This is a genomic window from Thiohalocapsa sp. ML1, assembly GCF_001469165.1.
In the GTDB taxonomy this organism is placed as follows: domain Bacteria; phylum Pseudomonadota; class Gammaproteobacteria; order Chromatiales; family Chromatiaceae; genus Thiohalocapsa.
Genome location: NZ_JABX01000036.1, coordinates 1 through 57,082, shown reverse-complemented (window position 1 = coordinate 57,082; position 57,082 = coordinate 1). Strand labels below are relative to the sequence as shown.

The 57,082-nt window shown below is 68.8% G+C and carries 51 protein-coding genes (1 of these 51 cut by a window edge); 17 read left to right on the top strand and 34 right to left on the bottom strand.

Annotated features, from left to right (window positions below; translation table 11 throughout):
* From metG to ML01_RS19485, 33 genes are all read right to left on the bottom strand, one after another.
* A protein-coding gene (gene metG, locus ML01_RS19645) for a methionine--tRNA ligase (protein ID WP_058557093.1) crosses the window boundary here: on the bottom strand, window positions 1–320 show its start. 1,777 nt of this gene lie to the left of the window's left edge; the window shows 320 of its 2,097 coding nt (coding positions 1–320); it begins with the start codon at window positions 318–320; its stop codon lies off the left edge, out of view.
* Window positions 321–611: 291 nt separating this feature from the next.
* Complete coding sequence (locus ML01_RS19640) at window positions 612–1,133, bottom strand: EF-hand domain-containing protein (RefSeq protein WP_058557092.1); 522 nt, start codon at window positions 1,131–1,133, stop codon at window positions 612–614.
* 328 nt (window positions 1,134–1,461) lie between these two features.
* Entirely contained in the window at window positions 1,462–2,238 is a 777-nt protein-coding gene (locus tag ML01_RS19635) for a TatD family hydrolase (protein ID WP_058557091.1), read from the bottom strand.
* A 106-nt stretch (window positions 2,239–2,344) separates the two neighbouring features.
* Window positions 2,345–2,704 (bottom strand): PilZ domain-containing protein, encoded by a 360-nt coding sequence (locus tag ML01_RS19630; RefSeq protein WP_058557090.1) that lies wholly within the window; start codon window positions 2,702–2,704, stop codon window positions 2,345–2,347.
* Window positions 2,705–2,713: 9 nt separating this feature from the next.
* Window positions 2,714–3,754 (bottom strand): DNA polymerase III subunit delta', encoded by a 1,041-nt coding sequence (locus tag ML01_RS19625; RefSeq protein WP_058557089.1) that lies wholly within the window; start codon window positions 3,752–3,754, stop codon window positions 2,714–2,716.
* Window positions 3,751–4,425 (bottom strand): dTMP kinase, encoded by a 675-nt coding sequence (gene tmk / locus ML01_RS19620; RefSeq protein WP_058557088.1) that lies wholly within the window; start codon window positions 4,423–4,425, stop codon window positions 3,751–3,753. The genes ML01_RS19625 and tmk overlap by 4 nt, the downstream gene beginning before the upstream one ends.
* 2 nt (window positions 4,426–4,427) lie before the next feature.
* Window positions 4,428–5,540, bottom strand: a complete 1,113-nt coding sequence (mltG, locus tag ML01_RS19615; RefSeq protein WP_082674459.1) for an endolytic transglycosylase MltG — start codon at window positions 5,538–5,540, stop codon at window positions 4,428–4,430.
* A complete protein-coding gene (pabC, locus tag ML01_RS19610) occupies window positions 5,537–6,394 on the bottom strand; it encodes an aminodeoxychorismate lyase (protein WP_216819235.1) in 858 nt (285 codons plus the stop codon). Before pabC ends, mltG begins: the two co-directional genes overlap by 4 nt.
* 24 nt (window positions 6,395–6,418) lie before the next feature.
* A complete protein-coding gene (gene fabF / locus ML01_RS19605) occupies window positions 6,419–7,657 on the bottom strand; it encodes a beta-ketoacyl-ACP synthase II (RefSeq protein ID WP_058557087.1) in 1,239 nt (412 codons plus the stop codon).
* 108 nt (window positions 7,658–7,765) lie between these two features.
* Complete coding sequence (gene acpP / locus ML01_RS19600) at window positions 7,766–8,014, bottom strand: acyl carrier protein (protein WP_058557086.1); 249 nt, start codon at window positions 8,012–8,014, stop codon at window positions 7,766–7,768.
* A gap of 144 nt (window positions 8,015–8,158) precedes the next feature.
* On the bottom strand, window positions 8,159–8,902 hold the full coding sequence (gene fabG / locus ML01_RS19595; protein ID WP_058557085.1) for a 3-oxoacyl-ACP reductase FabG: 744 nt from the start codon (window positions 8,900–8,902) through the stop codon (window positions 8,159–8,161).
* Window positions 8,895–9,842, bottom strand: a complete 948-nt coding sequence (fabD, locus tag ML01_RS19590; RefSeq protein ID WP_058557084.1) for an ACP S-malonyltransferase — start codon at window positions 9,840–9,842, stop codon at window positions 8,895–8,897. The genes fabG and fabD overlap by 8 nt, the downstream gene beginning before the upstream one ends.
* Before the next feature lie 55 nt (window positions 9,843–9,897).
* Entirely contained in the window at window positions 9,898–10,857 is a 960-nt protein-coding gene (locus ML01_RS19585; protein ID WP_058557083.1) for a beta-ketoacyl-ACP synthase III, read from the bottom strand.
* Complete coding sequence (gene plsX / locus ML01_RS19580; RefSeq protein WP_058557082.1) at window positions 10,854–11,894, bottom strand: phosphate acyltransferase PlsX; 1,041 nt, start codon at window positions 11,892–11,894, stop codon at window positions 10,854–10,856. Before plsX ends, ML01_RS19585 begins: the two co-directional genes overlap by 4 nt.
* A gap of 33 nt (window positions 11,895–11,927) precedes the next feature.
* Window positions 11,928–12,110 carry a 50S ribosomal protein L32 gene (gene rpmF / locus ML01_RS19575; protein WP_058557081.1) on the bottom strand — a complete coding sequence of 61 codons (183 nt, stop codon included), beginning with the start codon at window positions 12,108–12,110 and terminating at the stop codon, window positions 11,928–11,930.
* 63 nt (window positions 12,111–12,173) lie between these two features.
* On the bottom strand, window positions 12,174–12,680 hold the full coding sequence (locus ML01_RS19570) for a DUF177 domain-containing protein (RefSeq protein ID WP_162268067.1): 507 nt from the start codon (window positions 12,678–12,680) through the stop codon (window positions 12,174–12,176).
* Between the two features lie 151 nt (window positions 12,681–12,831).
* Window positions 12,832–13,965, bottom strand: coding sequence for a sodium ion-translocating decarboxylase subunit beta (locus ML01_RS19565; protein ID WP_058557079.1), 1,134 nt, complete (start codon window positions 13,963–13,965; stop codon window positions 12,832–12,834).
* A 5-nt stretch (window positions 13,966–13,970) separates the two neighbouring features.
* Window positions 13,971–15,782, bottom strand: a complete 1,812-nt coding sequence (gene oadA, locus ML01_RS19560) for a sodium-extruding oxaloacetate decarboxylase subunit alpha (RefSeq protein ID WP_058557078.1) — start codon at window positions 15,780–15,782, stop codon at window positions 13,971–13,973.
* Window positions 15,783–15,835: 53 nt separating this feature from the next.
* Window positions 15,836–16,099, bottom strand: coding sequence for an OadG family protein (locus ML01_RS19555; RefSeq protein ID WP_058557077.1), 264 nt, complete (start codon window positions 16,097–16,099; stop codon window positions 15,836–15,838).
* Window positions 16,100–16,126: 27 nt separating this feature from the next.
* Window positions 16,127–17,425 carry an adenylosuccinate synthase gene (locus ML01_RS19550; protein ID WP_058557076.1) on the bottom strand — a complete coding sequence of 433 codons (1,299 nt, stop codon included), beginning with the start codon at window positions 17,423–17,425 and terminating at the stop codon, window positions 16,127–16,129.
* Between the two features lie 120 nt (window positions 17,426–17,545).
* Window positions 17,546–18,733 carry an ATP phosphoribosyltransferase regulatory subunit gene (locus ML01_RS19545; RefSeq protein WP_058557075.1) on the bottom strand — a complete coding sequence of 396 codons (1,188 nt, stop codon included), beginning with the start codon at window positions 18,731–18,733 and terminating at the stop codon, window positions 17,546–17,548.
* A 49-nt stretch (window positions 18,734–18,782) separates the two neighbouring features.
* Window positions 18,783–18,968 carry a DUF2065 domain-containing protein gene (locus tag ML01_RS19540; protein ID WP_058557074.1) on the bottom strand — a complete coding sequence of 62 codons (186 nt, stop codon included), beginning with the start codon at window positions 18,966–18,968 and terminating at the stop codon, window positions 18,783–18,785.
* Between the two features lie 391 nt (window positions 18,969–19,359).
* Entirely contained in the window at window positions 19,360–20,334 is a 975-nt protein-coding gene (gene hflC / locus ML01_RS19535) for a protease modulator HflC (RefSeq protein ID WP_082674458.1), read from the bottom strand.
* Window positions 20,334–21,497, bottom strand: a complete 1,164-nt coding sequence (gene hflK, locus ML01_RS19530; RefSeq protein ID WP_058557073.1) for an FtsH protease activity modulator HflK — start codon at window positions 21,495–21,497, stop codon at window positions 20,334–20,336. Before hflK ends, hflC begins: the two co-directional genes overlap by 1 nt.
* Window positions 21,498–21,678: 181 nt before the next feature.
* On the bottom strand, window positions 21,679–23,037 hold the full coding sequence (gene hflX, locus ML01_RS19525; protein ID WP_082674457.1) for a ribosome rescue GTPase HflX: 1,359 nt from the start codon (window positions 23,035–23,037) through the stop codon (window positions 21,679–21,681).
* Between the two features lie 162 nt (window positions 23,038–23,199).
* Window positions 23,200–23,448 (bottom strand): RNA chaperone Hfq, encoded by a 249-nt coding sequence (gene hfq / locus ML01_RS19520; RefSeq protein ID WP_058557071.1) that lies wholly within the window; start codon window positions 23,446–23,448, stop codon window positions 23,200–23,202.
* A 209-nt stretch (window positions 23,449–23,657) separates the two neighbouring features.
* Complete coding sequence (gene miaA / locus ML01_RS19515) at window positions 23,658–24,620, bottom strand: tRNA (adenosine(37)-N6)-dimethylallyltransferase MiaA (RefSeq protein ID WP_058557070.1); 963 nt, start codon at window positions 24,618–24,620, stop codon at window positions 23,658–23,660.
* Between the two features lies 1 nt (window position 24,621).
* A complete protein-coding gene (mutL, locus tag ML01_RS19510; protein ID WP_058557069.1) occupies window positions 24,622–26,484 on the bottom strand; it encodes a DNA mismatch repair endonuclease MutL in 1,863 nt (620 codons plus the stop codon).
* A 322-nt stretch (window positions 26,485–26,806) separates the two neighbouring features.
* The gene (locus ML01_RS19505) at window positions 26,807–27,145 is read right to left on the bottom strand and encodes a type II toxin-antitoxin system RelE/ParE family toxin (protein ID WP_058557068.1); all 339 of its coding nucleotides are present in this window, start codon (window positions 27,143–27,145) and stop codon (window positions 26,807–26,809) included.
* 9 nt (window positions 27,146–27,154) lie between these two features.
* A complete protein-coding gene (locus ML01_RS19500; protein WP_254045321.1) occupies window positions 27,155–27,385 on the bottom strand; it encodes a type II toxin-antitoxin system ParD family antitoxin in 231 nt (76 codons plus the stop codon).
* Between the two features lie 161 nt (window positions 27,386–27,546).
* Window positions 27,547–28,917 (bottom strand): N-acetylmuramoyl-L-alanine amidase, encoded by a 1,371-nt coding sequence (locus ML01_RS19495; protein ID WP_058557066.1) that lies wholly within the window; start codon window positions 28,915–28,917, stop codon window positions 27,547–27,549.
* Between the two features lie 299 nt (window positions 28,918–29,216).
* A complete protein-coding gene (gene tsaE / locus ML01_RS19490) occupies window positions 29,217–29,654 on the bottom strand; it encodes a tRNA (adenosine(37)-N6)-threonylcarbamoyltransferase complex ATPase subunit type 1 TsaE (protein ID WP_254045323.1) in 438 nt (145 codons plus the stop codon).
* 142 nt (window positions 29,655–29,796) lie between these two features.
* Window positions 29,797–31,317, bottom strand: coding sequence for an NAD(P)H-hydrate dehydratase (locus ML01_RS19485; protein WP_058557064.1), 1,521 nt, complete (start codon window positions 31,315–31,317; stop codon window positions 29,797–29,799).
* Between the two features lie 193 nt (window positions 31,318–31,510).
* Between ML01_RS19485 and queG the strand changes: the two genes are divergently transcribed.
* From queG to ML01_RS19420, 15 genes are all read left to right on the top strand, one after another.
* Entirely contained in the window at window positions 31,511–32,614 is a 1,104-nt protein-coding gene (queG, locus tag ML01_RS19480; protein WP_371258225.1) for a tRNA epoxyqueuosine(34) reductase QueG, read from the top strand.
* 461 nt (window positions 32,615–33,075) lie between these two features.
* Complete coding sequence (locus ML01_RS19475; RefSeq protein ID WP_058557100.1) at window positions 33,076–35,979, top strand: DEAD/DEAH box helicase; 2,904 nt, start codon at window positions 33,076–33,078, stop codon at window positions 35,977–35,979.
* A gap of 31 nt (window positions 35,980–36,010) precedes the next feature.
* Window positions 36,011–41,296 (top strand): N-6 DNA methylase, encoded by a 5,286-nt coding sequence (locus ML01_RS19470; protein ID WP_058557062.1) that lies wholly within the window; start codon window positions 36,011–36,013, stop codon window positions 41,294–41,296.
* Between the two features lies 1 nt (window position 41,297).
* Complete coding sequence (locus ML01_RS19465) at window positions 41,298–42,122, top strand: hypothetical protein (protein ID WP_058557061.1); 825 nt, start codon at window positions 41,298–41,300, stop codon at window positions 42,120–42,122.
* Window positions 42,115–42,417 carry a nucleotidyltransferase family protein gene (locus tag ML01_RS19460; protein WP_058557060.1) on the top strand — a complete coding sequence of 101 codons (303 nt, stop codon included), beginning with the start codon at window positions 42,115–42,117 and terminating at the stop codon, window positions 42,415–42,417. The genes ML01_RS19465 and ML01_RS19460 overlap by 8 nt, the downstream gene beginning before the upstream one ends.
* Complete coding sequence (locus ML01_RS29065; protein WP_156427863.1) at window positions 42,404–42,571, top strand: DUF86 domain-containing protein; 168 nt, start codon at window positions 42,404–42,406, stop codon at window positions 42,569–42,571. Before ML01_RS19460 ends, ML01_RS29065 begins: the two co-directional genes overlap by 14 nt.
* Before the next feature lie 193 nt (window positions 42,572–42,764).
* Complete coding sequence (locus ML01_RS30770; protein WP_254045320.1) at window positions 42,765–43,253, top strand: type II toxin-antitoxin system prevent-host-death family antitoxin; 489 nt, start codon at window positions 42,765–42,767, stop codon at window positions 43,251–43,253.
* Window positions 43,250–43,585, top strand: coding sequence for a DUF6883 domain-containing protein (locus ML01_RS29060; RefSeq protein WP_156427862.1), 336 nt, complete (start codon window positions 43,250–43,252; stop codon window positions 43,583–43,585). Before ML01_RS30770 ends, ML01_RS29060 begins: the two co-directional genes overlap by 4 nt.
* A gap of 9 nt (window positions 43,586–43,594) precedes the next feature.
* The gene (locus ML01_RS19450) at window positions 43,595–43,825 is read left to right on the top strand and encodes a DUF4926 domain-containing protein (protein WP_058557059.1); all 231 of its coding nucleotides are present in this window, start codon (window positions 43,595–43,597) and stop codon (window positions 43,823–43,825) included.
* Window positions 43,826–44,026: 201 nt separating this feature from the next.
* Complete coding sequence (locus tag ML01_RS19445) at window positions 44,027–44,359, top strand: type II toxin-antitoxin system prevent-host-death family antitoxin (protein ID WP_058557058.1); 333 nt, start codon at window positions 44,027–44,029, stop codon at window positions 44,357–44,359.
* A gap of 22 nt (window positions 44,360–44,381) precedes the next feature.
* Window positions 44,382–44,897 carry a DUF3368 domain-containing protein gene (locus tag ML01_RS19440; RefSeq protein ID WP_058557057.1) on the top strand — a complete coding sequence of 172 codons (516 nt, stop codon included), beginning with the start codon at window positions 44,382–44,384 and terminating at the stop codon, window positions 44,895–44,897.
* Window positions 44,898–45,181: 284 nt separating this feature from the next.
* Entirely contained in the window at window positions 45,182–45,376 is a 195-nt protein-coding gene (locus tag ML01_RS19435; RefSeq protein WP_058557056.1) for a hypothetical protein, read from the top strand.
* Complete coding sequence (locus ML01_RS19430; RefSeq protein ID WP_058557055.1) at window positions 45,376–45,777, top strand: type II toxin-antitoxin system death-on-curing family toxin; 402 nt, start codon at window positions 45,376–45,378, stop codon at window positions 45,775–45,777. The genes ML01_RS19435 and ML01_RS19430 overlap by 1 nt, the downstream gene beginning before the upstream one ends.
* Before the next feature lie 126 nt (window positions 45,778–45,903).
* Window positions 45,904–52,458 carry a DEAD/DEAH box helicase gene (locus ML01_RS19425; RefSeq protein ID WP_058557054.1) on the top strand — a complete coding sequence of 2,185 codons (6,555 nt, stop codon included), beginning with the start codon at window positions 45,904–45,906 and terminating at the stop codon, window positions 52,456–52,458.
* Complete coding sequence (locus tag ML01_RS19420; protein WP_058557053.1) at window positions 52,455–54,488, top strand: UvrD-helicase domain-containing protein; 2,034 nt, start codon at window positions 52,455–52,457, stop codon at window positions 54,486–54,488. Before ML01_RS19425 ends, ML01_RS19420 begins: the two co-directional genes overlap by 4 nt.
* A 109-nt stretch (window positions 54,489–54,597) precedes the next feature.
* On the opposite strand, the gene orn is transcribed toward ML01_RS19420, so the two are convergent.
* Entirely contained in the window at window positions 54,598–55,140 is a 543-nt protein-coding gene (gene orn, locus ML01_RS19415) for an oligoribonuclease (RefSeq protein WP_058557052.1), read from the bottom strand.
* Between the two features lie 107 nt (window positions 55,141–55,247).
* Here orn and ML01_RS19410 point away from each other — a divergent pair, with 107 nt between their 5' ends.
* Both ML01_RS19410 and rsgA read left to right on the top strand, forming a co-directional pair.
* The gene (locus tag ML01_RS19410; RefSeq protein ID WP_058557051.1) at window positions 55,248–55,550 is read left to right on the top strand and encodes a hypothetical protein; all 303 of its coding nucleotides are present in this window, start codon (window positions 55,248–55,250) and stop codon (window positions 55,548–55,550) included.
* A gap of 43 nt (window positions 55,551–55,593) precedes the next feature.
* Window positions 55,594–56,643 carry a ribosome small subunit-dependent GTPase A gene (rsgA, locus tag ML01_RS19405; protein WP_058557050.1) on the top strand — a complete coding sequence of 350 codons (1,050 nt, stop codon included), beginning with the start codon at window positions 55,594–55,596 and terminating at the stop codon, window positions 56,641–56,643.
* Window positions 56,644–57,082 lie beyond the last annotated feature (439 nt).

Sequence of the window (57,082 nt, the reverse complement as noted above, 5' to 3'; positions counted from 1 at the left end):
TCCGAATGGGTGGAGTGATAGTTGTCGAAGCCGATGCGGAAGGCGGCGAAATCGGCCTTGTGCTCTTGGGCGACCCGCGCGATGAGCGCCTCCGGCGTGATGCCCTCGGCGCGCGCCTTCAGCATGATCGGCGTGCCGTGGGCATCGTCCGCACAGACGTACCAGCAGTTCTGCCCGCGAAGCTTCTGGAAGCGCGCCCAGATGTCCGTCTGGATGTATTCCACGAGATGGCCGATGTGGATCGGCCCGTTGGCGTAGGGGAGCGCGCTGGTGATCAGGATGTCGCGGCGGGTGGTCTGGCTGGGGTCGGATGCGGTCATGGTGCGGTGCGCAGGGCTTGCAGATCGCCGGGCAACCGCGGAAAAGGTGGCCCGTGCAAAGCGGGCATTATCCGGGAAGGGTGGACGGCGGGGGAAGCGGCGGCGCGGTGGTGGCGGGGGCTTGCCGCAGCAGCGTTCTTTGACGGATTCCTTGAAGGCACCAACCGCGTGCCGACGAGTCGAGTTTGACGAGGACACCCGGGGGTTAAGGGCCGAGGGCCGAGGGAGCCCTCCGCGGCACTCCGGGCAAGCGGGGGCAGGAGCGGCGCGCCAACGCCGCTCGTGCGCCCGTCAGGGCCGCAGCTCTGTCCCCGGCTGTACCGTCGAGCCCGGAAGCTCCTCGAAGGCCGAGAACTCGGAGCGGTCGATGACGCCGTCGCCGTCCTGGTCTACCTGCCAGAACTCGTCCAGCAGGCCCTTGCGCCCGCCCGCCTCGCCCTTCGACAGCACGCCGTCGCCGCTGATGTCGAGCTCGTTGAAGCCCGGTGCGCCGATCTCGGGGCCGAGCCGCGGTGACGCAGCCGGCGGCAGCGAAGCACCCGGAGGCGGATCGAAGGTCTGGAAGGCGGCGAACTCCTCGCGGTCGATGAGGCCGTCGCGGTTGACATCGAAGCGCGCCCACTGTCCTGACAGCGGCGACCGGCCCTGGACCTCGGACGGGTCAAGCATCTGGTTGGTGTCGAGATCCATATCCTCGAAGCTCGGGGGTGCGTAGTAGACCCCCTCGCCGCGTTGCGCCTGGGCGCCGAGCGGCAGCAGCAGCGCTGCCGTGACGCTCGCGGCCACAAGAACTTCGCGATATTGCGTGTGCATGCTGTTTTCTCCGGTTGTCGGGCCGGCACCCTGGCGCCATCGCATCGAAGGCGCGGAGCCGACCGCACGCCGACGGCGCTCTGCGCAATCGGCTTCGGGGACGCCTGTTGCGTCCTGTTATCCCGGAAAAAGCATCGGCCGTGCCAGCAAGGGACGGCGCGGCGGGGCCGCAGGTGGCTTGTCGTGTGCGGCGCGGCGGCGGGGTCACCTGCCCCGCCGCTCGGGGCATCTGCCCCATCGCCCTCGGGCGCCGAGTCGGCGACCTTGGCCCTTGGCCCTTGGCCCTGTCCCCGCGCGCGCGATCGACGCAGAGCTTGACCCCAAAACGCTATGCCGGGCGACCGAACAGCCGAAAGTGGTTCTCCGCCGTCAGCTCCGCCACCGCCGGCACCGACAGGCCCCGCAACTCCGCGATCTTCTCGGCGACATGCGCCACGAAGCGGGGCTCGTTCTTCTTGCCGCGGTGCGGCACCGGTGCAAGATAGGGCGAGTCGGTCTCGATGAGCAGCCGGTCCTGCGGCACGCGCCGCGCGACGTCGCGCAGTGCCTCGGCGTTCTTGAATGTGATGATGCCGGAGAAGGAGATGTAGAAGCCTAGGTCCAGCGCCTGCCGCGCCATGTCCCAAGTCTCGGTGAAGCAGTGCATGACGCCGCCCGCGGCCTCGGCGCCGGCCTCGCGCATGACGGCGATGGTGTCCTCGCGGGCGTCCCGGGTGTGGATGATGAGCGGGAGCCCACTCTGCCGTGCGGCCTCGATATGCACGCGGAAGCGTTCGCGCTGCCAGTCGAGATCGCCGTCGTTGTAGTGATAATCGAGCCCGGTCTCGCCGATGGCGACGGCGCCGCTCGTTGCGGCCAGGCGCACCAGATCCTCGACGTCAGGGTCGCGGGCGCCCTGCTCGTTCGGGTGCACGCCGACGGAGATGGACACGTCCGGCTCGCCGGCGACCCGCGCGCGCATCGCCTCGAAGCCCTCCAAGTCGATGCAGACGCAGAGCATGTGGCCGACCCCGGCGGCGCGGATGGCGGCCATGAGGTCCGCAAAGCTGCCGCCGTAGGGCGTCAGGTCGACGCGGTCAAGGTGGCAGTGGGAGTCGATGAGCATGACTCAGGCGCCGTTGCTGGGATGTTTTGCTGATGACCGGGCGGCGCGCGTGCTTGCCCCGCCGGAGCCGGATCGGGCCACGGGGCGTCGGCGTGCCCGGCAGGATTTACATCGTATGGGTCGGACGCTCGGCTTCCAGGCTGCCGGCGAGGTATTCCTCGATTTTGCGCCGCGCGTCGCCCTTGTCCTGATCGCTGAACTGGATGCCGACGCCGATCTGGCGATTGCCCTCGGCACCGATGGGCGTGATCCAGACGACGTTGCCGGCCACCGGAATGCGCTCTTTCTCGTCCATCAGTTGCAGCAGCAGGAACAGCTCGTCACCCAGGCTGTAGCGCTTGCTGGTGGGGATGAAAAGCCCGCCATTGCGCACGAAGGGCATGTAGGCGGCGTACAACGCCACCTTGTCCTTAATGGCGAGGCTCAGGATGCGCTGGCGGCCGGCGGGAAGTGAATCGGGATCCATGCGTGGGGCTCAAGTGGTGGTGCGGTTGGGCGCTTGCGCGCGGCCGGCGGTCAGCGCCGCCCAGCGCAGCAGCAGCGCCTCGAACAAGAGCTGCTTGTTCACCGTGGACAGTGCCTCGGCCCGGGCGGCATAGACCTGTTGCAAATACCGGTGGCCGGGCTGCGGCGGTACCCGGGCGGCCAGGCCTCGCAGCCGGTCGCGGTGATCCGGATTGGTCAGGTGCTTCACCTGCGCGTCGGCGGCGAGGCGCAGCGCGTCGCTGATCCAACCCGCGAGCCAGTCCAATACTAGTGCGGGGTCTAGTGACTGCCAAGCCTGGGCAACGCCGAGCGGATCGGCGGCACCGGCCGCGACATCACTCAGGCCCTTGAGGCAGCCCTCGCGGGCGGCCAGAAGCTCCGCGGAGCCGAGCTCCAACGCCCGCAGCGGCGCGCCGTGAGCGATGGCGAGCAGGCGCTCCGGATCGAGCCCCTGCGGCAGGCGCTCGCGCAGCCATGGCAGCGCCTGCGCGGCGCTCGGGAGGCGCAGATGCAGGCGCTGGCAGCGGCTGCGGACGGTGGCCGGCAGGCCCGAGGGCGTCTCGGACACCAATAGCATCAGGGTCGATGCGCTCGGCTCCTCGAGTGTCTTCAAGAGCCCATTGGCGGCGACTCGGTTCATCGCCTCCGCGGGGGCGATGCGAAACACGGCGCGGCGTCCGCGGCTGGTGGTCATGGCCTGGCTCGCGCAAAGCTCGCGCACGGCATCCGCCTTGATCTCGTGGCTCTTGGATTCCGCGTCCGGCACCAACCGGGTCAGGTCGGGATGATTGCCGGCGGCGAGCAGATGGCAATCCGCGCACTGTGCGCAGGGCAGCCCCGCAGCGGTGGGCCGCTCGCACAGCAGCGCGGCGGCGAGCAGATCGGCAAACTGCCGCTTGCCGATGCCGGCGGGCCCGGTCATGAGCAGCGCGTGGCCGAGCCGGTCGCCGCGGATGGCGGTCGCCAGCGATTGCCAGGGTCCGTCGAACCAGGGCAGCGGCACCAGCGGCACGGGGTCGGACAGGATCATGCCGGCTCCGCGCCAGAGTCCGGCAGGGGGTTGATGCGCGTGATGTAGTCCTGCATCACGGCGCGCGTGCACGCAGCGACGAGCGCCGGCTCACGGGCGGCATCAATGCGCACAACGCGCGCGGGCTCCTGTTGCGCGCGCGCGAGATAGGCGCCGCGGACAGCCTCGTGAAAGGCCTGCTGCTCCTGCTCGAAGCGATCCGGCGCCGAGCGGCCTCGCGCGCGCGCCAGGCCCATGGCGGCGGGCAGGTCGAACAACAGCGTCAGGTCAGGCCGCAGTTCATCCTGCACCAGTTGCTCCAGCGCCGCGATGCGCGCCGTCGGCACACCGCGACCGCCGCCCTGATAGGCGTAGGTTGCGTCGGTGAACCGGTCGCAGACGACCCAGCGGCCCGCCGCGAGCGCCGGGCGGATGAGCCGTTGCACATGCTCGGCACGGGCCGCGAACATCAACAGCAGCTCGGTGTCGCCGTGCATGCCGGCGTTGGCTGGGTCGAGCAGCAGGCCGCGAATGCGCTCGGCGATGTCGGTGCCGCCCGGCTCGCGCGTCAGCACGACATCGCACCCGGCCTCGCGCACGCAGGCCGCGACGGCCTCGCGCTGCGTCGACTTGCCGGCGCCTTCGATGCCTTCGAGCGTGATGAAGCGCCCGCGCCGCGGCTGCGCCGACATGCTCAAGCGTCGGCCGCCGCCGTGGCGCCCGCCTCTTCGCCCGTGGCCTCGGCGTCCTCCGTGTCCTCGGCGTCCTTGGCCTGCATGGCCTCCTCGTCGCGGAGATTGGCGCAGGGCTTCTTGAGCTGGTAGTGCTGCACCGCGCAGTTGTGCTCTTCGTACGTCGCCGAGAAGTAGTGGCTGCCGTCGCCCCGCGCGACGAAGAAGATCTCGTCGCCGTCGGCGGGGTGCAGCACCGCGTGGATCGCCTCGCGCGCCGGCAGCGCGATGGGGGTCGGCGGCAGCGCCGGGATCACGTATGTGTTGTAGGGCGTTGCCTGACGCAGGTGCTCGCGGGTGATGTTGCCCTGGTAGGCGTCACCCAGGCCATAGATAACAGTGGGGTCGGTCTGGAGCTTCATGCCCTGCTGAAGTCGCCGGGCGAAGACACCGGCGATGCGCGGGCGCTCGGCGGCCTTGCCGGTCTCCTTCTCCACGATGGAGGCGAGGATCAGCGCCTCATAGGGGCTGTCGATGGGCAGGTCATCACCGCGGGCGGCCCATTCCTCTGCCAGCACCGCCTGCATGCGCTTGTGCGCGCGGGTCAGGATCTCGACGTCGGACGTGCCGCGCCGGTACAGGTAGGTATCCGGATAGAGCCAGCCCTCGGGATGCTCGGCATCGATGCCGAGACGCTCCATGATCTCGGCATCCGACAGGTTTCTGAGCTGGACATCGAACACGCCAGCTTCCGCGATCGTCTTGATCGCGTCGCGAAAGCGCGTGCCCGGCACGATGGTGACCGGAAACTGGATCGACTTGCCGCTCGCGAAGAGCGCGAGCAGGTCACCGGGACGCATGCCGGGTTCTATGGCGTACTCGCCGGCCTTGAGGGCATTCTGGCGCTCGGTTTCGTAGGCGTGCAGCGTGAACAGGAAGCGGCTCGGGATCCAGCCGCGATCGGCCAACTCATGGGCCACGCTGCGGATCGTCGCCCCATCGGGGATCTCCAAGACCGCCTGCTCTTCCAGCGCCACCGGCGTGGCGAGAAAACCCTCGTAGAGTTGCCAGCCGCCCCAGGCGGCGGCACCGCCGGCCAGCATCAGCACGAGCAACGTCGAGAGTATGGTCTTCATGCCGGGGTCTCCGGTTCAAGGGCGGCCTTCCGCACCCGTTCAAGCAAGGTCGCCGGAATGGCGGCGGAGTCAAAATATCGGTCCCGGACGCGCTCGACCGGCAGCACACCCAGCAACGCGTTGCTGATAAAGAGCCCGTCGGCCCCGAGCAGTTCCGGCAACGGCAGCGCGCGCTCAATGAAGCCGATGCCGAGCGCAGCCGCATGCTCGCGCACCACCTCACGCACGGTGCCGGCGACGCCGCAGCGATCCAGTGCCGGCGTCACGATGCCGTCTTGGAAGACGGCGAACAGATTCGCCGCGGTGCAGCAGATCGCCCGTCCGTGGTGGTCGCACATGATGCCGTCGTGCACCGCGGGATCGGACCACTCGGCACGCGCGAGCACCTGCTCCAGCCGGTTCAGGTGCTTGACGCCGGCCAGTCGCACATTGTCGCCGAGTCGGGTCTCGCACAGCGTCAGCCGAATGCCGTCTTCCGCGGCGAACACTGGCCCGGGCAGCCCGGCCGCAAAGGTCAGGATGCGGGTCGGCGTCGGCAGCGCGGGCGGCGCGTAGCCCCGTGGCCCGCTGCCGCGCGTCACAACCACCTTGAGCACACCGTCGGGCGCCGGCGCCCCGGCCAGGAGGACCTCGACCTCATCCCCCAGCAGGGTGGCGTCGGGTGATGCAATGGCCAGGCGCGCGCACCCGCGCTGCAAGCGTGCAAGGTGTCGTGCCCAGAGGCAGGGCTGGCGTGCGCGCACGGCGACGGTCTCAAACAGCCCGTCGCCATAGAGGAGACCGCGGTCCGTGACCGGCAGGGCAAGCGCCGGTCGGCCGTTGATGAGCGTCAGCGGCGGCTCCACCGCAGACACGCAGCCTTGGTGGCAAGCCCTGCGTCAGATGCGCTTGAAGATCAGCGTGCCGTTGGTGCCGCCGAAACCGAAGGAGTTGCTCAGCGCATACTCGATGCGCATCCGGCGTGCCTCGTTTGGCACGTAGTCCAGATCGCACTCCGGGTCGGGCGTGTGATAGTTGATGGTCGGCGGTGCCACCTGATCGCGGAGCGCCAGCACGCTGAAGATCGCCTCGGCACCGCCGGCTGCGCCCAGCATGTGTCCGGTCATGGACTTGGTAGAGCTCACGGCGACCTTGTACGCATGATCGCCCAGCGCGAGCTTGACGCCCTTGGTCTCGGCGATGTCGCCCGCGGGCGTTGAGGTGCCGTGGGCGTTGATGTAGTCGATGTCGCTTGGATTGATGCCGGCATCGTCCATCGCGAGCCGCATGCACTCGGCGGCACCAGTGCCGTCGGCGGACGGTGCGGTCATGTGATAGGCGTCGGAGTTCATGCCGATGCCGACCAGCTCGGCGAGGATCGGCGCGCCGCGCCGCACGGCGGCCTCGTACTCCTCCAGCACCATAACGCCGGCACCGTCGCTCAGCACGAAGCCGTCGCGGTCTTTGTCGAACGGACGGCTGGCGCCCGTGGGGTCATCGTTGCGCGTGGACAGGGCGCGGGCCGCCGCGAAGCCGCCGAGCCCGACAGGCGAGGTCGCCATCTCGGCACCACCCGCGACCATGGCATCGACGATGCCGTGGCGAATCATGTACGCGGCCTCGCCGATGTTGTGCGTGGCGGTGCTGCATGCCGAGACGATGGAGAAGTTCGGCCCCTTCAGGCCGTACTTGATCGAGATGTCGCCGGCGACCATATTGACGATGTTGGCCGGTACGAAATACGGCGAGATCTTGCGCGGACCACCCGCCGCATAGGCGGCGTAGTTGTTCTCGATGCCGGTGATGCCGCCGATGCCGGAGCCCACCGCGACGCCGATGCGTCTGCGCGTCTCATCCGTAATCGGCAACTCGGAGGTGTCGATGGCTTGGGTGCCCGCGGCCACGCCGTAGTGGATGAAGGCGTCCATCTTCCGCGCATCCTTCTTGGAGACGTACTGCGTCGCGTCGAAGCCGTAGATGGGCCCGCCGAAGCGGGTGCTGAAGGGCCCGACGTCAAAGTGAGTGATTGGCTGAATGCCGCTGCGCCCGGCAAGAATGCTTTCCCAGGCGGAGGCGATGTCGAGACCGACTGGCGCGACGATGCCGACCCCAGTGACGACGACCCTTCTACCTCTCATGCTTCACCTCTCGAAGACCTTCAACAGTGCTTTGCACCGCGACGCGGCGATATTGCCTTGACGTGGACGCGGCGGATGTCCGCGCTGCGCCCCGGAGTCAGGGTTGGATCACTTGTTCAGGTGCGTGTTGATGTAATCGATGGCTTCCTGGACCGTGGTGATCTTCTCCGCGTCCTCGTCCGGGATCTCCGTCTCGAACTCTTCCTCCAGCGCCATGACCAGCTCAACCGTGTCCAGGGAGTCGGCGCCGAGGTCATCGACGAACGACGACTCCAGCTTGACCTCTTCACCCGTCACCCCGAGCTGCTCGACGACGATTTTCGTGACTCGCTCTTGAACGCTCTCACCAGTGCTCATGCTGCTGTACCCTCTTGACGAATAGGCGCCGCGTCCACACGCGACCGCGGTATTCTAGTGACAAATCACTGCCGATAAAAGCTCGAAACAGCTTTACATCGGAGACCTAACAACTTGACGCGGCCTAATTTTTGATTACGCCCGTCAAGCCATGTACATGCCGCCATTGACATGGATCGTCTCGCCGGTGATATATCCCGCTGCCGGCGACGCGAGAAAGGCCACCGCGGCCGCGATATCCGCGGCCGCGCCCAGCCGCCCGAGCGGGATGGAACCCAGCAGGGCCTGACGCTGCTCATCGCCCAATGCGCGGGTCATGTCCGTGTCGATGAAGCCGGGGGCGACGCAGTTGACCGTGATGCCGCGGGAACCAACCTCCCGCGCCAGGGACTTGGTAAAGCCGATCATGCCGGCCTTGGCCGCGGCATAGTTGGCCTGGCCCGCGTTGCCGGTGGCACCCACGACGGAGCTGATGTTGATGATGCGCCCCTTGCGCGCCTTCGTCATGGATCGCAGGCAAGCCTTGGTGAGCCGGAACACCGAGGTCAGGTTGGTCGCGATGACGGCGTCCCAGTCCGCCTCCTGCATGCGCATCAGGAGCCCATCGCGCGTGATGCCGGCGTTGTTGACCAGAATCCCGGGAGCGACCCCAAAGGCCGAGCCGGCGCTCGCCAAGGCGGCCTCGATGGACGCGGCGTCGGTGACGTTGAGCTCGAGCCCGATCACCTTGCGCCCCTCGCCGGCGAGCTCATCGGCGATGCGCGCGGCGCCGGCTGCGGTGGTCGCCGTGCCGGCCACGGCAGCGCCTTGCGCCAGCAGGGACTCCGCGATGGCCCGCCCGATACCGCGACTCGCGCCGGTCACCAGCGCCACTTCACCGTCAAGCATGGTTCATCGCCTCCAGAGCTTGGTCGAGTCCGGCCGAATCGAACACCGGCAGTGTCGTGATGCTGCCGTCGATGCGCTTGCCGAGACCCGCCAGCACCTTGCCGGGGCCGGCCTCCACGGCGACGCTGATGCCCATGCCGGCCAGTGCTCGAATCGTTTCCACCCAGCGCACCGGGCTGTAGAGTTGCCGGACCAGGAGTCCGCGCAGATCATGCACGTCTGTGGCCACGGTTACCGTGACATTATGCAGAACCGGCACCGCGGGCATGCGCAATGTCGTCTCAGCAAGTCTTGTGCCGAGCTGCTCGGCCGCGTCGCGCATCAGCGCGCAGTGGGACGGCACGCTGACCGGCAGCACGACGGCACGCTTGGCACCGGCGCCCTTGGCCGCGGCGACGGCGCGCTCGACGGCGCCGCGCTGGCCCGCAACCACCACCTGCCCGGGCGCGTTGAAATTGACCGCCTCCAGCACCTCTCCCTGCGCCTGTGCCGCGCAGAGCGAGATCACCGCGTCCTCATCCAGGCCGAGCATTGCGGCCATCGCGCCCTCGCCCGCCGGCACGGCCGCCTGCATCAGCCTGGCGCGCTCGGCCACCAGCTTGACGGCGTCGGCAAAGTCGAGCGCCCCCGCGGCCACCAGCGCGGTGTACTCACCAAGGCTGTGCCCGGCCATGGCTGCCGGCATGGGTCCGCCGCGCGCCTGCCAGCAGCGCCAGACGGCGACGCCGGCACTGAGCATGACGGGCTGGGTGTTCTCGGTCTGATCGAGCGCTGCGGCCGGCCCCGCCGCGGCGAGCTGCCACAGATCGCGCCCGAGCACGGCGGAGGCCTCCGCGAACGTCTGCTGCACCTGTGGCTCTGTCCGCGCCAGGTCCCCCAGCATGCCGAGCGCCTGGGAGCCCTGGCCGGGGAAGAGAAAGGCGAGTGTCGTATGCGTCATCGGGAGCGCCGGCGGGCTGTAGCAAAAGGGACGGTGCGTGGCTCGTGCGGGCGCGTCAATAGCGCAGCAGCACCGCGCCCCAGGTAAAGCCGCCGCCGAAGGCCTCCATCAGCACGATCTGCCCACGCTGAATGCGGCCGTCGCGCACGGCCTCGTCGAAGGCCAGCGGCACCGAGGCGGCGGAGGTGTTGCCATGCCGTTCTACGGTGACGACCACCTGCTCCATCGGCAGGTCGAGCTTGCGGGCCGTGGCCTGAATGATGCGCAAATTCGCCTGATGCGGCACCAGCCAATGAATGTCGGCACGGGTCATGCCGTTGGCATCCAGTGCTTCGTCGACGATTCGCCCGAGCGTGGTGACGGCAACGCGAAACACCTCATTGCCGCGCATCTCCATGTACGGCGAGCCATTGCCGCCGTTGCCGATGCCCGCCGGCACCTGCAACAGCTCGCGGTGGGCGCCGTCGGCATGCAGGTGCGACGAGATGATGCCGGGGCTCTCGTCCGCACCCAGCACGACCGCGCCGGCGCCATCGCCGAACAGCACACAGGTGCCGCGGTCGGTCCAGTCGATGATGCGCGAGATGGTCTCGGCACCCACCACCAGCGCGCACCGGGCGGCACCGGTGCGGATGAACTGATCGGCGACACCCAGCGCATAGACGAAGCCGGTGCAGACCGCCTGAATGTCGAAGGCGGGGCAGCCGCGAATGTCCAGGCGATGCTGCAGCAGGCAGGCGTTGCTCGGGAAGATCTGATCCGGCGTGGTCGTTGCGACGATGATGAGATCAATGTCGGACGGCGCGATGCCGGCAGCGTCGATGGCCCGCCGCGCCGCGTGCTCGGCGAGGTCGCCGCAGGTCTCGCCGTCCGCGGCGACGCGACGCTCGGCGATGCCGGTCCGCTCACGGATCCAGGCATCGGTCGTGTCCACCATCCGCTCCAGGTCCTGATTGGTGACGACCTTCTCCGGCAGGTAGCCGCCGGTGCCGAGAATGCGGGAGAAGCTGCTCATGCGCTCGCCCGCACCGGCACAGGGTTCAGGTGCGCCGCAACCTCGTGCTCGATGCGCGCGATGACGTTGGCTTTGATCTCGTGCAGGGCGATGTGGATCGCATTCTCGAATGCCATCGCGTCGGCGCCGCCGTGGCTCTTCACGACGATGCCGCGCAGGCCGAGCAGGCTCGCGCCGTTGTAGCGACGGGGGTCGGCCTGCCGCTTGAACGCGCGCAACGTCGGCAGCGCGAGGAGCGCCGCGAGCCGCGACCAGAGGTTGCGGCGGAAGTGCTGCCCCAGCATGTGCGCGACGAGCTTCGCGACGCCCTCGCTGGACTTGAGCGCGACGTTGCCGACGAAGCCGTCCGCGACGACTAGGTCCACGTCGCCCATGAAGATGTCGTCGCCCTCGACGTAACCGGCATAGTTGAGGTTGCTCGCGCCGATGAGCTCGTGCGCGCGGCGCACCTGATCGTTGCCCTTGATCTCTTCCTGGCCGATGTTGAGTAGGCCGACGCGGGGCCGTGCAACACCTTCCACGGCCTTCACCAGCTCACTGCCCATCACCGCGAACTGGAACAGGTGCTCTGCGGTGCAGTCGACATTGGCGCCGAGGTCGAGCATATGGGTACGCCCGCGTCGGGACGGCATCGCGCTGATGATCGCCGGCCGGTCCACGTCCGGCAGCATCTTCAGCACAAAGCGTGCGGTGGCCATCAGCGCGCCGGTGTTGCCGGCGCTGACGCAGGCATCGGCAACCCCCTGCTTTACCAGGTCGATGGCCACGCGCATGGATGAGTCCTTCTTGCCGCGCAGCGCACGCGACGGGAGCTCGTCCATGCCCACCGTCTGACTCGCATGATGGATGCGGATGCGTTCGCGCTGCTCCGGCCGCGATTGCGCGGCCAGCAGCGGTTCCAGCACGTCGTGCTGCCCCACCAGGACCAGATCCACGGACGGCGCGCGCGCGAGAAAGGCGCACGCAGCAGAGACCACGACCTCTGCGCCATGATCGCCACCCATCGCGTCCAGCGCGATCGTGGCTTGCCGGCTCACTGCCCGCTGCCCCGCGGTGCCACCTGCGGACACTTACTCGGATTCAGAGCGGTCGACGACCTTGCGGCCGCGATAGAAGCCGTCGGGCGTCACATGATGCCGGCGGTGGACTTCACCGGTGGTGGGGTCTTCGGACAAGGTCGGCTTGGACAGGGCGTCGTGCGAGCGGCGCATGCCGCGCTTCGACGGAGTCTTGCGGTTCTGTTGAACGGCCATGATGGGTCTCTCTCGTATCCTTCTCGCTGCGCACGCGCGAACAACGTGCACAAAAGGGCTGATTCAATGGCGGCGCTTGAGCGACTCAAGTACCGCGAAGGGATTGTCCTTGGCGCGCACCGACGTGTCGGCCGATTCGTCCGGCTGCTCGTAGTGCGGTGGCCGACAGGTGCCGGCCGGGTGGCGGGCCACCGCCGGCAGTGCCAGCAGCAGCTCGTCCTCCACCAGGCCAGCCGGGTCCACTGCACCGTCTTCGGGCAGCAGCGGCTCGTAGTCCTCCGGGAGTTGCGCGGCCTGATCCAGGCCCACCACCACCGCGAGGGTGAATTCGCTCGCCACCGGCAACGAGACGATGCCGTTACAGCGCTCGCAGGGCAGACGAAGCGTCGCCGTCACCTCGCCCTGGACCAGGGCCCGACCGCCTGCATCCCGCCGGAAGCTGAGCCGGTAGGCCACAGACTCCTCGCCCGTTGCAGGCTCGCAAATCACCTGCGCGAGCCGCGGCAGCCTCACCAGCGGCAAGGTTCCGGTGAGCTCCCGGCCGATCTCCGCAAGCCGTCGCGGATCCACCGAGTCTGGAAACGGGTCGCACATAAGCCGACAAGGGTAACTCACTGAGGTAGGACCGGCAAGGGGCCAGCGCTTGGACCCGCCTTGTTATCGGCGCCAGCACCGATCCCGCGGCGCGCCGGGCGCGGTGCCTGTGCGCGCACGGCGCCGATCAATTCCCGGTCAGGGCGAGCAGTATGCCGGCGGCCACCGCGGAGCCGATCACACCGGCGACGTTCGGCCCCATGGCATGCATCAACAGGAAGTTGTGATGGTCCGCTTCGAGTCCGACCCTATTGACGACCCGCGCCGACATGGGCACGGCGGACACGCCGGCCGCGCCGATCAAGGGGTTCACCTTGCCGCCCGTGACGCGGTGCATCATCTTGCCCATGATCACGCCGGCCGCGGTGCCGATAGAGAACGCGAGCGCCCCGAGCACCAGAATGCCGAGGGTCTGCAACGAGAGGAACGTGTCCGCCGACAGCTTCGAGCCGATGGCGAGCCCGAGCATGATGGTGACAATGTTGATGATCTCGTTCTGCGCCGCACGGCTCAGGCGTTCGACGACACCGCATTCCCGCAGCAGGTTGCCGAAGGTCAGCATGCCGATCAGCGGCGCCGCCGACGGCAGCAGCAGCGCGCAAAGGAGCAGCACGACCAACGGAAACAAGATGCGCTCCAACTGCGACACTGGCCGCAGTTGCTGCATGACGACGCGACGCTCCGCCTGTGTCGTCAACGCGCGCATGATGGGCGGCTGGATGATCGGCACCAGGGCCATGTAGGAGTAAGCCGCAACGGCGATGGCCCCGAGCAGGTCCGGCGCCAGTCGCGATGCCAGGAAGATCGCGGTCGGGCCGTCCGCGCCGCCGATGATGGCGATGGCCGCCGCATCCTGCAGCGTGAAATCGAAGCCCGGCACGAAGTTCAGCAGCACCGCCCCGATCAGTGTCGCGAAGATGCCGAACTGCGCGGCGGCCCCGAGCAGCAGCGTCGAGGGCCGGGCGATGAGCGCGCCGAAGTCCGTGAGCGCACCGACCCCCATGAAGATCAGGAGCGGGAAGATCCCGGTCTCGACCCCGACGGCGTAGATCATGCCGGTCATGCCGTTGGGCCCGCCGATGTCGGCCACCGGAATATTGCTAAGAAAGGCGCCGAAACCGATGGGCACGAGCAGCAGCGGCTCGAACTTCTTGGCGATAGCCAGATAGATGAGCAGGCAGCCCACGGCCATCATGAGCGCCTGGCCGAAGTCCATGTTGGCGATGCCCATGGACTCCCAGAGCTTCAGCAATGGGTCCATCGGCGTCAGCCCAGGCTCAGCAGCGGTGCGCCGAGGGCCACCGCGTCGCCCGGCTTCACGCGAATCTCCTGCACCTGGCCGGCGCCTGCCGCACGAACCTCGGTTTCCATTTTCATCGCTTCCAGCACCAGCAGCACGTCACCGGCGCCAACCTGCTGGCCCGGCTGCACCGCAACCCGGACGATGCTGCCGGCAAGCGGGGCCGCCACGATCTGCGCCGGGCCCGCGGCGACCGCGGTCGGCATCACAGCGCTCGGCGCGGCGGCGATGGACTCCACCGCGCCTTCCGGCGACACGGTGACGGCGTAGCTGCGCCCATCGACCTCGACCCGGTAGCGTTCCGGGCCGGCCGGTGGGGAAGCTGCCGCCGGCTGCGCCACGGGCATGGCCGCCGCCGCGGCCTTCTCTTTCGCATCCAGCTCCCAGGGCCGCGGCTCGAAGGCGCTCGGGTCATCCCGGTGCTCCAGGAACTTGAGCCCCACCTGGGGGAACATGGCGTAGATCAGCACATCGTCGATCTTCGCCGCGGCAAGCCTGAGCTTGCGCTCCGCGGCGATGCCGTCGAGCTCCGCCGTGAGCCGATCGAGCTCCGGTACCAGCTCGTCGGCCGGCCGGCAGGTGATGGGCTGCTCGCCGTCGGCGAGCACGCGTGCCTGCAGCGCCGCGTTCACCGGGGCCGGGGTCGTGCCGTAGGTGCCTTTCAGCACACCCGCGGTCTCGGTGGTGATGCTCTTGTAGCGCTCGCCCATCAGCACGTTCAGCACCGCCTGGCTGCCGACGATCTGGCTCGTCGGCGTCACCAGCGGAATGAAGCCCAGGTCCTCGCGCACGCGCGGGATCTCTTCCAGCACCTCATCCATACGGTCCTGTGCGCCCTGCTCGCGAAGCTGATTTTCCATGTTGGTCAACATGCCGCCTGGCACCTGTGCGACGAGGATGCGCGAGTCCACGCCCTTGAGGGAGCCCTCGAAGCGCGCGTACTTCTTGCGCACCTCGCGGAAGTAAGCGGCGATTTCTTCCAACAGCTTGAGATCGAGCCCGGTATCGCGAGGCGTCCCCTCAAGGACCGCAACGAGGGATTCCGTCGCCGAGTGACCGTAGGTCATGCTCATGGAGGAAATGGCCGTATCGAGCAGGTCGATGCCGGCCTCGGCCGCCTTGAGATAGGTGGCCGTGCTCATGCCCGTGGTGGCGTGGCACTGCATGGCGATGGGGATCGTGCAGGTCGCTTTCAGGCGCGAGACCAGCTCTTCGACCACGTAAGGACGCATCAGCCCCGCCATATCCTTGATGCAGATGGAATGGCAGCCCATATCCTCGATGCGCCGGCCCATGTCCACCCAGTAATCCATGTTGTGCACGGGGCTCACCGTGTAGGACATGGTGCCCTGGGCGTGGGCGTCGGTGCGCAGCGCCGCGCGCACGGCCTGCTCCAGGTTCCTCGGATCGTTCATCGCATCGAAGATGCGGAATACGCCGATGCCGTTGGCGGCGGCGCGCTCGACGAACTTATCCACCACATCGTCGGCGTAGTGGCGATAGCCGAGCAGGTTCTGCCCGCGCAGCAGCATCTGCTGCGGCGTATTCGGCATCGCCGCGTGCAACTGCCGCAACCGCTCCCATGGGTCCTCGCCCAGGTAGCGGATGCAGGCGTCGAAGGTTGCTCCGCCCCAGCTCTCCATCGACCAGTAGCCAACCCGGTCCAGCTTGTCTGCGATGGGCAGCATGTCCTCGATACGCATCCGCGTCGCGAGCAAAGACTGGTGTGCGTCGCGCAGCACGAGCTCGGTGATCCCGAGGGGTTTCTTCTCAGTCATGGGGGCTGATCTCTGGGAACGGCGAAAGGGGGAACATCAGCAGCGCCGGTGCGTCAGCGGCGGCTGCCGGCGTGGTCGGCCCGGTAACGGGCGATGGCGGCGGCGATGACGGCCAGCGGCGCCGCATCCGCCCCGCCGGCGGCGACGAGGGCGGATGAGGGCATGGGCTCGGGCTCAATGGCGATGGGCGAGATCCTCAGCGCCGCCCAGGACATGACCCGCAGAATGCCGACCAGCAGCAGCAGGAAACTAAAGACGATGGTCATGCCGATGAGCATGATCACCAGGCTCTCGATCAGCATCGGCGTCGGACTCATGGCGCTGGCCTCAGGTGGCGCCGGGCGTCAGCGGGCATCGAACGGATGCCGCACGACGACGGTCTGCGCCCGGTCCGCTCCGGTGGAGACGATATCGACGGGCACGCCACCGAGCGCCTCGATGGTCTCCAGATAGCGGCGTGCCGCGGCCGGCAGCGCGTCCAGCGAGCCCGCGCCGACGGTGGATTCGTCCCAGCCGGGCAGCTCGATGAACTGGGGCTTGACGCGGGCGAGCGCGTCGGCATCCACCGGCGGGGCGTCCAGCAGGGTGCCGTCGAGCTCGTAGGCGGTGCAGATGCGCAGCGTCTGGATGCCGTCCAGCACGTCCAACTTCGTGATGCAGAGACCGGAGATGCTGTTGATGATGAAGGAGCGCTTGAGCGCCACCATGTCCAGCCAGCCGCAACGGCGCTTGCGCCCGGTGGTGGCGCCGAACTCGTGGCCCTGGGCGCCCAGGTATTCGCCGTCGGCATCGAACAGCTCGGTCGGGAAGGGCCCGCCGCCGACGCGGGTCGTGTAGGCCTTGACGATACCGAGGATGTAGTCCAAATCACGGGGTCCGACCCCGCTGCCGCTCGCGGCACCGCCGGCCGTGGTCGTGGACGACGTGACGAACGGATAGGTACCGTGGTCGATGTCCAACAGCGCCCCCTGCGCCCCCTCGAACAGCAGGTTGGCGCCCTCACCGCGCATGCGCGCGAGCCGCCCGATGATGTCGTCTACCATGGGCGCCAGTTGTTCGCCGTGGCGCAGTGCCGCGTCCAGCGTGGACGCGAAGTCCACCGCCGGGGCGTTGAAATAGTGCTCAAGGGCGAAGTTGTGATACTCCAGCACCTCGCGCAACCGCTCCTCGAAGTGGGCGGGGTCCATGAGCTCGCCCAAGCGGATGCCGCGCCGGGCGATCTTGTCCTCGTAGGCCGGGCCGATGCCCCGCCCGGTAGTGCCGATGGCCTTGGCACCGCGGGCCTGCTCGCGCGCGGTATCGAGCGCAATGTGATAGGGCAGAATCAGCGCACAGGCCGGGCTGATGCCGAGCCGCTCGCGCACAGGAATGCCCCGCTCCTCCAGTTTCTCGGTCTCGGCCAGCAGCGCCTCCGGCGACAGCACGACGCCGTTGCCGATGAGGCAGCGCACGCCGTCATGCAGGATGCCGGACGGGATCAGGTGCAGGATGGTCTGCTGGCCGTCGATGACCAGCGTGTGGCCGGCATTATGGCCGCCCTGAAAACGCACCACGGCATCGGCCCGCTCGGTGAGCAGGTCGACGATCTTCCCCTTGCCCTCGTCGCCCCATTGGGTACCGATGACAACAACGCTCTTACCCATGTCGCTTCACTCTCCGCCGGCCACCGACCGAATCAAGGGGCCACAAGTTAACACGATGTTCATCTGCGGGCGCCGCACACCGTTGGCGCGCTGCGCGCGGCCGGCGGCGCCGACCTCCCGCTAATCGCCCGTGCGCTGCAAGATCCAGCGCTCGCCATCCTGCACCAGCAGGTCCATGCCGGCGCCGTCGTCGCTGCCGGCAGCGTCCGCCAGCCGGTAGCGGACGCAACGGCCCGCACGGCGCAGCCGCTCGACCTCCGCCGTGAGCGCGGGCTCCGAGCGCCAGGGCGCGAGCACCGGCGGTTGCCGCTCGGTGGCCGCGTCCGGCGCCCGGCCCTGGGAGACGAGCCCCTTGAGGTCGGTGCTGAAGCCAACGGCGGGCCGGGAGCGCCCGAAAACGTCCCCGATGTTGTCGTACCGCCCGCCGCGGCCAATCTCGAGTCCCCAGCCCGGCACGAAGGCCGCGAACACGATGCCGGTCTTGTAGTGATAGCCACGCAGCTCGGCCAAATCGAAGTGCACCGAAAGGCCCGGCAACCAGCGCGCGGCCTCCTCGGCGACGCGCCGCAGCCGGTCCAGCGCCGCCTGCACCGGCGCATCCGCCGCCGCGAGCACGCTGCCGGCGCGCACCAGGGCATCGTCGCCGTTCAGCTCCGGCAGCGCGAGCAGCATGTCGCCCACGGCGGCGGCGACGCCGGCGCCGTCGATGAGCTCATGAATCTCCGGGATCGCCTTGCGCTGCAACGCATCGAAGAGCGCCATCTCCCCGGCCCGATCCAGCCCCGCCTGCCGCGCGAGGGCGCGGAAAATGCCCACGTGGCCCAGGTCGACGTAGGCGTTGTCGACGCCCGCCGCCTCCAGGGTCGCCACCAGCAGGCGCAGGATCTCCACGTCGCTCTCGACGCCGTCGTGGCCGAAGATCTCGGCACCGATCTGAAAGGGCGCGCGACTGCCGGCGAAACCGTCGGAACGGGTATGCAGCACCGTACCCAGATAACAGAGCCGCGTCGGCGCATCGCGCCGCAGGCGATGGGCGTCGATGCGCGCCACCTGGGGCGTCATGTCCGCGCGGATGCCGAGCAGCCGCCCGCTCACCTGATCCGTGAGCTTGAAGGTCTTGAGATCCAGATCACGGCCCGTGCCCGTCAGCAGGCTGTCCAGGTAGTCGATGAAGGGCGGAATGACGAGCTCGTAGCCCCAGCTCGCATACAGGTCCAGCAGGCGCCGGCGCAGGGTTTCGATGCGCGCCGCCTCCGGGGGCAGCACCTCGTCGATGCCATCCGGCAGACGCCAGCGTTCTTCGTTCATAGGGCTGGGATCACGGGCTGGGATCACGGGCTGGGATCAAGGGCTGGGATCAATTGAACAGGTACAGAAGGGCTACGCCGATGAGCATGCTGATGAGCCCCGATACTCGCAGGCTCCGATTGTCCAGACGGGACACCTCCAACAACATGCGCCGCATCATGGTTGGCGCAAGGAAAGGCATGACGCCTTCCATCACGAAGACCAGCGCCAGCGCTATCAGCAGTTCGTGCCACATGGATCAGGGGTACAGACCAGGTTCCGACGCGCCGGCAGGCGCGGCGCCACGCCCGCACGAGCGAAGCCCGTGCGGGGCGGAAACATTACAGAGCCCAGGGCGAAATGTCTAACGGCGCGGGCGGAGGGCGGGGCTAGGGGCTAGGTCCTAGGGCTAGGTCCTAGCGAGGCAAAGCCTCAGACCGACCAGGGCACGGCGCCTCGTCTTGCGCAGCCCGCTCATCGGCGCATTGGGCCAAGGGCCAAGGGCCGAGGCGGGCTCCCTTGGCCCTTGGCCCTTGGCCCTCGGCCCTTTTGCCTGCAAGCGCCTTGTCGCCATGAAACTTGACGCACTGCGCGCATTCGGCGCCGTCAAGCTATTGAGGTCCCGGCGGTGTGCGGTGGGTGCACGCTCAGGGCAGACGGCTGTAGTTGTAACCGCCATAGCCAGCCGGCGCCCGCGGGGGCGCGGCCGCCTGCGGCGGCTCCGATGCGCCAGCCGGAGGCTCGCTGCCGCGGGCACCGGACTGGTTGCCGAAGAACTTGAAGAAGTCCGAATCCGGCGCCAGCACCAGGGTCGAATCCCCCTTCCCGAAGGACTCCCGATACGCGTTGAGGCTGCGGTAAAAGGAGAAGAACTCCGGGTCCGCCTCGTAGGCGGTGGCGTAGATCTCCGACGCCTTTGCATCGCCCAAACCGCGCGTCTCCTCCGCCTCCCGGTAAGCATCTGCCAAGGTGACCGTGCGCTGGCGGTCCGCGTCGGCGCGGATGCGCTCGGCGGCCTCCGAGCCCTTCGCGCGCAGGTCGCGCGCGACGCGCTCGCGCTCGGCACGCATGCGGTTGTACACGGACTCGCTGACCTCCGGCGGCAGGTCGATCTTCTTGACCCGCACATCGACGACGTCCACCCCAAGCTCGCTGGCCTGGGCGTCGATCTGCTTGGTCAGCGCCGCCATCAGCTCTAGGCGGTCCTCCGAGACGACCTCCTGGATGGTGCGCTTGCCGAACTCATCGCGCAGGCTGGTGTTGATGCGCTCGGACAGCAGGCGCGCCGTGCGCGCCGAGTCACCGCCGGTGGAGCGGAAGAACTGTGCCGCGTTGCTGATGCGCCACTTCGCGTAGGAATCGACGATGACGTCCTTTTGCTCAATGGTCAGGAAGCGCTCCGGGCGCGAATCCAGCGTCTGGATGCGCGCATCGAAGGTCACGATGCTGTTCAGCACCGGCACCTTCAGGTGCAGCCCGGGCTTGTAGTCGCTGCCGATGATCTCACCCAAGCGCAGCTTGATGGCCGTCTCGTATTCCTTGACGACGAAGGTCGAGGCGTAGACCAAGAGCGCGAATAGCGCGATCGCGGCGGGAACTAGCACTTTCTTGTAGTCATCCATCAGCGGCTGCTCCGTTCACGGGCGTTGGCGCGGGCGCGCGGGTCCGGCGTGCTCGTGCTCGCGGTGGTACTGGACTGCGACAGGCCCGACGCCGGGCTCAGATTCGCCTGCCGCGGCTCGGACTTGCGCATGAGCTGGTCGAGGGGCAGGTACATTAGGCTGTCCCCGCCCGGCACGTCGAGCAGCACGGTGTTGTTGGCACTGAGCACGCCCGCGATGGTCTCGAGATAGAGGCGCTCGCGGGTGACATCGGGCGCCTTGCTGTACTCCGTCAGCACGGCCGTGAAGCGTGACGCCTGACCCTGTGCCTCCGCAATGACACGGTCGCGATACGCCTTTGCGTCCGCAATGGCGCGGGCGGCTTCACCGCGGGCCTGGGGCAGAATCTCGTTGGAGTAGGCTTGCGCCTGGTTTTCGATTCGCTCCTTGTCCTCGCGTGCCTTGATGGCGTCGTCGAACGCCCCCTTCACCGGGTCTGGCGGCTTGGCCGGCTGCATGTTGACCGACGTGACGAGCAGGCCGGTCTTGTACTGGTTCATCAAGTCTTGAACGCGCTCGCGGATGGTCGCGGCGACGGCGCTGCGGCCCTCGGTGAGGATGAAATCGAGCTTGCTGCCGCCGATGGTCTTGCGCACGACCGTCTCGGTGGCGTCGCGCAGGGTCTTCTCGGGGGACTGGTCCTGGAAGAGATAGTTCGCCGCGTCTTCGATGCGCGACTGAACCGTCAGCTCCACGTCGACGATGTTCTCGTCCTTGGTAAGCATCGACGCCTTGTGGCTAAAGGACGAGATCTCGTCCACGTTAACGATCTGTACGCTCTCGACTGGAAACGGGATGTGCCAGTGCGGCCCGGGCCCGGTGGTTTTCGCATAGGCACCGAAGCGCGTCACGACGCCGCGTTCGGCCGGATCGACAATGTAGATGCCGGTGAAGAGCCAAACGATGAACAGCACCGCCGCGATGATGCCGATGGTGCGCTTGCTGATGTCCGCGCCACCACCACCACCGCCGCCGGCCCCGCCGCCGCCCTTGCGTCCGCCTAAGAGCCCACTGACGCGCTCCTGGAGCTTACGCACAATTTCATCGAGATCCGGCGGACCGGCATTGTTGGGGCCGCTGCCCCATGGGTCTTTGCCGCCGCCTCCGGGCTCATTCCAAGCCATAATGTCTCCGCAAGTCGTCAGTGTAGGTGGTTCGTGGATGGTGGCCGCGGCGACGTGCGCTCGACCTGCTCCGAATCCGTTGCCCAGATGCGGCGAAGTGCCGCCCGCGGCAGATGATATCAAGCCGATCGCCGGGGGGGACGGGGCACGAGCGGCGACCCGGCAGAAGGCACCCGCGGCATCAGCGCAGTGGCAGCGCCTCCGCGGCCGGGGCCGCCGGAAGCGGGGCTTCCGGCGCGCCAGCGAGCTCGCATAGTCTCAGGCTCACGGCGTCCAGGCCCTGTCTGACCCGCTGCCAGCGGGTCTGAGGCATGCTAAAGGCCATGTCCCAACCGCCGAGCTCCGTGGGCGAATCGTGCTCGATGGCCGCATTCCGATACAGCCAGGCGCGCAAGGCGCCATCTTCCGGCCCCAGCAGCAGGTGTTGGAGGACCGTCGCGTGGCGGAGCCGCTCGGCGATGGCCGCGCTCAAAAGCTCAAGCCCTGCGCCTGTGACAGCGGACAGCCAGACGCGTTCAACCCGGCCCCGGGCATCCCGATCCACGCGCGCGGCCGTGGGACCATCGGTGTCCGTCAGCGCGTCGATCTTGTTGTACACCATGATGCGCGGCACCTCGTCGGCGCCGATCTCGGCCAGCACCGTGTCGACGTCGCGGATGTGGCGCGCGCGTTCCAGCGGGTTGGCATCGACCACGTGCAGCAGCAGGTCCGCCTGGCGCGTCTCCTCCAGCGTGGCCCGAAACGCGGCCACCAGCTCGTGCGGCAACTGGCTGATGAAGCCGACGGTGTCGGCCAGCACCGCCTCCTGTCCGCCGGGCAGCGGCAGGCGGCGCAATGTCGGGTCGAGGGTCGCGAACAACTGATCGGCCTGCAGCACGCCAGCATCGGTGAGCCGGTTGAACAGGGTCGATTTGCCGACGTTGGTGTAACCCACCAGGGCCACCGTCGGCACCTCGTTGCGCTCGCGGGCGCGGCGGCCCTGCCCGCGCTGCACCTCGATGCGCGCGAGCCGCTCGCGCAGCACGGCGATGCGCTTGCTGAGCAGGCGACGGTCGGTTTCGAGCTGCGTCTCGCCCGGACCGCGCAGCCCGATGCCGCCCTTCTGGCGCTCCAGGTGCGTCCAGCCGCGCACGAGGCGCGTCGACAGGTGCCGGAGCTGCGCGAGCTCCACTTGGAGCTTGCCCTCGAACGAGCGCGCGCGCTGCGCGAAGATGTCGAGGATCAAACCGCTGCGGTCCACCACGCGGCATTGCAGCAGCCGCTCCAGGTTGCGTTCCTGTGCCGGGCTCAGCGCGTGGTCCACGATGGCGAGCTCGGCCTCGGTCGCCGCGATCAGCGCCTTCAGCTCGTCTGCCTTGCCGGTGCCGACGAAGTACTTCGGGTCCGGACTCGCGCGCGTGCCGCCGAGAAAGCCGACCGCGGTCGCCCCGGCGGCTTCGGCCAATTGCTCAAGTTCTTCCCTTGCATCTTCGGGCAGGTCAGTGCCAATGGCGAGCTGCACCAGCACGGCGCGCTCGCCGGACGTGGGCCGGTCAAACATCAAGTGGTTCCAGGTAGGCGACAACGCGGGTGGCGGAGCGCACAGACCGGGCCGCCCGCGCATGGCAGGCGGCGCGGTGGTGTCCGCGCGGGGGCAAGACCGGACCGAGGCGGGGCGCCCGGCCGAGGCCGGGCAGGCGCAAGACGAGCAGGCAGCGGGCGCTCAGCTGTTGCCCTCCTCCGCATCCGCGTCCGTGGCGGGCAGCTTCACGTTGCGCGCGGGGACGACCGTGGAGATGGCGTGCTTGTAGATCATCTGGCTGACGTTGTTCTTCAGCAGCACGACAAACTGGTCGAAAGACTCGATCTGCCCCTGCAGCTTGATACCGTTCACGAGGAAGATCGAGACCGGAATCCGCTCCTTGCGCAACGCGTTCAAAAAGGGATCTTGGAGACTTTGGCCCTTTGACATTGTCTTCGGCTCCATATTGTTCGCAGCACCGGTCGGTTGTTCCGCAGCCGGTGTTTTCTGTTTCTTGTGATGCACCAAAGCCGGGAAAATAGCACATCGACGCCGCCGCTGGCGTGGAAAACCGCATTCATTCGCATCGGGGATTTCGGGCGTCGAGACCGGCGTGCGCGGGCGGGCCACCGCACCCGCCGCGCCACCAGAGCACCTTATCATGGCGCCCCCTCCAGCGCGCGCCGGGCCAGCACCAGCGCCTCTGCATCCGGATTCGCATCGTCCCAGAGCCAGTGGCAGTCGGGCTCCGCGCGCAGCCATGTGTACTGGCGCTTTGCGAGCTGCCGCGTCGCGGCGATGGCGCGCCGGCGCATCTCCTCGGCATCACAGTCGCCGTGCAAGTGCTCCCAGAGCTGGCGGTAGCCGACTGCGCGCAGGGCCGGCAGCGACGGCGTGAGGTCGCCCCGCGCGATCAGCGCGCGGACCTCGTCGGCGAATCCGGCGGCCAGCATCGCGTCGAAGCGCAGCTCAATGCGCCGATGCAGCACCGCGCGTTCGCGCGGCGAGCGCACGAGCTTGAGCGTCGGCAGGTCCAGTCCCGCGCCAGCATCGAGCCAGAGCGCGCTCATCGGCGCGCCGGTTGCCACAAAAACCTCCAGCGCTCGCTGCACCCGCTGCGGGTCGTTCGGGTGGATACGCGCCGCCGCCGCCGGGTCCACCTCGGCGAGCCAGCGGTGCATGCCGCCGGCGCCCAAGGCGCGCGCCCGCGCCGCCAGCTCGGCGCGCAACTGTGGGTCCGCCTCCGGCAGCGGCGACAGGCCCCGCAGCAGGGCGCGGAAATAGAGCATGGTGCCGCCCACCAGGAGCGGCACCCGGCCTTGGGCACGGATGTCGTGGATGGCCGCCAGGGCGTCGGCACGAAATCGCGCCGCCGAGTAGGCCTCCGCCGGGTCGCAGATGTCCACCAGCCGGTGCGGCCAGCGGGCTAGGATCTCGGGCGAGGGCTTCGCCGTGCCGATGTCCATGCCGCGGTAGACGAGCGCGGAATCCACGCTCACGATGTCGCAGGGCAGCGCGGCGGCCAACGCGAGCGCGAGGTCGGTCTTGCCGGCGGCCGTCGGCCCCAGCACCAGCAGCACCGGCGGGCCGGGCTGGCCGGAGCTGCCGGGCGCGCCCGTCATCTCAGCGCCCGCGCAGGAAGAGCGCGTCCAGCTCTCGCCGCGTGAGCCGGGTCCAGGTGGGGCGTCCGTGGTTGCACTGATCGGCGCGCTCGGTGCGCTCCATGTCGCGCAGCAGCGCGTTCATCTCGGGCAGCGTCAGGCGTCGGTTCGCGCGCACGGCGCCGTGGCAGGCCATGGTCGCGAGCAGCCCGTCCACCTCGCCCCTGATCCGCTCACTGCTGCCCTGCACCGCCAAGTCCGATAGCACGTCCCGCAGCAGCCGCTCCGCGTCGGCGTCGGCGAGCAGCGCCGGCACCTCGCGCACGACGAGCTGCGCCGCGCCGAGCCGCCCGACCACAAGCCCGAGCCGCAGCAGCAGGTCCGCATGCTCGTCGGCGACGTCCGCCTCGGCCCGGCTCACGGCCACGGCCACCGGCAGCAGCAGCGGCTGGCGGGCCAGCTCGCCGCCGTGCACTGCGGCCTTCAGGCGCTCGTAGCCGATACGCTCGTGGGCGGCGTGCATGTCCACCACGATGAGGCCGTCCGGCGTCTCGGCGAGGATGTAGATGCCGTTCAATTGGCCGATGGCGAAGCCGAGCGGCGGATACGCGCCTGCGTCCGCCGCCGCCGCGTCGGGCTCAGCGATGGGCGCCGGCTGCTGGAAGCGCCAGCTCGCCGCGCGGCTCGCGGCGGGCGCTGGCGCCTGCCTGTAAGCGCTGCCGGCGTCGGCGACGCCGAGCGGCAGGGGGCGCGGGGCCGGCTGGCCCGGCCAAGCGGCGCCCGCGTCGTCGACGCGCGCCGCGAACGCCGACTGCGGGGCGCCGTCCGGCTGCGGCGGCTGGACAGCCGCCTCGGCCCCCGCCGCGCCGAGCCGGCGCCCGTCGGCGAGCCGTCGATGCAGCGCCCGGAAGATGAAATCGTGCACCTGCCGCGATTCGCGAAAGCGCACCTCGTGCTTCGCCGGATGCACGTTCACGTCCACTTGCCGGGGCGGCAGCTCCAGGAACAGCAGAAACGCCGGCTGGCGGCCGTGATGCAGCACGTCCCGGTAGGCCTGGCGCACGGCGTGCGCGACCACCTTGTCGCGCACGAGCCGCCCGTTGACATAGAAGAACTGCATATCGGCCTGGCTGCGCGCAAAATCCGGGCTTGCGACGAGCCCATGCAGCCGCAGCCCCACGGCGGACTCCTCCAGCGCCAAGACATGGTGCAGGAAGTCCTCGCCGAGCAGCCGACGGAGCCGCTCCGGGTCCAGCGGCTGCGACGCGGCCGGCAGCTCCAGCGACGCGCGCCCGTTGTGCGTGAGCGTCAGCGCCAGGTCGCTTCGCACCAGCGCGAACCGGGTCAGCAGTTGGTCGATGTGCCCGAGCTCGGTCTTGTCGGTGCGCAGGAACTTGCGCCGCGCCGGCACGTTATAGAACAGATCGCGCACCTCCACCGTCGTGCCCACCGGCTGCGCTGCGGGCTCCGGCGCGGCAACGCTGTCGCTGCCGTCGCAACTGAGCCGCCAGCCGTGCGCCTCCTCGGCGCGGCGCGAGCTGATCGAGAAGCGCGACACGGACGCGATGCTCGGCAGCGCCTCGCCGCGAAAGCCGAGCGTCGCCACGGCGTCCAGGTCGGCCAGGGTCGCGATCTTGCTCGTGGCATGGCGCGACACCGCGAGCGGCAGATCCTCGGCGCCGATGCCTGCCCCGTCGTCGGTGACCCGGATCAGCTTGGTGCCGCCCTGCTCCAAGTCCACGCGCAGGTTCCGGGCACCGGCGTCGAGGCTGTTCTCGAGCAGCTCCTTCACCACGGAGGCCGGGCGCTCGATGACCTCGCCGGCGGCGATCTGGTTCACGAGCTGGGGCGGCAGCGGGCGGATGGGAGAGCGGGTGGGCGACATCGCCGGGATGAAAGCAGACCCGGCGGCGGCCCGCAAGTCGGCCCGGCCGCCGCGCGCGCTGGCACTGGGATACAGGCTCGCCGAGGTGGTGACGCCTTAAAGCGGCCGTCACCTGGCCGGGCGACATCGACATCGCCCCGGAAACCCTCTACGACGAGGGCTGCAACAGCAGCGACGGCTGTCGGCATGCTGAAACGGTCAACCCTGGCGGACACGCTAATGCTCCAGGTCGCATTGGCATGAGCGCTACTCCGAGCCACACCCGACTTGCCTATCCGCGACCGACGCAGCATTCACGTTGGGCCTCATGCCTTGGCCCAACCTAGGGCGCTCCATCGGGATCGCCATCACCCAACAGCGCCGAGAGGTCCCGCCGACCGTGCAGGACGCGCCAGATGTCGATCTGGCCGGCGTCGTCCACGTAGAAGATCAAGTAGGCCGACCGCTTGATCGGCCAGTTGCGCAGGCCAGGGATGCCGAGCAGGTCCGCGTAGCGCCGAGAGCCGATGGCCGGATGCGTCGCGAGCGTGCGCAGCGCGGCTTCGAGTTGGGCGGCGAACTGCGTGCTCAGCATCGGTCCGCCCTCAGCCCGATAGTCGGCGAGGATCGCGTTGATGTCGGCTTCGGCGAGCGGCCGGATCCGCAGCGTTCTAGTCGTCATTCGGGCCGATCACTCGGCGATCTCACCGGCGGCGCGCATCCGGAGCTTGGCGAGCCAGGCGTCGTCGATGCGCGCCGCGGGTCCGGAGTCGCGCCCCTCCAGCAGCTTCTCGCGCAGCGTCTCGATATCGCGCTCGCGCCGAATCAGCTCGCGGAGATACTCACTCGTGCTGGAGTAGCTCTGGCTTGCGACCTTTCGATCCACGAAGTCGCGCAAGTCGTCCGGGAGGGAGATGTTCATGGTGGCCAAGGCTGGCGCTCCGCGGGTTGGCAATCTTTGCCAAGCCTAACACCGATCGACACACGGCCCCCGGCCAAACACAGCCGCGCTGCCGATCACCGAGGCGCCGCCCGTGTTGGGCCTCGGTATCTGCGCGTCACGCCCCAGCCGCCGGGCGGCGCTCAGCCGTCCGGCGCTGCCGGCGGGCGGCGATAGGCGAAGCCCGGCAGCAGCGGCCCGTCGGTCAGGCGCACGGCGCTGAGCTCGAGGTGGTCATAGCGCCGCGCGACCTCGGCGAAGGACGTGTTGCCGGATGCGGGCAGTGCGCCCAGGTCGTCGCGCCCCGGCGAGTCGCCGGGGTCGCGGGCGAAGCGCGTGCCGGGCGGCGGATACTCCTGGAAGTAGTCGATGATGCCCTCGACCAAGTGGTCCGCGAGCCGGTCCTGATAGCTGCCGCTCTTCAGGCGCTTCTCTTCATCCGGGTTGGAGATGAACGCCGTCTCCACGAGCATGGAGGGGATGTCCGGCGACTTCAGCACCGCGAAGCCCGCCTTCTGAATCTGCGTCTGGTGCACGTCGCCCAAGGCGCGCAGCTTCGACAGGACCCGCTCCGCGGCGATGCTGCTGTGCTCGATGGTCGCGTTCTGGGTCATGTCGAGCAGCACGCTCGCGAGCACGTCGTTCTGTTCGGCGAGACTGACGCCGCCGATGAGGTCCGCGCGGTTCTCGCGCTCGGCAAGCCAGCGGGCCGCCTCGCTGGTGGCGCCGCCGTTGGACAGCGTATAGACGGACGAGCCGCGCACGCGCCGGTCGGTAAAGGCGTCGGCGTGGATGGAGACGAAGATGTCGGCGCTGTGCTGCCGGGCCCGCTCGATGCGCTTGCGCAGCGCCAGAAAATAGTCGCCGTCGCGAATCAGCACGGCCCGCATGCCCCGCTGGCGGTTGATGCGATCGGCGAGCTTGCGCGAGATGGCGAGTGTCACGTCCTTCTCGCGCGTGCCCGAAGGTCCGATGGCCCCGGGGTCCTCGCCGCCGTGGCCCGCATCGATGGCGACGACGACATCCCGGTGCCGGGCACCCTTGGGCTGCACCGACAGGTGGCGCGGCGCCAGCGGCGGCTCGGTGCGGCTCGCCACCTGCACGCGGCCGGGCGCGGACTTCGGGGAGACGTCGATGACAAGGCGGTGGCCGTACTGGCTGTTCGGCTCCAGCGCGAAGCTCTTGGCCCGCACCGCCTGCTTGAGATCGAGCACGACGCGCAGGTCGTCACCCTCGCGCACGCCGCTGCGCAGCGAGGCAATGAGGGGATCGTCCCCGGCGGACGCGGGCAGCTCGCCCACGAGCTTGGCATCGGCGATATCAATGACGAGCCGGTGCGGCCCGTCCAGCGCGAAGATCTTGTGCCGCACCGGCGCCGCCGTATCGATGACGATGCGGGTGTTGTCCGGTGCACTCCAGATGCGCGCGCCATGCACCTTGACCTGCGCCGCCAGCGCGGAGCTGGTGGTGGCAAGCAGCAGCAAGGCGAATAGAGCCCTGATCACGGCGGTCATGCCGAAGCCCCCTGCATGTCTCCGATCTCTTGTATGCGTTGCATGGAGGATAGCACCCGACTCTGAGACATTCCATGTCGAATCCGTCCGTTGGCGCACATTCTTAACGCGACACAACGGCATTTGTAGTAGGGATCAGACGGTCGCGTTATTGCCACGCGGCGGTACGCGCAGGCGGCATGCCGCCGGTTGGGGGGGAGCCGTCGGCATGAGGGCTAGGGCTAGGGCCGAGGGCCGAGGGCCGAGGGCCAAGGAGGGCTCCCTTGGCCCTCGGCCCTCGGCAAGCCGTCATAAGCAATCTAGCTCGCCGGCAGTGCGCGCGGCAGGGCCGCCGCCAGGCGCTCGCGCCATGCCGCTGCCGGGGTCAGCGTGAGCAGGCGCCCGCCGTCGTGCGGGGTGATGCGCACGCTGAGGTCCGGCGCCGGCAGGATGCCGGCACCACGCTCGGGCCATTCCACGAGCACCAGGCTGTCGCCGTCGAGCAGGTCGCGGATGCCGAGGTATTCGAGCTCCTCCGCGTCCGCGAGCCGGTACAGATCCAGGTGATGGACATGGGCGGACGGCAGCTCGAAGCTCTCCACCAGCGTGTAGGTGGGGCTGCGCACCGGGCCGGTGTGGCCAAGCCCGCGCAGCAGCCCGCGCACCAGCGTCGTCTTGCCGGCACCCAGATCGCCGTCCAGGAACACGAGCCCGCCGGTGCGCGCGAGCCCCGTCGGACCGCACAGCAGGCCACCCAGCGCGGCGCCCCAGGCGAGCTGCGCGGCCTCGTCGGGCGCGTCGCGGACGATCGGGTCTGGGGTCACATCGGGTCTCCGTGCGGGTTATTGGTTTTCAGTTGTTAGTTGTTAGTTGCTTCGACTGCGGCTTACGAGAAAGCAATCACTCAAACTCGATACGCTTCGGCACAAAGAGCCGCGGCAGCGCGGCGATGACATCACCGGCGAGCAGGCCGCGGTCGGCGCCCGCCGCGGCGAGGTCGGCGGCGGCCGCGTGGGCACAGACGCCCGCGCTCGCGGCCTGCTCCAGCCCGAGCCCCTGCCCCGCCAGCGCCGCGATGATACCGGTCAGCGCGTCGCCCATGCCGCCGCTCGCCATGGCCGGGTTGCCGTCGCTGCACACCGCCACCGGGCGCTGGCCGGGGCCGGCGATGAGCGTGCCCGCGCCCTTGAGCACGACGACGCCGCCGAAGCGGCGCTGCAAGGCCTCCACCGCGGCAAAGCGGTCTTGCTCCACGTCACGGACGGCGCAGCCCAAGAGCCGTGCCGCCTCCCCCGGGTGCGGGGTGAGCACCCAGTCGTCGCGCCGCACGGGCTGCCGGGCGAGCAGGTTGAGCCCATCCGCATCCACCACCAGCGGCCGGCCGAGGCCGAGCGCGGCGTCGAACAGCCCCCGGCCCCAGTCGTCCTGCCCGAGGCCGGGGCCGATGGCGACGACATCGGCCCGCGCGGCGGCGTTCGCGAGATCATCGGGGTCAGACACCGCCTGCACCATCAGCTCGGGCCGGGTCAGATTCAGCAACCCCGCGTGCGCGGGATGGGTCGCGATGCTGACCAGTCCGGCGCCGGTGCGCAGCGCCGCCTCGCCGGCGAGCCGCACCGCACCCGTGGTGCCGGGGGCGCCGCCGACGACCAGCACGTGCCCGGCGGTGCCCTTGTGCGCGTCCCGGGGCCGGCGCGGGATCAGCTCGCGCTCCTTCTGCCAGTCGATGCGCCGGGCCGACAGCACCTCGGTGGCGTAGATGGCCGGCGGCACACCGAGCCCATCGAAGCGGATCGCGCCGCAGCAGGCCGGCCCGCGAGCGGTGAAGAGCCCGCGCTTCAGGCCGATGAAGCTGATGGTCGCGGCGGCGCGCACCGCGGTGCCGAGGATGGCGCCGGTGTCCGCGTCGAGTCCGGACGGGATGTCCAACGCCAGCACGGGCGCCCGCGCCGCGTTGACGGCGTCGATGGCCTCGGCATAGCGGCCGGCAACCTCGCGCGCGAGGCCCGTGCCGAGCAGCCCATCGACGATGACATCGACATCGACCGGCAGGCTCCGGTACGGCTCGGGCACGCCCCCGCGGGCGCTGAAATCCGCCGCCGCCGCGGCGCTCGCGTCCGACAGTTGCGCATGGTCGCCGAGCTGCAACAGCCGCACGTCGCAGCCGGCCGCAAGCGCCGCCGCGCCGACGACATAGCCATCGCCGCCGTTGTTGCCGCTACCGGCGAGCACGGCGATGCGCCGCGCGTGCGGCCAGCGCTCGCGCAAGAGCGCGAAGGCCGCCGTGCCGGCGCGGCGCATCAGCTCGGCGGCCGGGATGCCGTGGCGCTCGATGGCACAGCGGTCGAGCGCGCGCACTTGCTCGGCCCGATAGAGGGCATAGGGCAGACGCGCGCAGGGCGTAGGCTTAATTTCCGGCATGTCGAGTAGGAAAGTACGGGGTTATCCCAGTTTTGGCAGTTAGGGCCGAGGGCCGAGGGCCGAGGGTAAATCCTTGGCCGCATCCCAGCGCCTTTGCTCTGTGGCCGCTGTCCTTGCCGCGTCTTCACGACATCGGTCAGGACGGGCGGCAGTATTGTGCTGTCCCTCGTCTTCCATGCGAAGCTTGAGCCCCGTGAGCAACCCAGACCCCTTGCCGCAGCCGGCACCCCACTGCCCCGCTTTGCCCAACGGCGAGGCCGCACACCTCGCCCGTGCCATCAAGGCCTGGGGCGCGGAGCTCGGTTTTCAGCAAGTGGGTATCGCCGATTGCGATCTCAGCACCGCCGAGCAGCGCCTCACGGACTGGCTCGGCCGCCACATGCATGGCGAGATGCACTGGCTCGCCCGCCACGGCACCAAGCGTACCCGCCCCGCGGAGCTGGTGCCGGGCACGCTGTCGATCATCTCCGCGCGCATGGACTATCTGCCGGAATATCAGGTCAACATCGAGCAGGTGCTGCGCTCGCCGGCGCAGGCCTTCGTGTCGCGCTATGCGCTGGGGCGGGATTATCACAAGGTTCTGCGGCACCGCCTGCGGCGGCTCGCACAGCGCATCGAGGCCAAGGTCGGTGCCTTCGGCTATCGGGTGTTCGTGGACTCGGCGCCGGTCATGGAGAAGCCGCTGGCCCAGAAGGCCGGGCTCGGCTGGATTGGCAAGCACACCAACCTGATCAACCAGCAGTCCGGCTCCTGGTTCTTTCTGGGCGAGATCTACTGCGATCTCCCCCTGCCCGCCGACCCACCGGCCGCCGACCGCTGCGGGCGCTGCAAGGCCTGCATCGACATCTGCCCGACGCACGCCATCGTCGCGCCCTATGTGCTGGACGCGCGGCTGTGCATCTCCTACCTCACCATTGAGCATCCAGGGCCGATCCCGGAGCCGCTGCGCGCGCGCCTCGGCAACCGCATCTACGGCTGCGACGACTGCCAGCTCACCTGCCCCTGGAACCGCTTCGCCCGCCAAACCGTCGAGACCGACTTCCTGCCCCGCAACGGCCTCGACACCGCCACGCTCATCGAGCTGTTCAGTTGGGACGAAGCGGAGTTTCTGGCCCGCACCGAGGGCAGCGCCATCCGCCGCATCGGGCACGAGCGCTGGCTCCGAAACATCGCCGTCGCGCTTGGCAACGCGCCGAAATCCGTCAAGGTGCAGGCAGCGCTCGCCGCCCGCGGCGACCATCCGAGCGACCTGGTGCGCGATCACGTGCGCTGGGCGCTGGCGGCGCAGTCCTCTTGAGCCCGCGCGGGCTCCGTTACCTGCCCTCCCGCAACCGGGCCGGGCCGGACAGCCGACCTCCAGGTCGGCTCCGCAGTCGCGACACACCAGTGCATCCCGCTCTGTGGCCGTGTTGACCTGGAGGTCAACACTCCAGTCAACGCCCGTTAACACCGCGAACGTTCGATTACGACCACGATTACGACGACGACGACGAAACCACGGTCGCCGACGTCGCCCCGTTCGAAACTTGACTCATCTGCAAGCATTTGGCGCCGTCAAGCAATCTAGTGGCGTCAGGCCAGGACGACCTGACTATGCAGGCGACCGCTGCTGTGGTCGGAGTTATGATCAAGACCGATCCCGCGGCCCTTGGCGACGCGCGTCTGCCAGGGGACCGGCACTCGTGCACCATCAACGCAACGCCGACCCTTGACCCGACCTGTACACTCGGCCAGCGAAATCCGCACCACATCGCACGCATGGACCTAAAAACCGGGCTGCCGCGCAATCTCGCCCCCGGCGCGCGGGTCACCATCCGCGACGAGGACTGGGTGATCCGCCGCGTCGACCTCAGCGACGACGGCGGCCATGCCCTGACCTGCGACGGACTCTCGGAGCTGGTGCGCGGCACCTCCGCGATCTTTCTCGACCGCCTGGAAGACGACATTGCGGTCCACGACCCCGCGCACACGGAGCTGTTCCAAGACACCAGCGACTTCTTCACCGACACCCTGCTCTACCTGGAGAGCCAGCGCCTCGGCACCGTCGCCAACGACGCGCACATCCACCGCGCCCACCAGGCCGTGATGCAGCCCGCGGACTACCAGCGCGTACCCGCGGAGAAGGGCCTGCGGCAGGTGCGCACCCGCATCCTCATCGCCGACGGGGTCGGCCTCGGCAAGACCCTCGAGGCCGGCATGCTCGCCACGGAGCTGGACATCCGCGGGCGCGGCCGGCGCATCCTGGTGGTCACGCAGAAGAGCATGCTGACGCAGTTCCAGAAGGAATGGTGGTCCCGCTTCACCATCCCCTTGGTGCGGCTCGACTCTGCCGGCATCGAGCGCCTGCGCAACAACATCCCCTCCGGCCACAACCCCTTCAACTACTACGACAAGACCATCATCTCGATGGACACGCTGAAGGGCAACGGCGAGTACCGCAACTACCTGGAGCGCTCGCGCTGGGACATCATCGTCATCGACGAGTGCCACAACGTGGCGATGCGCAAGGGCGATGCCGCCTCCTCGCAGCGCGCGCGGCTCGCCAAGCAGCTCGCCACCAAGTCCGACACCCTGATCCTGCTCTCCGCCACGCCCCACGACGGCTCCGCCCGCAGCTTTGCGTCCCTGATCTGGCTGCTGGACCCCACCGCCATCTCGGACCCGGACGACTACACCCGCGCCGACCTCGACCGCAAAGACCTCTTCGTCCGCCGCTTCAAGAAGGACATCCAGGGCCGGGCCCGGGATCAATTCCCGGAGCCCGCGACGCGCCGCCTCGCCGCCGCGGCCTCGCCCGCGGAAGAGACCGCCTTCCAGGCCGCGCTGAGCATCCCGTTCACGCAGCGCGGCGAGTGTACCGAGGGCAGGCAGGGCGAGCTGCAGCGCGTCGGCCTGCAAAAGGCCTTGTTCTCGAGCCCCGCCGCCGCCGCGGCCTATGCGCAGCACCGCATGGACAAGCTCAGCCGGCAGCCTCGGCTCACCGACGCCGAGCACGCGGAGAGCCAAGCCTGCGCCGCCTTGCTGCGGACGCTCGACGCCATCGCACCCGAGCACTTCAGCAAGTACCAGCGTCTCTTGAGCGCGCTGCGCGACCCCGCTGCCGGCTGGACCGGCGCCGACACCCACGACCGGCTGGTGATCTTCTCCGAGCGCATCGAAACACTGAGGTGGCTCCTGGCTCACCTGCCGGGCGACCTCGGGCTCAAGGGGCCGGCCTTCAGCCTGCTGCACGGCGGCCTCGCGGACATCGAGCAGCAGGAGATCGTCGAGCGCTTCGGCCAGACGCACGACCCGCTACGGGTACTGCTCTGCTCCGACGTGGCCTCCGAAGGCCTCAACCTGCACTACCTCTGCCACCGGCTCGTGCACTTCGACCTGCCCTGGTCGCCGATGGTGTTTCAGCAGCGCAACGGCCGGGTGGACCGCTTCGGTCAAGTACACAGGCCGCGCATCGACTACCTGCTCACCCAGTCGGGCATCGAACGCATCGAAGGCGACCTGCGCGTCATCGAGGTGCTGGTGCAGAAAGACGAGCAGATCAGCCGCAACATCGGCGACCCCGCGTCCATCCTGCGCAAGCACAGCATCGAGGCCGAGGAGCAGGTGGTCGCCGACGCCCTGGCCGACGGCATGAGTGCCGAGCAGTTCCAGCGCGAATGCATCGACGCCGCCCCCGCCCCGGACGCAGCGGACGACGACGACTGGGAAGCCGCGCTGTTCGGCGGCGGCGCAGACGCAGCGCCCGCCGCCCTGCCGCCGGAGCCCCACCGCTGCTTCGAGGACATCTACACCTTCGCCAAGCACGCCATCGCCACCATCCCGGAGGCCGCCGGCTATCGCATCGACGACCAGGCCCGCATGCTGCGCCTCGACCCGCCCGCCGACCTGCGCCGGCGCCTGCGCCGGCAACTGCCCGCCGAGGTGCTGCGCGAGACCGATCAATACGTGCTCTCGGCCGATCGCGGCATCGTCGAGCAGGCCATCCAGCGTGCCCGCGAGCAAGACCGTCAAGGCGCCGCCTGGCCCGACATCCAGTTCCTGTGGCCCCAGCACCCCATCTGCCGCTGGCTCATGGACCGGGTCATCGGTGCCGTCGGCCGCCGCCGCGCCCCGGTGCTCGCAAGCCCGCGGCTGGCGGCAAACGAGCACGCCTTCCTGATGCTGGGCCTGATCCCGAACCGCAAGGGCCAGCCCCTCATCGCGGACTGGAAGGCCATCGTGCGCCGCGGCGCGGCCGACTACGCCATCGAGGACTTCGACGCCTTCTGCGCCCGCGCCGACATCGGCGAGCGCCGCCTGCCCAATGCCAAGCGCCCGCTCGACCTGCCGGCGCTGCAAGCCGCTCTCGGCGATGCGGTCGCGACCATGCAGCTCTACGTGGAAGAGCAGGTGCGCCAGTTCAGCGCCGCCCGCGCGGCCGAGGTCGCGCGCAAGCTCGCGGAGCTCGGCGCACTGCGCGGCGCACAGGAACGCCAACTGGAGCTGCGCCTGGCCCGGTCCGACCAGCCCGAGCAGCTCAAGCAAGGCAAGCGCGCGCACCGCAGCAAGGACATCGAGGACGTGTTCACCGAATACGGCCAATGGGTGAAGAACAGCCTCGAGGTCGAGCCGGTGCCCTTCGTGCAGGTGCTCGCCGGGGTGGCGCGCCCTGGTGCGTCCTGACCGCCTTCTGCGAGTACGGCGCAACTGAGCAATGGACACCCCAGACCGCTTCGATGTCTTCCCCGGCATCGCCAACGAGAACGCCTTCTACAGCCACCACTTCTTTGCGCACGTCTTCCAGTCGCGCATCAAGGATTGGCTGCAGGGGCAGGCGGCGAGCGGCGAGCCGGACCCCCAGCAGCACCAAGACCCCGTCGACAAGCGCCTGCGCCGCCTCGCCGCGCCCTTCTTCCAGCAGCACGCCGCCTACCCGCCGGAGGCCGACTTCGCCGCCCGGCTGCTCTGGCATCAGCGCCTGCACCGCGGCCTGCTCGACGCGCTCGGCTACGCCCTCGACCCGCACGAGCGCGAGTGGCTCGGCGGCCAGCCCCTGCCCATCTGGGCCGCCATCGGCAAGGGCGGCGAGCAGGCCGCGGACCTGCCGGAGCTGGTCGTCCTGCCCGCCTTCAACCCGGAGCAGAAGCCGCGCCCCGACGACCCCGCCACCGACCCGCTCGCCGTCACCTACTCGCCGCGGCACTTCCGCATCGAGGACACCCCGGCCGCCTATCTCGACAAGCACAGCCGCACCCCGCGCCCGCTCGCGGCGCTGTTGTCCGACGCGCTCTTCGCCGCCGACCATCCGCCGCGCTTCGTGCTGCTGGTGGGCGAGCTGCAATGGCTGCTCATCGACCGCTTCAAGTGGCCCGCCAACCGCTGCCTGCGCTTCGACCTGGAAGACATCCTGGGCCGGAAGCCGCCGGCCACCCTCACCGCCTGCCACGCCCTGCTACACCGCGAGGCACTCTGCCCGAGCCAGGGCGACGGCCTGCTGGACCGGCTCGACGCCGAGTCCCACAAGCACGACGCCGGCGTCAGCGAGGATCTCAAATACGCGCTGCGCGAGGCCATCGAGCTGCTCGGCAACGAGGCCGCCCGCCAGCTCATCGCGGACCACGACTACAGTTTCACCGGCAGCGTCAAGCCGCTGGACGCCGGCCGGCTCAGCACCGAGTGCGTGCGCCTGGTCTACCGGCTCATTTTCCTGTTCTACATCGAGGCGCGCCCGGAGCTGGGCTACGTGCCCATCGACAAGAGCGACGTCTACACCCGCGGCTACAGCCTGGAGCACCTGCGCGAGCTCACGCTGACGGACCTGCACACCACCGCCGCGCAGCAGGGGAGCTATTTCGACCAAAGCCTGCGCAAGCTCTTCGCGCTGGTGGCGGACGGCACCCGGATCGCGCACCGCAGCCTCACCGGCGCCGCCACGGTCAACGCCTTCGAGCTGCCGCCGCTCGACAGCCGCCTGTTCGACCCCGCCGGCACGCCGCTCCTAAACCGCGTCCGCTTCCCGAACCACCTCTGGCAGCGCGTGCTGCGCGGCCTGTCCTTCGCCAAGGACCCGCGCACCCGCCGCACCCGCCGGGTCAGCTACCAGGCGCTCTCCATCAACCAGCTCGGCGCGGTGTACGAGTCGCTCCTGTCCTACCGCGGGTTCTTTGCCGCCGAGGACCTCTACGAGGTGATGCCGGCGCCGAAGCAGTCGAAGCCCGCGCGGGTTGGCGATGAGGACGATGCCGACGCCGATGCCGACAGCGACAGCGACGACGAGACCGGCGACGCCGGCGAGACGGACTACGGCGGCAGCACGGACCTGCTCGGCAACGGCTGGTTCGTCACCCGGGACCGCATCGGCGACTATCACAACAGCGAGAAGGTCACCTTTCTGAACGCAGAAGGCCGCCGGGAGCTGCGCGTCTACCCCAAGGGCAGCTTCATCTACCGCCTCGCCGGGCGCGACCGCCAGAAGAGCGCGAGCTACTACACGCCGCAATCCCTGACCCAGTGCCTCGTCAGGTACGCGCTCAAGGAGCTACTGGCGGACAAGAGCGCGGACGACATCCTGAAGCTCAAGGTGCTGGAGCCCGCCATGGGCAGCGCCGCCTTCCTGAACGAGGCCGTGAACCAGCTCGCCGAGGCCTATCTCGCCCGCAAGCAGGCGGAGCAGAAGCGCCGCATCCCCCACGACCAATACCCGCAGGAGCTGCAAAAGGTCCGCATGCGGCTCGCGGACGCCAACGTCTTCGGCGTGGACCTGAACCCCATCGCCACGGAGCTGGCCGAGGTCAGCCTCTGGCTCAACGCCATCTACGGCGAGTCCGATGCCCAAGGCCGGCCGCTGCCGGCGCGGGTGCCCTGGTTCGGCTACCAGCTCTTCAACGGCAACTCCCTGGTGGGCGCCCGGCCGCAGGTGTTCAGCGCCAAGCAGGTCACCGCGCCGCGGCGCATCAACCACTACGCCAGCGACTACTACGGCAAGACCAAGTCCGAGCCCAACCCGGATTGCTACATCTACGCCACGCCGCGCCGCGTCACGCCTGCCGAGCCGCGCCAAGACGACGAGATCTACCACTTTCTGCTGCCCGACGAGGGCCTGTGCGACTACGCCAACAAGGCCGTCAAAGAGTACTTCGGCGACGAGCTGAAGCAGATCAAGGATTGGCAGAAGGCGCTCACCCGCCCCTTCTCCGACGTCGAGCTGCGCCGGCTCACGCAGCTCAGCGCCCGCATCGACGCCCTCTGGCGCGAGCACGCGGAACAACTGGCCAAGGACCGCGCCCGCACCGAGGACCCGCTGCCCGTCTGGCCCGACACCGGCCCCGATGCGAGCAGGCCCAGCGTCACCAGCCGCGCGAGCAAGGAGGCCACCCGCAAGGCCGGCATGCTGAGCGAGGACGCCGACACCGCCACCGCCTACCGCCGCCTCAAGCTGGTGATGGACTACTGGTGCGCGCTCTGGTTCTGGCCCCTGGACCAGGCATCCACCCTGCCCACCCGCACCCAGTGGATCACCGAAATCGGCGCCATCCTGGACGGCAACCTCATGGACATCGACGAGCAAACGGAGCTGGACCTGTCCCCGCAGCCCGCCCGGGTCGAGCAGCAGGTGCTGGTGCCGGACGTCCAGGGCACGCTCTTCGACGACCTGCCCGGCCAGCGCAGCCTCGCCGCCGCCACCGAGACCCGGACCCTGCACGACCGCTACGGGGAGCTGCGCATCCGGCGCCTGCGCGAGCACTTCCCGCGCGTCGCGCAGGTGGAGCGCCTCGCGGAGCGCTACCGCTTCTTCCACTGGGAGCTGGCCTTTGCGGACCTCTTCCGCTGGCACCGCCCCGCGCCCCGCGGGCAAGGGGCCGGGAGTGAGGGCGAGGGCAAGGCGGAGAGCGGCGGCTTCGACCTCATCCTCGGCAACCCGCCCTGGCTCAAGGTGGAGTGGGAAGAAAAGGGCATCCTCGGCGAGGCGGACCCGAAGATCGCCATCCGCAAGATGAGCGCCTCCGAGCTGGCGAAGCGCCGCGCGGCCCTATTCGAGGAATGGCCGGACATGCGAGCCGCCTGGCTCGGGGAGTATTGCGAGCAGGCGGGGATGCAGGCGTTCTTGAATGCCGGGCAGAACTATCCGCTGCTGAAGGGCGTTCAGACCAATCTATACAAGTGCTTTTTGCCGCAGGCGTGGATGTTGAGCAATGCCCGCGGCGTGTCGGGCTTTCTCCATCCGGAAGGGATTTACGATGACCCGAAGGGCGGGCTCTTTCGGGCTGAGGTCTATCCGAGGCTGCGAGCACACTACCAGTTCGCCAACGAGCTGATCCTGTTCGGTGACGTCGACCACCACGCCAAGTTCAGCATCAACATCTACGGCCACGCGCAGCAAGCGCCCGACTTCACGCATGTCGCGAACCTGTTCCTTCCGCAGACCGTCGACGCCTGCTTCGACCACGACGGCTCAGGCCCAGTGCCGGGCATCAAGGCCGAGCAAGACGGCGGCCGGTCGACTTGGAACACCGCCGGCCACCGCGAGCGAATGATCCCGGTCGGCGAGCACGAGCTCGCGCTCTTCGCAAAGCTCTATGACGAGGCCGCCACGCCGCCGCTGCAAGCCCGACTGCCCGCGTTGCATGCGCGGCAATTGCTAGCGGTGCTGGAGAAGTTCGCCAGGCAGCCGCGGCGTTTGGGAGACCTGAAGGGCGAGTATCTGTCCTTGGAGATGTGGCACGAGACGAACCAGCAGAAAGACGGCACGATTCGGCGCGAGACGCGCTTTCCGGACCACCCCGGGCAATGGGTGCTGTCCGGCCCCCACTTCTTCGTCGGCACGCCCTTTTACAAGACACCCCGAGCAATCTGTACGGCCAACGGGCATTACGACTGCGTTGACCTTACCGCCATTACAGACGACTACCTGCCGCGCACCAACTACGTGCCCGCATGCTCGCCGATGGAGTACGCTGAGCGGACGCCGCGAGTGCCGTGGGCGGATGCAACTACCGAGGGAATCCGCCGCGTGGCCGATTTCTACCGTCTCTATTGCAGAAGGCAACTTAGCCAGTCAGGAGAACGGACCTTATCGGGCGCTATCGTGCCTCCAAATGTCGCCCACATTCACCCCGTAATTTCCACAACCTTTCACACCGAGGATGTTCTTCTCGATTTTGCTGCATCCGCTTTTTCGATTGTTTTTGACTTCTTCATCAAGACTACTGGCAAAGGTGATTTATACGAATCCGTTCTGCGCCTGCTACCCATTCGCTCGCGCGCTGAGATTTTGTCTCTACCAGCGGCGAGAGCGCTTGCGCTCAACTGCCTCACCACCCACTACACCGACCTCTGGCAATCCTGCTACCAACCCGACTTCCGCGACCAACGCTGGTCCGTCGACCCGGACGACCCGAGCAGCCCCCCATGGTCCGCGTGCCTGCGGGCCGACAAGGACTTCTTCGCCAACCTCACCCCCGCCTGGCAACGGAACTGCGCGCTGCGCACCGACTACAGCCGCCGCCAGGCGCTGCTGGAGATCGACGTGCTGGTGGCCCAGGCGCTCGGCCTGACGCTGGAGGAGCTGCTCACCATCTACCGCGTCCAGTTCCCGGTGATGCGCCAATACGAGGCCGACACCTGGTACGACCAGACCGGGCGCATCGTCTTCACGCCCAGCAAGGGCCTCATCGGCGTCGGCCTGCCGCGCAAGGCCCGCAAGGCGGACCGCGACGCCGGCATCAGCTACGGCCTGAAGACCCCGGACCGGGAAGAAACCGACACCCTGCTCGGCTGGGAGGACGTCCGCGACCTGCCCGCCGGCAGCACCGTCACCAAGACCTTCTGGGACGACACCCTGCCCGGCGGCCCGCACCGGCGCACCATCACCTACCACGCCCCCTTCCTCCGCCCCGACCGCGAGCACGACTACCGCCTCGCCTGGACCTTCTTTCAGCCCGACAGCGCGGACCCGCGCGCCGCGAAACAGCCACAAGACCAAGACCCGCAGCAGGCGTGACATGAACCTCTTTCAACTTGCCGGCGACAACACCGCACGCCTTCAGCAACAGGTGGACGATCTGCGCCGTGTCCACGAGGGCGACCACGACGCCACCGGCCGCATGGACCGCTTTCTAGAGCAGATCCGCGCTGCCGGACGGATCGGCGTCAATATGCGTTTGTTCGTGGCAGCGAGCGTCTTCCGCGACGGCGCCTACCTGAACCGCTACGAGGTAGCCGCCAGGATGGCCGCAGCGTCCGGTCGCGCGCCGTCGTCGCTCGGTGCAACTGACGGAGGTCTCCACATGCTGACACTCATCGCCCTGTCCCCCGCAGACGGCTGGGCCGTGGTCGCGTCCGCCGGCCGTTTCCTGCTCGTGCGGCCACCGTATCGCAGGCAGCACCAAACGCCGGTGGACAAGGCCTACATCGAAGCGGCAGTGCTGCGGCTCGGCTTTGAGCACCTGCGGCAGCCGGCGGAATTCCCGGACTGGGCCGGCCTGATTGCGCACTTGAACCAGACCGTTGCAAGCACCCGCGCGGCGCTGGGGCACGAGATCAATGACCCCGCGCTTGGCGAGCGAACCCTGGCCGTTGCGCCGGAGTCCGTGTTGGACGGCATCCTGGATCAGGCAAGAAGCACCCTGCTGCCGGACCCCAACGCCTGGCTTGGCCTGGAACGCATGCTGTCCGCCATGCTGCGCGTGTCCACGGTCACCGGCACGCCGAGCCTGCTCAACAAGGCGCTGGATCTGCAAGACGACATCCGCGAGGCCCGACGCAAGCGCGACGAAGGTCTGCACCAGCTTGCCGTTGGACCTTTAGATGAGACATACCATGCATGAGTCCCTGAGCCTCAACCGGGCGGCATTGGCACACATCTGCCGTACCCATCGCGTGCGGCGCCTGTCCCTGTTCGGCTCGCAGTTGAAGGGCACCGCGAGACCGGATAGCGATGTGGACCTGCTCGTGGAGCTCGAGCCCGACGCACGTCCGACGCTGCTGGACATAGCGCAGATAGAAATCGAGCTGTCGGAAGCGGTCGGCAAAAAGGTTGACCTGCGCACGCCCGAAGATTTGAGCCGCTTCTTCCGGAATGAGGTTCTGCATACGGCAGAGGTGCAATATGTCGCCGGATGACCGCTGGCGGCTCACGCACATGCTGGAGGCAGCAGAGCAGGCGCTGTCGTTCGTGCAAGGCCGACAGCGCGCGGATTTGGACACGGACCCGATGCTCTGTCTCGCGGTGACTCGGGCAGTCGAGATCGTCGGTGAAGCCGCCGCTCGGGCATGACACCCTGCCCGCTGCCCCGCACCGGCGCGCCATCGCCGACTAGGCCCCACCAGGCCCCGTGCCTGCGGCCTGACCACGAGCAGGACTGCCGCGGGCTCCGCGGCTTCACCGCCGCGCAGCCCCTTCCGATGCACCCGGCTCGGACCCTCGCCCGTGCTACGCTTTGTGGGCACATTTCCTCGGAGGCAACCCGATGGAGCCACTCGACGTCTTCTCCGTGCGCGATCTGCGCACCCGCTCCGGCGACCTGCTTAAGGACGCCGAAGCGGGGCAGCTCGCCATCATCACCAAGCACGGCCGGCCGGCCATCCTGGCCGTGCCGTTCGACCAGCGCCTCCTCCAGCAGGGCGTGCATCGCGCGCTGGCGCTGGCGCTGTTCGAGCAACGCCGTGTCACGTTGGCCCAGGCCGCCAAGCTGGCGGGGCTCTCGCTGGATGCCTTCATGGATCTATTCGCCGTCCCAAGGCCGCTGCCGACCTCGTCGCCCCGTCACACCCCGCGGGGCGCAGAGTGCCGAAGAGCGCGTGACACCGCAGGAGCGGTGTCACGAGCAGGACCTCGGGTCATTGCGGCCGGAACGATGATCAAAGCCGTCACGGGAAGCAGTGCTTCCCGCACTGGGTTCCCAAGCAGCGCATGCTCAGCAACCAAAACCCCGCTGACACAGGATGAGTCGGAATGAGAATTCCGAATTGCAGCAACGTCGAGGTAGAACAACGGAAAGTCGTCGACTATCTTCTTTCTACTGAGCACCCTGAAGGTGAGTCGAAAGCGCGCTTCTTTCTTGGCTGCGGATTCTCGCGGGACAAATGGGAAGTCCTCGCATCCGCATTGGCGAAACAAGCCGAAGAAAACGACTACTTTCAGTCTATTCAGGGAAGATACGGTACCAAGTACGTCATAGTTGGCCCCATCTTGGCACCAAATGGCACAACCCCGCCGATCAAGACAATCTGGATAATCGCTGACGACAAAGAATGCGCCCGCCTGATTACCGCTTATCCCTTATCATAGGTAGAGGCAATGATTAAAGAACATGACAGAGTCATTCTGACGGAGGCCATGCCACAGCATGGACTAGAGCCCGGAGATATCGGGGCTGTCGTCTACGTTCATGGTGACGGCAAAGCCTACGAAGTGGAGTTCGTCACGTTAGACGGCGAGACAGCCGCGGTTTTGGAGCTCGAATCGCGTCAAGTCAGGCCGATCGGCCCGCACGAGATTCCACATGCCAGGAATCTTCGCGCTGCCTAACGCGGCAGCGCCGGGACCGTGACCGCAGCTTCTGCTCTTCGGCGTCTTCGCGCGACGATCCAGCCAGCGGATGACGCGGTGTCCGATCGATCACTGCCGGTTCACCGCTGCGCACCCTGCCGACGAACCCGGGGCGGACTGTCGTCCGTGCTACGCTTTGTGGGCACATGTTCCGAGAGGCAACTTCCCGGAGGCAACCCGATGGAGCCACTCGACGTCTTCTCCGTGCGCGATCTGCGCACCCGCTCCGGCGACCTGCTTAAGGACGCCGAAGCGGGGCAGCTCGCCATCATCACCAAGCACGGCCGGCCGGCCATCCTGGCCGTGCCGTTCGACCAGCGCCTCCTCCAGCAGGGCGTGCATCGCGCGCTGGCGCTGGCGCTGTTCGAGCAACGCCGTGTCACGTTGGCCCAGGCCGCCAGGCTGGCGGGGCTCTCGCTGGATGCCTTCATGGATCTCTTGGCGCCGCTCGGGCTGGCCGCCGTGGATTATCCGGCCGCGGAGCTGACCGAGGAGCTGGACGCGGCGCTGTAGCGGCACGCGGGCGGAGGCCGGGATGAGCGGGGTCGTCATCGCAGACGCCGGGCCCTTGATCGCCCTGGCCCGCATCGAGCACCTGTCGCTGCTGCCGACGCCCTATGGCACGGTCACGGTGCCGGAGGCCGTCCTGGCGGAGCTGCGGTTGGATTCCGACCGCCCGGGCGCGCGCCTGCTGTCCGCCGCCCTCGGCGCCGGCGTCATCGAGGCGCGCGCGCTGCCGCCGCACCTGGCGTCGGACCTGGCACAGCTCAGCCTGGTGCTCGACGCCGGCGAGGCTGCGGCGATCCTGCTGGCCGAGGCGCTGTCCTGCCGCTTCCTGTTGATCGACGAGCGGCGCGGACGTGCGGTTGCGCGCCGGCGCGGCGTCCCGGTGGTAGGCCTTGCCGGCGTGCTGCTCGCCGCGCAGCGCCATGGTCTGGTGCCGTCCGTGGCACCGCTGCTCGCGGCGCTGGCAGAGCACGGCTATCGGCTCTCGGACAGCTTGGTGCGGGAAGTCTTGCGGCTAGCCGGCGAGACCGGGGCCACCGGGTAGGCTGGGCAAAGGCCGCTGAGCCGTGCCCACCCTCCGCCGCGTTGGTACGCAGCTGGTGGAACCGCTGCGCTTGTTCCACGGACTTCTGATCGTCCCCACAAGTGCTGCGGGCTCCGTGCGTAGCCAGGGCTTCCAGCCCTGATGGCGTCACGCCAGGATGGCCTGACTACGCAAGCGGTCGCTGCGGTGGTCGGAGTTATGATCAACGCCACCAGGATGGCCGTTGGGCTTAACGACACCCTGCCCGGCGACCTGAAAACGATCGACATCGGAACAGCCAGACTATGACGACGATGACCCTACAGCTCGACGACGCCAAGGCCGACGCTTTCCGCGAGAAGGCACGCCGCATCGGCATGGAGCCTGAGCAATTGCTGGCCGAATTCATCGACGACCTGATCAAGCAGGAGAACGATTTCGAGGCAGCCGTCGAGCGCGTCCTGGCGAAAAACCGGGATCTGTACCGGCGCCTCGCCTGATGCGGTATCTTTCGGTTGACCAGTTGCTGGAGCTGCACCGCAGCGTCATCGCCGCCACGGGTGGCGCCGGCGGGGTCCGGGATCTCGGCGCCGTCGAGTCGGCCGTCAATCAGCCGCGTGCCGGTTTCGGCGGCGAGTATCTTTATGCCGATCTCGCCGGCAAGGCTGCGGCACTCTGTTTCTCGCTGGTTTGCAACCATCCATTTCTCGACGGCAACAAACGCGTCGGACATGCGGCTATGGAGGTCTTCCTGATGCTTAACGGCCACGAGATCGTCTGCCACGTGGACGAGCAGGAGCGGGTGATGCTGGAGCTTGCGGCCGGGGCGATACCCCGGGACGCCTTTACTGACTGGGTCCGAACGCACACCGTGCCGGCGCCCGGAACTTCCTCGGGCTAGGGAGCCGCTCCGCCTCGGCACCCGGTCTTGGCGACTCCGGGGCCAGCTAACGCGCCTTGTCAGGAGACCAGCGCGAGCCGAGCCCCGGCAAGACACAACAAAAATGGATGCCTGAGGAACGCACAGATGCTCCCGTCGCTGGTCATCGACGAGGTCCGTCACGGCATCGCCGAGACGCTGCGCACCCAGTTCGAGCCCTCCACGGAGCACTTCAAAGACGCGGTGCGCCGGCTGATCGAGGCGCCGACCTGGGTCAAGGGGCCCTACGTGCAGCTCGGCATGCCCTTCGTCGCCGGCGAGAGCGGCAAGGGCTTCTTCAAGGGCTTCGAGACCGAGCACGCGGCGCATCTGCACCAGGAAGAGGCCTGGCGGCGCTGCGCCGTGGAGGGCCTGTCCACGCTAGTGGCCACCGGCACCGGCTCCGGCAAGACGGAGTGCTTTCTGTACCCGGTGCTCGAAGACGCCGCCGAGCAAAAGGCCCGGGGCAGGCCCGGCATCAAGGCCATCGTCATCTACCCGATGAACGCGCTGGCGGACGACCAGGCCAAGCGCATCGCGGAGCTGGTGCACCGGACGCCCGCCTTCCACGGCATCCGCGCCGGGCTCTTCGTCGGCTCCGGCAAGGGCAAGTACAAGCCGGGCAAGGCCGGCACGTCGCCGCGGCCGGATGCGCCGGTGATGGGGCCGGACTCGGTGATCACGGACAAGGACGTGCTGCGCGATGATCCGCCGGACATCCTGCTCACCAACTACAAGATGCTGGACTTTCTGCTGATCCGGCCGAAGGACCGGCCGCTGTGGCGCTACAACGCCCCGGACACCTTGCGCTTTCTGGTGGTGGACGAGCTGCACACCTTCGACGGCGCCCAGGGCACGGACCTGGCCATGCTGATCCGCCGGCTGCGCCACCGTCTGCACTGCGACACCGATGGCAATCCGGGGCGGCTCATCTGCATCGGCACCTCCGCCACGCTCGGCGACGCCAGCGACACCGGCCCGCTGCGGGAGTACGCGGGGCAGGTGTTCGCGACCGACTTCGACGCGGGCTCGGTCATCGTCGAGCGGCGCCAGGGCTTCGATGCCTTCATCGGTCAGAACGTCGTCGAGCACCTGATCCCGGACGACGGCACCGTGCTCGCGGCCATCGCACAGCGCACCTTCGACCGGCCGCAGGAGGCGGTGGCGCGCTTCCTGCCCGCCTTCTTCAGCGACCCGGACAGCCTCGCCGAGCTCACCGCGGGGCTCGACACCGGCCCCGGGCGCGTGCGGCTGGGCGCGGAGCTGAAGAAGCACCTGCTGTTTCAGTCGCTGCTGCGCACCGCCACCCGGGCGCCGGTCACCGTCGAGGAGATCGCGGACAAGCTGAAGCGCACCCTGAGCGCGCGTCTGCAACAGGAGGCCACGGCGCTCATCGCGGCGCTGCTGACCCTGGTGGCCTGGGCGCGGGCGCCCTACCCCGGCCAAGCGGTGAACGCGGACACGCCGCCGGAGACGCTCGGCTTCCTGGTGACGCTGCGCGTGCAGCTCTGGCTGCAGGAGCTGCGCCGGGTGCTCGCGACCGTGAGCCGCGACCCGGCGCAGATCGAGCTGTCCTCCGAGGCGGCCGTGCTGACCCGGCGCGAGCGCCTGCGCCTGCCGCTGGTGCAGTGTCGCCACTGCCACAGCACCGGCTGGCTGGCGCTGAAGCCGCCGCAGCAGAGCCGGGTCGTGAGCGCGGCCGATGCCATCTACGCGGCCTTCTTTGCGCGCCACACGGACCCGTTCGTCGCGCGCATCTATCCGCGGCCGGCGGCAGACGACGCCGGCGCGGCGCGGCCCCTTCGCCCCCTTCGCCCCCTTCGCCCCTTGGTGCCGGTGCTGCGCCAGAGCCTGTGCGGCCAGTGCGGCCACCTGAGCAGCGAGCACCTGACCCAGTGCCCGCACTGCCAGAGCGAGGACGTGCTGGCCGTGCATGTGGTCTCGGCGACACGCACCTTCGAGCCGCGCGGCACCGACGACGCCAAGCACAACGCCCGCCAGGTGACGGTCCACGACGACACCTGCCCGGTGTGCGGCGAGCGCGGCGGGCAGCTCATCATCGGCGCCCAGACCACCAGCATCGCCGCCCACGCCGTGGAACGGCTCTGGTCCGCCCGGCTCAACGACCACAAGAAGCTGATCCTGTTCTCGGACTCGGTGCAGGACGCGGCCCATCGCGCGGGCTATATCGAGTCCAAGACCGAGACGCACCTGATGCGCGCCGGCATCGCCCGGGCGCTGGCGCTGCTGCCGCCGGACGATGCTGGCGCGCCGCCCTGGGGCGAGGCGCTGGAGGCGCTCGGCCGCGCGTGGCTGGACCCGGCGAGCCCGCTCGCGCTGGCACCGCGGGACTTCGTCGCGCGCTTCATGCCGCCGGGCATGGAATGGCTGGCCGACTGGCGCAAGCTCAAGGACACGGGGCAACTGCCGGCGGGCTCGCGGCTGCCGCAGATGCTCTGCCAGCGCATGCAGTGGCGGGCGGCGGAGGAGTTTGCCCATCGCTCGGATCGCGGGCGCACGCTGACGCGGGTCGGCATCGCGGCGCTGTTTCCGGATCTGGCCGATCTCGACGCCCTGTCGCGCACCCTGACCCCGGCGCTGCGCGAGGCCGGCGGCGGGCTCGAGGACCTGTCCGCGGACCGGGTGCTGTTCTGGGCCCTGGGCACGGTGCTAACGCTGATCCGCGCCGGCGCGATCTTCCACCTGGAGCTGGACCGCTACGCCGAGACCGGCGATTACAACGCCTTTCAGTTTGCGCCGCAGCGCAAGCATTGGCTGCCGCATCGCGGCCGTGCGGACGCGCCGCGCTTCATCGCCCGCGATGCCGGCCCGCTCCGCTTTCTGCACTTAGAAGAGCGCGACGGCAATCCGCTGCTCGGCTGGGCGCAGCTCGCGCTCGGGCTGCGCCTGCATTCGCCGGGCATCATCACGCTGGCCTACGAGGAGCTGCTGAAGGCGCTGGCGCAGGCCGGCCTCGGGCGCTTCGTGCCGCTGGACCACAAGGGCCGGCGCGCGGAGGTGTTCGGCCTGGAGCCGGGCCGGCTCCGGCTGTATCGGCACCTGCGCCGGCTGGTGACGCCGTCCGGCGCCCAGGCGCTGTGGGTGCCGGCACAGGCGGCGGAGGCACTGGCCGGGCTGCCGGCCTGGAACAGCCCCGCGGAGACCCTGCGCCCGGAGCCGGCCGCGGCGCCAAGCTGGTGGCATGCGCGAATGCAGCAGGGGGACATCACCCGCGTCATCGCCCACGAGCACACGGGGCTTCTGGAGCGCGATGAGCGCGTTGCGCTGCAGGATCGCTTCATGGCGCCGGAGGCCGCGTGCGAGCCCTGGTACGAGAACCTGCTCTCCGCCACGCCGACGCTGGAGATGGGCATCAACATCGGCGCCCTGTCCAGCGTGATGCTGGGCGGCATTCCGCCGAACCAGGCCAACTACGTCCAGCGCGTCGGCCGCGCCGGGCGCCGGGACGGCAACGCGGCGGTGCTTGCCATCGCGGATGCCTCGCCCGACGGGCACGACCAGTACCACTTCGCCAACCCGCTGGAGATGCTGCACGGCGCGGTGGAGCCGCCGGCCATCTACCTGAACGCGGCGGAGGTGCTGCGCCGGCAGCTCTATGCCTTTTGCTTCGACCACTGGGTGGCCGAGGAGAACCCGAGCCTGCCGGACAAGCTGAGCGAGGCGCTGGATCAGGTGGCGAAGGGCGGCGGCGACACGGCGCACTTCCCGTTCAACTATCTGGATTTCGTCAACCGCCACGAGCCGGTGTTGTTCGATGCCTTCTGCCGGCTGCTTGGCGACGCGCTGACCAAGGAGACGCGGCAGAAGCTCGCAGATCTCCTCGCCGGCACGGAGCAGCAGAAGCACCTGCGGGCGCACTTTCTGGCCTACTTCGAGGAGACGCACGCCGAGCGCGAGTCCTGGAAGGCGCGGCGCAAGGCCATCAACGCCGAGCTCGGCCGGCTGCGCAAGCGCCCCGAGGACGAGCAGACGCTGGCCGAGATCGACCTCCTGGAGAAGGAGCGCGACGGCCTCACCGAGCGCATCCGCCAGCTCAACAACGAGTACCTGCCGGAGGCGATGACCAACGCCGGCCTCCTGCCCAACTACGCCTTTCCGGAGGAAGGCGTCGCGCTCACGACCATCATCCACGGCAGCCGCAAGACCGGCGCGGAATACGCGGTGCCGGTGCACCGCTACAGCCGCCCGGCCCACGCGGCGCTGGCGGAGTTTGCGCCGCGCAATACCTTCTTTGCGCACAAGAGCAAGGTCGAGATCGACCAGATCGATCTCGGCGTCGAGCCGCCGGCGGCGCATCGCTTCTGCCCGGCCTGCCACTGCCTGACCCCGCTCACCGAGCCGGAGAGCCAGTCCGCCGCCTGCCCCCAGTGCGGCAACACGCACTGGGCGGACGGCAGCCAGGTGCGGCCGGCGCTGCGGCTGAAGCGCGCGGTGGCGAATATCCGCAGGCAGGAGAAGACTCGCATCACCGAGACCGACGAGGCCCGCAATCCGCGCTACTACGAACGCCAGCTCCTGATGAACTTCGCCGGCACGGACGTGCGCAGCGCCTGGACGCTGGCATCGGCGCAGGCGCTGTACGGCTTCGAGCTCATCGCCCGCGCGACCTTCCACGACCTCAATCTGGGCCAGCCGACGCCGGTCGCCGCGCTGGACAACAGCATCGTGATCGCCGGCAACGACAGCGCCAAGGCCGGGTTCTCGTTGTGCCGGGGCTGCGGCATGGTGCAGCCCGCGGGCTCGAGCCCCAGGCATGAGGAGCGCAAGCAGACCCACACGCCGGACTGCCCGCATCGCCACGGCAAGGGCAGCGAGCATCTGCTGGATCGGCTGTTTCTGTATCGGCGCTTCGAGTCCGAGTGCGTGCGAATCATGGTGCCGCAGGGCTTTGGCTCCGGCGAGCGGACCACCTATTCGTTCATGTCGGCGCTGCAACTGGGGCTGCGCAAGCGCTTCGGCGGCAAGGTGGACCACCTGCGCTTCGAGACCATGGCGGAGGCAGGCAGCGCCGAGGGCGCCGGCAAGACCTACATCCTGATCTACGACTCGGTGCCCGGCGGCACCGGCTATCTGCAACACTTGCTGGGGGGCGATGCCGATACGCTGACGCAGGTGCTGGCGGCGGCCCACGCCGTGATCCGCGATTGCGCCTGCCAGTACATCGAGGGCACGGACGGCTGCTATCAGTGCGTCTTCCACTATCGCCAGGGCCGCAACCGCAAGCACATCTCCCGCGCCACCGCGCTGGAGCTGCTGGAAGCGCTGGTGGAGGGAGAATTCCAGCGCGAGTCGGTGGGCTGCCTGTCCGAGATCTACATCAACCCGGATTTCGGCTCCGAGCTGGAACGGCGCTTGCTGCCGGCGCTGCAGGCGCTGGGCGGGCAGCCCGATGCGGATGGCGGCAAGCTGCCGCCGGTACAGGTGACGCAAGACATCAAGGCCGGCAAGACGGCCTATCTGCTGGCGGCGGGGCCGCACAGCTACTGGGTGGACACCCAGGTGCCCATCGAGGACGCCACCTCGGGGCAGACCCTGTGCCAGCCGGACTTCGTGATCTCGGCCACCAAGTCATCCAGCCCGATGCGGCCCGTCGCCGTGTTCGTGGACGGCTGGCAGCATCATCAGGGCTCGCTGCCGGAGGACGCCCGCAAGCGCGCCACGCTGATGCTGCGCGGCGCCTATCGGGTGTGGTCCGTGACCTTCGAGGACATTGAGGCAGCGACCAAGCTCGCCGCCGGCACCGACCTGGAGAGCCCGCTCGGCGTGCTGATGACGCCATCGGGGCAACAGATTCCGGCCGAGCAGCTACCGCAGGTGCCGCCGGCGGATCTCACCGCGAACGCCATCGCCCTGCTGCTCCGTCTGCTCGGCCAGCCCTGCCCCGCGGAGCAAGACCCCTTGAGCCGCCTGCAATCGACGGGGCGCCACTTGCTGATGCGCAGCGTGCTGCGGCCGAACGAGGTGACGGATGGCATCAAGGCGCGCAGCACGGCCGTGCTCGGCGCGCTGCCCGACTGGTTGAGCGAGGACGGCCAGATCGACCGCTGGAGCGTGCATCTGCAGGGGCCGGACAAGCAGCTCGTACACTGGGTCGGCATGGCGGCACCCCGGTTCCTCACCGGCAAGAGCACGTCGGACTATCCCTTGGGCGGCGCCTTGGTGCTGAACGACGCCGCGATCGCCGCCGATCCCAAGCACGGCCGGGTGCACTGGCGGCAGTGGCTGCGCCTGGCCAACCTGCTCCAGGCCACGCCGGGCGTGGTGCTGCTCACCGAGTCCATGCTGAATGCGGGCGCGACCCTGACGGTGCCGAAGCCGCAAGCGCAGGCACCACCGGCGGCAGCGAGCCTCGGCTGGGCAGAGATCCTCGACGCCGCGGAGTTTCTGGAGCGCCTCAGGCAGGGCTTCCTGTACCTCGGCAACGCGGGCGTGCCGGCGCCCGATGCCATCGGCGCCGAGATCGACGACGACGGCGGCTACCGAGTGGCGGAGGCGCTGTGGGAGGTTGCCCGGGTGGTGCTCCTGACGGTGGCGCAGATGGAGTGTGCAGCGAGCTGGCAGCGCGCCGGCTACGCGGTCATCGAAGAATCCCGGAACTGGTGGCTCGCCATCGAGCATGCCCTGCGAGGCCGGAACCCATGAAAGACGACGTCAAGATCATTGTCAGCAACGACGTCATCAAGCGCATGACCGCGCTGCCGGCGGCGGTGCAGACCAAGGGGCTCGAGTTCATGCTCAAGTTCCAGACCGACCCAAGGAGCCCCGGCATCAACTACGAGACCATCCGGGGCGCGCAGGACAAGAACCTGCGCTCGGTGCGCATCGATCAGGGCTATCGGGGCATCATCTTCCGGGCGCCCCGGGACAATGTGTTCGTCTGGCTGCACATCGACAAACACGACGATGCCTACGCCTGGGCGACCAAGCGGAAGCTGAGTGTCAATCCGGTCAACGGCGCGCTCGGCCTCACGAACGTCGGCTTCGTCGAGGCAACGCTGCAGCGTGCGGCAACCGCGGCGCCGTCCGAGCCTGTGCCCGTCTTCTCCGGGCTCTCCGACCGGGACCTTATGGCGCTCGGCGTGCCGGAGGAGATGCTGCCGGCGGTGCGGACCATCCGCTCCGAGGGCGACCTCGACGCCATGCAGCCGGAGCTGCCCGTGGAGGCCTACGAGGGCCTGTTCCTGGTGCTGGCGGGGGACCCCGTATCGCGCATCCTGGCCGAGCGCGAGACCCGCGTGGACCGCGACATCGACCCCGAGGACTTCGCCGCCGCGGCGGATCGGGACGAGAGCCGTGCGCGCTTTTACGTCGTTGCAGGCGAGAACGATCTGCAGGAGATCCTGGCAGCGCCGCTGGAACAGTGGCGCGTCTTTCTGCATCCCGCGCAGCGGCGACTAGCAACGCGCCACGTCAACGGGCCGAGCCGCATCCTGGGCGGTGCGGGCACGGGCAAGACGGTGCTCGCGATGCACCGCGCCCGGCATCTGGCCGGCACCCTGGTCGGCACGGACGGGAAGCTCCTGTTCACGACCTTCACGACGAACCTGGCACTGGACATCGAAGACGGGCTCAAGTCCATCTGCGCCCCCGAGCAACTGCGGCACATCGACGTGATCAACCTGGACGCACTGGTGTTCCGCCTGCTGAAGGCGCGCCGCTACGAGCACGAGATCGCGTTCGACTTCAAGGCCAAGTGCGAGCCCATCTGGGCGCTCGCGATGGCGGACTTCGACCCGTCACTGGATCTGTCGCGGGACTTCGTTCGCGAGGAATTCGAGCAGATCGTGCTCGCGCAGGGGCTCGCATCGCGCGATGACTACCGCGAGGCACCGCGCCGCGGCAGGGGCGTCCTGCTCTCGCGCAAGAAGCGCGATGCGCTGTGGGAGATCTTCGAGAACTATCGCCTGCAACTGAGCGCCAAGGGTCTGAAGGAGCCGGACGACGCCTACCGCGATGCCTGCGCCCTGTTGGCGGCCGAGGGCAAAACGCCCTACGCGCACGCCGTTGTGGACGAGACGCAGGACTTCGGCCCGCAGGCGTTGAAGCTGATCCGCGCGCTGGTGCCACCGGGGCCGAACGACCTGATGTTCGTTGGTGACGGACACCAACGCATCTACGCCAAGAACAAGGCCAGCATGGGCGCTTGCGGCATCGACATCCGCGGCCGCGCGCGCAAGCTTTACCTGAACTATCGCACCACGGAAGAGATCCGCCGCGCGGCCATCGCGCTGCTGGAAGGGGTGGAGGTCGACGACTTGGACGGCGGCAGCGATGAGCTGTCCCGCTACCGCTCGCTGCTGCACGGCCCGAGCCCGGAGCAGATCGAAGGGGCGTCGATGGAAGACCTCCGCGATGGCATCCGGAGCTTCGTCGGCCGCTGCCTGGATGACAGGCCGGACGCCAAGATCGGCGTGATGGCCAACACCCTGAAGCTGCGGGATCAGCTCGTCAAGCAGCTTCGGGAAGCCGGCCACAAGGTCGCCACGGTCGAGCACCGCGAGCGCCTGAGTCGCAAAGATGCACGGATTTTCGCGATGACACTGCACCGGGCCAAGGGGCTCGAGTTCGACGCCGTGGCCATTGTCGTGAACCGCGCGCTCGATGAGCGCCTGCGCAAGCTCGTCTACGTCGGTATGACGCGCGCCAAGTGGGCGGCACGCGTTTATCGCTGAGCTGCTCCGTCCAGCAACGCTTCAAAATTTCGATGCCCTTGAGGTCGGGTTTCGCTGCGCTGACTCGATCCCGGGAGGGTACCGGTAATTTCTAAACCGTCACCCGGGATCAAACCCGCAACAGCTCCGCGCGATAGTGCCTGAGCTCCGCGATGGACTCGCGGATGTCGTCGAGGGCTTGGTGCTTGTTCTGCTTCTTGACGGCCTCGGCCACGTCCGGCGCCCACAGGCGCGCGAGGATCTTGAGCGTGCTCACGTCCAGGTTGCGGTAGTGGAAGAAGGCCTCCAGCCGCGGCATGCAGCGCGCCAGAAAGCGGCGGTCTTGGCAGATGCTGTTGCCGCACAGCGGCACCTGCTTCGGCACGCACCAGCGCTGCAGGAAGGCGAGCGTCGCGGCCTCGGCCTCGGCCTCGGTCACGGCGCTGTTGCGCACCCGCTCCAGCAGGCCGGACTGGCCGTGGTGGCGGGTGTTCCAGTCATCCAACGCCGCGAGCACCGCCTCCGGCTGATGGATGGCGAGCACCGGGCCTTCGGCGAGCACGTTCAGCTCGGCGTCGGTGACGATGGTCGCGATTTCCAGAATGTGGTCCTTGAAGGGGTCGAGCCCCGTCATCTCCAGGTCGATCCACGCCAGGTTCTCCGCGCGCTCCATTGGCTTCTCCCGCCCCCACCACGATGTGCCGAGATGGTAGCGCGATCGGGCCCGCCGCGGGCTTGCTCGTTGCTAGAATTCAACCCCAGCAAGAACCGGAGAATGCCATGACCCTGCTCTCAGCCCTGCGCCGCCCCCTGATCCTTGCCTTGCCGCTGGCAGCCCTGCTCGGCGGCGGCGCGCTCGCCGCGGCGGAGGCGGCCGACCCCCACGCGCTCGTCGAGCAAAACTGCACGAGCTGCCACGGCAGCGAGGTCTACACCCGCCCGGACCGCAAAATCGACTCCCTGAGCGGGTTGAAGACCCAGGTGGAGGCCTGCAACACCAACCTGAACACCGGCATGTTCCCCGAGGAGGTCAACGCGGTCGCGAACCTGCTGAACGAGGAGTACTACAAGTTCGGCGAGTGACCCCCATGCGCCGGACGCCGCCGGGCCTGCGGGTGATGGGCTGATGCCCCGGCGGCGGCTGTCGGAACGTCAGCGCGAGCGCATCCAGGCGATCCAGGAGCGCCGGCGCGAGCGGCTCGCGAGCCGGACCGATGCGGTCTTGGACGAGCTTGACGCCGATGTCGTCGGCGCCGAGGCCGATAACGGCGTCGGCGTCGGCGCCCCGCAGTCCGGCCTCATCGTGGTCCGCCATGGCGCCCACCTCGCGGTGGAAGACGCCGCCGGCGCGCTGCACCACTGCGTCGCCCGGCGCAACCTGGGCCACCCGGTCTGCGGCGACCGCGTCGTCTGGCAGCCCACCGAATCCGGCCAGGGCATCGTCACGGCGCTGGCGCCCCGCGACAATGTCCTGAGCCGCCCGGACTACAGCGGCCACGCCAAGCCGCTCGCGGCCAACCTCACGCTGATGGCCGTGGTCGTGGCCCCGGAGCCGCCGCCGAGCGGCTATCTGCTCGATCAATACCTGGTGGCCGCGGAGCTCATCGGCGTGCGCGCGCTGATCGTGGCAGCGAAGATGGACCTGCTCGACGACGCCGGCCGTGCCCGGTTTCTGGCGGCCCTGGCGCCCTACCCCGCGCTGGGCTATCCGCTCTGCCCCATCAGCATCCACGGGCCGCCGGGCACGGGCGCGTTGACCCGGCACTTGGCGGGCGAAACCGCGATCCTGCTCGGGCAGTCCGGCGTCGGCAAGTCGTCGCTGGTGCAGGCGCTGCTGCCGGACCAGGAGATCCAGATCGGCCGTCTATCCACGGCCACCGGGCTCGGCCGGCACACCACCTCCGCGGCGACCTGCTATCGGCTGCCGGGCAGCGACGGCGGGCGGCTCATCGACTCCCCCGGCGTGCGCAGCTTCCGCGTCTCGGGGCTCACCCAGGCCGAGCTCGAAGCGGGCTTCCCGGAGCTGCGCCCGCTGCACGGTGGCTGCCGCTTCCGCGATTGCCGCCACCAAAACGAGCCGGACTGCGCCGTGCGCGCCGCGGCGGCGGCGGGGGCCATCGACCCGGGGCGGCTCACGCGCTTTCTCCAATTGCGCGACGGGCTGGTGGACACGTAGGTCGGGGCCATGCCAGCCCGCCCGATGGGGCGGTGGGGTTCTATCGAAATCGCTATCGAAATCGAACCGAGTGCCAACCGATCCCGACCTCTGCGCGCGGGGTAGAGAGGCGCGGCAACGGCGGAGGCTCGGCAGCGAGGCACTTGCCCTCCCGTAGCCGAGCCGGAGCCGGGCCGGAGCCGGGCCGGGTCGGGCCGGTCCGGGCCGGAGAGCCGACCTCCAGGTCGGCTCCGCAGTCGCGAAACCAGTGCATCCCGCTCTGTGGCCGTGTTGACCTGGAGGTCAACACTCCAGTCAAGCCCGTCAACATCGCGAACGTTCGATTACGACCACGACACTTGATGCCGGGTCGGGCCGGTCCGGGCCGGAGAGCCGACCTCCGGGCCGGAGAGCCGACCTCCAGGCCGGAGAGCCGACCTCCAGGCTGGAGAGCCGACCT

Excerpts from the sequence above, each read along its gene's own strand:
- ML01_RS19640 (WP_058557092.1), bottom strand. The coding sequence starts at position 1,133 with ATGCACACGCAATATCGCGAAGTTCTTGTGGCCGCGAGCGTCACGGCA.
- ML01_RS19635 (WP_058557091.1), bottom strand. The coding sequence starts at position 2,238 with ATGCTCATCGACTCCCACTGCCACCTTGACCGCGTCGACCTGACGCCC.
- ML01_RS19630 (WP_058557090.1), bottom strand. The coding sequence starts at position 2,704 with ATGGATCCCGATTCACTTCCCGCCGGCCGCCAGCGCATCCTGAGCCTC.
- ML01_RS19625 (WP_058557089.1), bottom strand. The coding sequence starts at position 3,754 with ATGATCCTGTCCGACCCCGTGCCGCTGGTGCCGCTGCCCTGGTTCGAC.
- tmk (WP_058557088.1), bottom strand. The coding sequence starts at position 4,425 with ATGTCGGCGCAGCCGCGGCGCGGGCGCTTCATCACGCTCGAAGGCATC.
- mltG (WP_082674459.1), bottom strand. The coding sequence starts at position 5,540 with ATGAAGACCATACTCTCGACGTTGCTCGTGCTGATGCTGGCCGGCGGT.
- fabF (WP_058557087.1), bottom strand. The coding sequence starts at position 7,657 with ATGAGAGGTAGAAGGGTCGTCGTCACTGGGGTCGGCATCGTCGCGCCA.
- acpP (WP_058557086.1), bottom strand. The coding sequence starts at position 8,014 with ATGAGCACTGGTGAGAGCGTTCAAGAGCGAGTCACGAAAATCGTCGTC.
- fabG (WP_058557085.1), bottom strand. The coding sequence starts at position 8,902 with ATGCTTGACGGTGAAGTGGCGCTGGTGACCGGCGCGAGTCGCGGTATC.
- fabD (WP_058557084.1), bottom strand. The coding sequence starts at position 9,842 with ATGACGCATACGACACTCGCCTTTCTCTTCCCCGGCCAGGGCTCCCAG.
- ML01_RS19585 (WP_058557083.1), bottom strand. The coding sequence starts at position 10,857 with ATGAGCAGCTTCTCCCGCATTCTCGGCACCGGCGGCTACCTGCCGGAG.
- rpmF (WP_058557081.1), bottom strand. The coding sequence starts at position 12,110 with ATGGCCGTTCAACAGAACCGCAAGACTCCGTCGAAGCGCGGCATGCGC.
- ML01_RS19565 (WP_058557079.1), bottom strand. The coding sequence starts at position 13,965 with ATGGACCCATTGCTGAAGCTCTGGGAGTCCATGGGCATCGCCAACATG.
- oadA (WP_058557078.1), bottom strand. The coding sequence starts at position 15,782 with ATGACTGAGAAGAAACCCCTCGGGATCACCGAGCTCGTGCTGCGCGAC.
- ML01_RS19555 (WP_058557077.1), bottom strand. The coding sequence starts at position 16,099 with ATGAGTCCGACGCCGATGCTGATCGAGAGCCTGGTGATCATGCTCATC.
- ML01_RS19550 (WP_058557076.1), bottom strand. The coding sequence starts at position 17,425 with ATGGGTAAGAGCGTTGTTGTCATCGGTACCCAATGGGGCGACGAGGGC.
- ML01_RS19545 (WP_058557075.1), bottom strand. The coding sequence starts at position 18,733 with ATGAACGAAGAACGCTGGCGTCTGCCGGATGGCATCGACGAGGTGCTG.
- ML01_RS19540 (WP_058557074.1), bottom strand. The coding sequence starts at position 18,968 with ATGTGGCACGAACTGCTGATAGCGCTGGCGCTGGTCTTCGTGATGGAA.
- hflC (WP_082674458.1), bottom strand. The coding sequence starts at position 20,334 with ATGGATGACTACAAGAAAGTGCTAGTTCCCGCCGCGATCGCGCTATTC.
- hflK (WP_058557073.1), bottom strand. The coding sequence starts at position 21,497 with ATGGCTTGGAATGAGCCCGGAGGCGGCGGCAAAGACCCATGGGGCAGC.
- hflX (WP_082674457.1), bottom strand. The coding sequence starts at position 23,037 with ATGTTTGACCGGCCCACGTCCGGCGAGCGCGCCGTGCTGGTGCAGCTC.
- hfq (WP_058557071.1), bottom strand. The coding sequence starts at position 23,448 with ATGTCAAAGGGCCAAAGTCTCCAAGATCCCTTTTTGAACGCGTTGCGC.
- miaA (WP_058557070.1), bottom strand. The coding sequence starts at position 24,620 with ATGACGGGCGCGCCCGGCAGCTCCGGCCAGCCCGGCCCGCCGGTGCTG.
- mutL (WP_058557069.1), bottom strand. The coding sequence starts at position 26,484 with ATGTCGCCCACCCGCTCTCCCATCCGCCCGCTGCCGCCCCAGCTCGTG.
- ML01_RS19505 (WP_058557068.1), bottom strand. The coding sequence starts at position 27,145 with ATGACGACTAGAACGCTGCGGATCCGGCCGCTCGCCGAAGCCGACATC.
- ML01_RS19500 (WP_254045321.1), bottom strand. The coding sequence starts at position 27,385 with ATGAACATCTCCCTCCCGGACGACTTGCGCGACTTCGTGGATCGAAAG.
- ML01_RS19495 (WP_058557066.1), bottom strand. The coding sequence starts at position 28,917 with ATGACCGCCGTGATCAGGGCTCTATTCGCCTTGCTGCTGCTTGCCACC.
- ML01_RS19485 (WP_058557064.1), bottom strand. The coding sequence starts at position 31,317 with ATGCCGGAAATTAAGCCTACGCCCTGCGCGCGTCTGCCCTATGCCCTC.
- ML01_RS19475 (WP_058557100.1), top strand. The coding sequence starts at position 33,076 with ATGGACCTAAAAACCGGGCTGCCGCGCAATCTCGCCCCCGGCGCGCGG.
- ML01_RS19470 (WP_058557062.1), top strand. The coding sequence starts at position 36,011 with ATGGACACCCCAGACCGCTTCGATGTCTTCCCCGGCATCGCCAACGAG.
- ML01_RS19465 (WP_058557061.1), top strand. The coding sequence starts at position 41,298 with ATGAACCTCTTTCAACTTGCCGGCGACAACACCGCACGCCTTCAGCAA.
- ML01_RS19460 (WP_058557060.1), top strand. The coding sequence starts at position 42,115 with ATGCATGAGTCCCTGAGCCTCAACCGGGCGGCATTGGCACACATCTGC.
- ML01_RS29065 (WP_156427863.1), top strand. The coding sequence starts at position 42,404 with ATGTCGCCGGATGACCGCTGGCGGCTCACGCACATGCTGGAGGCAGCA.
- ML01_RS30770 (WP_254045320.1), top strand. The coding sequence starts at position 42,765 with ATGGAGCCACTCGACGTCTTCTCCGTGCGCGATCTGCGCACCCGCTCC.
- ML01_RS29060 (WP_156427862.1), top strand. The coding sequence starts at position 43,250 with ATGAGAATTCCGAATTGCAGCAACGTCGAGGTAGAACAACGGAAAGTC.
- ML01_RS19450 (WP_058557059.1), top strand. The coding sequence starts at position 43,595 with ATGATTAAAGAACATGACAGAGTCATTCTGACGGAGGCCATGCCACAG.
- ML01_RS19445 (WP_058557058.1), top strand. The coding sequence starts at position 44,027 with ATGGAGCCACTCGACGTCTTCTCCGTGCGCGATCTGCGCACCCGCTCC.
- ML01_RS19440 (WP_058557057.1), top strand. The coding sequence starts at position 44,382 with ATGAGCGGGGTCGTCATCGCAGACGCCGGGCCCTTGATCGCCCTGGCC.
- ML01_RS19435 (WP_058557056.1), top strand. The coding sequence starts at position 45,182 with ATGACGACGATGACCCTACAGCTCGACGACGCCAAGGCCGACGCTTTC.
- ML01_RS19430 (WP_058557055.1), top strand. The coding sequence starts at position 45,376 with ATGCGGTATCTTTCGGTTGACCAGTTGCTGGAGCTGCACCGCAGCGTC.
- ML01_RS19425 (WP_058557054.1), top strand. The coding sequence starts at position 45,904 with ATGCTCCCGTCGCTGGTCATCGACGAGGTCCGTCACGGCATCGCCGAG.
- ML01_RS19420 (WP_058557053.1), top strand. The coding sequence starts at position 52,455 with ATGAAAGACGACGTCAAGATCATTGTCAGCAACGACGTCATCAAGCGC.
- orn (WP_058557052.1), bottom strand. The coding sequence starts at position 55,140 with ATGGAGCGCGCGGAGAACCTGGCGTGGATCGACCTGGAGATGACGGGG.
- ML01_RS19410 (WP_058557051.1), top strand. The coding sequence starts at position 55,248 with ATGACCCTGCTCTCAGCCCTGCGCCGCCCCCTGATCCTTGCCTTGCCG.
- rsgA (WP_058557050.1), top strand. The coding sequence starts at position 55,594 with ATGCCCCGGCGGCGGCTGTCGGAACGTCAGCGCGAGCGCATCCAGGCG.